Annotated in this window: 34 protein-coding genes and 1 pseudogene; 16 read left to right on the forward strand and 19 right to left on the reverse strand. The window is 71.0% G+C overall.

Annotated features, from left to right (window positions below):
* Positions 1-3,128: SDR family NAD(P)-dependent oxidoreductase (locus AB0395_RS25750; RefSeq protein ID WP_366284736.1), on the forward strand; the 3,128-nt coding region annotated here is incomplete at its 5' end.
* Between the two features lie 134 nt (positions 3,129-3,262).
* Here the strand turns inward: AB0395_RS25750 and AB0395_RS25755 are convergent.
* Genes AB0395_RS25755 through AB0395_RS25765 form a run of 3 tightly spaced genes read right to left on the reverse strand, consistent with a single transcriptional unit; the run spans position 3,263 to position 5,632 of the window.
* Positions 3,263-3,694, reverse strand: a complete 432-nt coding sequence (locus AB0395_RS25755) for an ester cyclase (protein ID WP_366284739.1) — start codon at positions 3,692-3,694, stop codon at positions 3,263-3,265.
* Positions 3,695-3,748: 54 nt separating this feature from the next.
* Complete coding sequence (locus tag AB0395_RS25760) at positions 3,749-4,567, reverse strand: SDR family oxidoreductase (protein WP_366284741.1); 819 nt, start codon at positions 4,565-4,567, stop codon at positions 3,749-3,751.
* 42 nt (positions 4,568-4,609) lie between these two features.
* Positions 4,610-5,632: a LysR family transcriptional regulator gene (locus tag AB0395_RS25765; protein ID WP_366284743.1), complete on the reverse strand. Its 1,023-nt coding sequence runs from the start codon at positions 5,630-5,632 to the stop codon at positions 4,610-4,612.
* A gap of 299 nt (positions 5,633-5,931) precedes the next feature.
* Between AB0395_RS25765 and AB0395_RS25770 the strand changes: the two genes are divergently transcribed.
* Entirely contained in the window at positions 5,932-6,354 is a 423-nt protein-coding gene (locus tag AB0395_RS25770) for a hypothetical protein (protein WP_366284746.1), read from the forward strand.
* A gap of 68 nt (positions 6,355-6,422) precedes the next feature.
* Here AB0395_RS25770 and AB0395_RS25775 read toward each other — a convergent pair whose 3' ends face one another.
* Entirely contained in the window at positions 6,423-7,625 is a 1,203-nt protein-coding gene (locus tag AB0395_RS25775; protein ID WP_366284749.1) for a cysteine desulfurase-like protein, read from the reverse strand.
* 334 nt (positions 7,626-7,959) lie between these two features.
* Here AB0395_RS25775 and AB0395_RS25780 point away from each other — a divergent pair, with 334 nt between their 5' ends.
* The 3 genes and pseudogenes from AB0395_RS25780 to AB0395_RS25790 all read left to right on the forward strand — a co-directional run bounded on the left by AB0395_RS25780 (position 7,960) and on the right by AB0395_RS25790 (position 10,370).
* On the forward strand, positions 7,960-8,775 hold the full coding sequence (locus AB0395_RS25780) for an SAM-dependent methyltransferase (RefSeq protein WP_366284751.1): 816 nt from the start codon (positions 7,960-7,962) through the stop codon (positions 8,773-8,775).
* A gap of 348 nt (positions 8,776-9,123) precedes the next feature.
* A pseudogene (locus tag AB0395_RS25785) lies at positions 9,124-9,240 on the forward strand (IS5/IS1182 family transposase); the annotation flags it as partial.
* Positions 9,241-9,629: 389 nt separating this feature from the next.
* Positions 9,630-10,370, forward strand: a complete 741-nt coding sequence (locus AB0395_RS25790) for an SDR family oxidoreductase (protein ID WP_366284753.1) — start codon at positions 9,630-9,632, stop codon at positions 10,368-10,370.
* A gap of 187 nt (positions 10,371-10,557) precedes the next feature.
* Here the strand turns inward: AB0395_RS25790 and AB0395_RS25795 are convergent, their stop codons facing one another.
* The 3 genes from AB0395_RS25795 to AB0395_RS25805 form a co-directional block, all read right to left on the reverse strand.
* On the reverse strand, positions 10,558-10,803 hold the full coding sequence (locus AB0395_RS25795) for a hypothetical protein (RefSeq protein ID WP_366284756.1): 246 nt from the start codon (positions 10,801-10,803) through the stop codon (positions 10,558-10,560).
* Positions 10,803-11,183, reverse strand: a complete 381-nt coding sequence (locus tag AB0395_RS25800; RefSeq protein WP_366284758.1) for a hypothetical protein — start codon at positions 11,181-11,183, stop codon at positions 10,803-10,805. Before AB0395_RS25800 ends, AB0395_RS25795 begins: the two co-directional genes overlap by 1 nt.
* A 259-nt stretch (positions 11,184-11,442) precedes the next feature.
* Entirely contained in the window at positions 11,443-13,146 is a 1,704-nt protein-coding gene (locus AB0395_RS25805) for an AMP-binding protein (RefSeq protein ID WP_366284760.1), read from the reverse strand.
* Positions 13,147-13,415: 269 nt separating this feature from the next.
* Here AB0395_RS25805 and AB0395_RS25810 point away from each other — a divergent pair, with 269 nt between their 5' ends.
* Positions 13,416-14,093 carry a hypothetical protein gene (locus AB0395_RS25810; RefSeq protein WP_366284763.1) on the forward strand — a complete coding sequence of 226 codons (678 nt, stop codon included), beginning with the start codon at positions 13,416-13,418 and terminating at the stop codon, positions 14,091-14,093.
* Between the two features lie 83 nt (positions 14,094-14,176).
* Here the strand turns inward: AB0395_RS25810 and AB0395_RS25815 are convergent, their stop codons facing one another.
* The 9 genes from AB0395_RS25815 to AB0395_RS25855 form a co-directional block, all read right to left on the reverse strand.
* Positions 14,177-17,419: an efflux RND transporter permease subunit gene (locus AB0395_RS25815; protein WP_366284764.1), complete on the reverse strand. Its 3,243-nt coding sequence runs from the start codon at positions 17,417-17,419 to the stop codon at positions 14,177-14,179.
* A 242-nt stretch (positions 17,420-17,661) separates the two neighbouring features.
* Positions 17,662-18,879, reverse strand: a complete 1,218-nt coding sequence (locus AB0395_RS25820) for a beta-ketoacyl-[acyl-carrier-protein] synthase family protein (protein ID WP_366284855.1) — start codon at positions 18,877-18,879, stop codon at positions 17,662-17,664.
* 20 nt (positions 18,880-18,899) lie between these two features.
* Positions 18,900-19,157, reverse strand: coding sequence for an acyl carrier protein (locus AB0395_RS25825; RefSeq protein ID WP_366284767.1), 258 nt, complete (start codon positions 19,155-19,157; stop codon positions 18,900-18,902).
* A gap of 356 nt (positions 19,158-19,513) precedes the next feature.
* The gene (locus AB0395_RS25830) at positions 19,514-20,740 is read right to left on the reverse strand and encodes an MFS transporter (RefSeq protein ID WP_366284770.1); all 1,227 of its coding nucleotides are present in this window, start codon (positions 20,738-20,740) and stop codon (positions 19,514-19,516) included.
* Complete coding sequence (locus AB0395_RS25835) at positions 20,733-22,163, reverse strand: cysteate synthase (protein ID WP_366284773.1); 1,431 nt, start codon at positions 22,161-22,163, stop codon at positions 20,733-20,735. Before AB0395_RS25835 ends, AB0395_RS25830 begins: the two co-directional genes overlap by 8 nt.
* Positions 22,153-23,196 (reverse strand): 4-hydroxyphenylpyruvate dioxygenase, encoded by a 1,044-nt coding sequence (hppD, locus tag AB0395_RS25840; RefSeq protein ID WP_366284775.1) that lies wholly within the window; start codon positions 23,194-23,196, stop codon positions 22,153-22,155. Before hppD ends, AB0395_RS25835 begins: the two co-directional genes overlap by 11 nt.
* A gap of 51 nt (positions 23,197-23,247) precedes the next feature.
* Complete coding sequence (locus AB0395_RS25845; protein ID WP_366284778.1) at positions 23,248-23,454, reverse strand: MbtH family protein; 207 nt, start codon at positions 23,452-23,454, stop codon at positions 23,248-23,250.
* Positions 23,455-23,477: 23 nt separating this feature from the next.
* A complete protein-coding gene (locus AB0395_RS25850; protein WP_366284779.1) occupies positions 23,478-38,261 on the reverse strand; it encodes an amino acid adenylation domain-containing protein in 14,784 nt (4,927 codons plus the stop codon).
* Positions 38,258-41,425, reverse strand: a complete 3,168-nt coding sequence (locus AB0395_RS25855; RefSeq protein ID WP_366284781.1) for an amino acid adenylation domain-containing protein — start codon at positions 41,423-41,425, stop codon at positions 38,258-38,260. Before AB0395_RS25855 ends, AB0395_RS25850 begins: the two co-directional genes overlap by 4 nt.
* 1,160 nt (positions 41,426-42,585) lie before the next feature.
* Between AB0395_RS25855 and panD the strand changes: the two genes are divergently transcribed.
* From panD to AB0395_RS25895, 8 genes are all read left to right on the forward strand, one after another.
* Positions 42,586-43,002: an aspartate 1-decarboxylase gene (gene panD, locus AB0395_RS25860; protein WP_366284784.1), complete on the forward strand. Its 417-nt coding sequence runs from the start codon at positions 42,586-42,588 to the stop codon at positions 43,000-43,002.
* Positions 43,003-43,035: 33 nt separating this feature from the next.
* Complete coding sequence (locus AB0395_RS25865; protein WP_366284786.1) at positions 43,036-44,271, forward strand: cytochrome P450; 1,236 nt, start codon at positions 43,036-43,038, stop codon at positions 44,269-44,271.
* A 16-nt stretch (positions 44,272-44,287) separates the two neighbouring features.
* The gene (locus tag AB0395_RS25870) at positions 44,288-45,427 is read left to right on the forward strand and encodes a nucleotide disphospho-sugar-binding domain-containing protein (RefSeq protein WP_366284789.1); all 1,140 of its coding nucleotides are present in this window, start codon (positions 44,288-44,290) and stop codon (positions 45,425-45,427) included.
* Positions 45,424-46,389 carry an ABC transporter ATP-binding protein gene (locus tag AB0395_RS25875; RefSeq protein WP_366284792.1) on the forward strand — a complete coding sequence of 322 codons (966 nt, stop codon included), beginning with the start codon at positions 45,424-45,426 and terminating at the stop codon, positions 46,387-46,389. The genes AB0395_RS25870 and AB0395_RS25875 overlap by 4 nt, the downstream gene beginning before the upstream one ends.
* Positions 46,386-47,042, forward strand: coding sequence for a hypothetical protein (locus AB0395_RS25880; RefSeq protein WP_366284793.1), 657 nt, complete (start codon positions 46,386-46,388; stop codon positions 47,040-47,042). Before AB0395_RS25875 ends, AB0395_RS25880 begins: the two co-directional genes overlap by 4 nt.
* A 37-nt stretch (positions 47,043-47,079) precedes the next feature.
* Positions 47,080-47,907, forward strand: coding sequence for a sulfotransferase (locus AB0395_RS25885; protein WP_366284796.1), 828 nt, complete (start codon positions 47,080-47,082; stop codon positions 47,905-47,907).
* A gap of 156 nt (positions 47,908-48,063) precedes the next feature.
* On the forward strand, positions 48,064-48,822 hold the full coding sequence (locus tag AB0395_RS25890) for a sulfotransferase (RefSeq protein WP_366284799.1): 759 nt from the start codon (positions 48,064-48,066) through the stop codon (positions 48,820-48,822).
* 473 nt (positions 48,823-49,295) lie between these two features.
* Positions 49,296-49,529, forward strand: a complete 234-nt coding sequence (locus AB0395_RS25895) for a DUF6289 family protein (protein WP_366284801.1) — start codon at positions 49,296-49,298, stop codon at positions 49,527-49,529.
* Between the two features lie 67 nt (positions 49,530-49,596).
* On the opposite strand, the gene AB0395_RS25900 is transcribed toward AB0395_RS25895, so the two are convergent.
* The 3 genes from AB0395_RS25900 to AB0395_RS25910 form a co-directional block, all read right to left on the reverse strand.
* Positions 49,597-53,682 (reverse strand): WD40 repeat domain-containing protein, encoded by a 4,086-nt coding sequence (locus AB0395_RS25900; RefSeq protein ID WP_366284858.1) that lies wholly within the window; start codon positions 53,680-53,682, stop codon positions 49,597-49,599.
* A gap of 5 nt (positions 53,683-53,687) precedes the next feature.
* The gene (locus AB0395_RS25905; RefSeq protein WP_366284802.1) at positions 53,688-54,197 is read right to left on the reverse strand and encodes a hypothetical protein; all 510 of its coding nucleotides are present in this window, start codon (positions 54,195-54,197) and stop codon (positions 53,688-53,690) included.
* A 97-nt stretch (positions 54,198-54,294) separates the two neighbouring features.
* On the reverse strand, positions 54,295-54,588 hold the full coding sequence (locus AB0395_RS25910; RefSeq protein WP_366284803.1) for a hypothetical protein: 294 nt from the start codon (positions 54,586-54,588) through the stop codon (positions 54,295-54,297).
* A 194-nt stretch (positions 54,589-54,782) separates the two neighbouring features.
* On the opposite strand from AB0395_RS25910, the gene AB0395_RS25915 reads away from it, so the two are divergent.
* Together AB0395_RS25915 and AB0395_RS25920 are read left to right on the forward strand one after the other, a co-directional pair.
* On the forward strand, positions 54,783-54,890 hold the full coding sequence (locus tag AB0395_RS25915; protein ID WP_366284804.1) for a putative leader peptide: 108 nt from the start codon (positions 54,783-54,785) through the stop codon (positions 54,888-54,890).
* Between the two features lie 149 nt (positions 54,891-55,039).
* Positions 55,040-56,611: a sulfatase gene (locus tag AB0395_RS25920; RefSeq protein WP_366284806.1), complete on the forward strand. Its 1,572-nt coding sequence runs from the start codon at positions 55,040-55,042 to the stop codon at positions 56,609-56,611.
* Positions 56,612-56,696: the final 85 nt, after the last annotated feature.

The following is a 56,696-nucleotide window of genomic DNA, read 5'->3' on the forward strand; positions in this document are numbered from 1 at the left end:
TCTCCGACCACACCGGCACCCACGCCACCCCCGAACAACTCACCTCCCCCACCTACTGGACCAACCACCTCCGCCACCCCGTCCGCTTCCACGACCTCCTCCAAACAGCCACCCAAACCGGCACCACCACCTTCCTCGAACTCGGCCCCGACCCCATCCTCACCGCCTTCGCCACCGAAACCCTCCACACCACCAACACCGACACCGGCCACACCATCCACGCCATCCCAACCCTCCGCCGCAACAAACCCGAAACCACCACCGCCCTCACCGCCGCCGCCCACCTCCACACCCACGGCACCCCCATCAACTGGCCCGCCACCCTCCCCCACAACCCGCAGGTCATCGACCTACCCACCTACGCCTTCCAGAGGGAACGGCTGTGGGCGCAACCGCCGGCGGGCGGAGCGGGTGATGTGTCGGGGCTGGGACTCGGCTCGGCCGACCAGTTACGCGAGGCGGAACCGGTCGGGGAGAACGGGCTGTTCCACGTGAAGTGGTCCCCGCTCGCCCCCGGGAGCGCCGGGCGCGAGGCATGGGCGGTGCTGGGAGAGCGGTCGCTGTACGACGGGCTTCGTGAGGCCGGAGTGACCACCTCGCTGTTCGCCGACCTCGGCACCCTCGCAGACGCCGTCGACGCCGGAGAACCCGTCCCCGCCCTCGTGGTGCTCCCCGTCACCGGCCGGAGCACCCCCGTGACCGGCGCCCACCGCAACGTCGAGCATGTGCTGGCCGCCCTCCAGCACTGGCTCGGTGACGACCGCTGGCACGACACCCGCCTGCTGGTGCTGACCCGCGACGCCGTCACCACGGGCGACGAGCCCTCCGACCTGACCACCGCCCCCGTCTGGGGCCTCACCCGCTCGGCCCAGACGGAGAGCCCCGGCCGCGTCCTGCTTGCCGACCTGGACGACGCCCCGCGCTCGCTGGAGAACCTGCCCTCCGCCGTCGCCGCGGCCCTGGCCGCCGACGAACCGCAGTTCGCCCTGCGCGGGGGATCCGCGCTCGTCCCCCGCCTTGCTCCCCTCCCCGTCCCCGGCATCCTGGCAGACGGGGGTGTCCGAGCGGATGAGGAGACGAACGCCCAGGCAGAAACGGAAGCGGGCACGGTGTCGGGCGGTGGGACCGGCTCCCAGGGCGAGGCACGTCGGTGGGATCCCGACGGCACCGTTCTGATCACCGGTGAACTCGGCCCCCTGGACGCGTTCCTGGCCCGTCATCTCGTCACCGCCCACGGCGTCCGCAACCTCCTCCTCACCGGCAGACGCGGCGCGGAAACCCCGGGCGCAGACGACCTGCGCGCCGAACTCACCGCACTCGGCGCCACCGTCACCGTCACCGCGGCCGACGTCACCGACCCCGCCGCGCTGACCGCGCTGCTGGAGGCCGTTCCCGCCGACCATCCGCTCACCGCCATCGTCCACACGGCGGGTGTCACCGACGACGCTCCCCTGGCGTCCCTCACTCCCGAACGCCTCCACCCCGTCCTGGCTCAGAAAATCAACAGCGCGTGGCTCCTGCAGCACCTCACCCGCGACCACTCCCCCGCTCCCGCCATTGTCCTGTTCTCCTCCGTCTCCGGCCTCCTCGGCGGAGCCGCCCAGGCCACATACGCCGCGGCGAACACCTACCTCGACGCCCTCGCCACCCAGCACCCCAGGACCGTCTCCCTCGCCTGGGGACTCTGGGAGCAGGCGAGCGGCATCACCGCCCGGCCAACCTCGGCCGACCAGGCGCGCATCGCGCGCACCGGCCTGCGCCCGCTGCCGACGGAGCAGGCGCTGGCCCTGTTCGACGCCGCCGTCTTCGGGCGGACACCGATTTCGGTCGTGGTTCCCACCCTCCTGGCGGCCAGTGTGGACACGGCGCCCGCGCCGCTGCTGCGTGGTCTCGTCAAGGCCTCCCGGTCCGACGCCCGCACCGGTGCGGGCGTCGGACCGGCCTCGCTGGCCGGTCGGCTGGCCGGGCTCGACCGCGAGGGACGCGCGGCTGTTCTGCTGGAGCTGGTGCGCGGCGAGGTCGGAGCGGTGCTCGACCATCCGGCCCCCGACACCATTGCCGGTGACCGCGCGCTCCTCGAGCTGGGCCTGGACTCGCTGACCTCCGTCGAGCTGCGCAACCGCCTCAGCACCGCCAGCGGCCTGCGCCTGCCCGCGACCCTCACCTTCGACCACCCGACCCCCCAGGCCATAGCCGACCTCCTGGACCGGGAGATCGGGGACACGGCGCGGGAGGCGGGCGGGCGGGCTGGCCGTACCGGCGCACAGCAGACGACGGGCGGGCTGGTCACGATCTACCGGCAGATGCACGACGCGGGCAAGAACGCTGAGGCGGCGGAACTGCTGCTGGCGGCGTCGCACGTGCGCGGCCGGTTCGACGCGGCCGCGCGCGACCGGCACGCGCCGGCTCCGATCAAGCTGGCCACCGGGCCGGGCCGGGTGTCCCTGGTGTGCTTTCCCGCGCTCAGCGCGATCTCGGGGCCGCACGAGTACTCGCGGTTAGGGCAGACCTTCCGGGACGAGCGGAACGTGTACGTGGTGCCCCCTCCCGGGTTCACCGACGGGGAGGACGAGGCGCTGCCCGACTCGCTGGAGACGTTCATCCAGATGAACGTGGAAGGCCTGCGCGCCTGCGTCGGCGAGGACGAGCCATTCGTGATCGTCGGCCGCTCGATGGGCGGCTGTGTCGCGCACGCGGTCACCGTCGCGCTCGAGGACCAGGGCCTGGTGCCCGCCGGGCTCGCGCTGATCGACAGCTACCCGATCGACGCCCCGGATCAGGAGGGCCTGGAGTGGTGGCTGGGCAGCATGATCGACGGGATGCTGGAGCGAATCGACCGCTTCGACATGACGCTGCACGACAGCAAGCTGACCAGGATGGGCGCCTACAACCGGCTCTTCGTCGGGTGGCAGCCGAAGCCGGTCGAGACGCCGACCCTGCTGCTGCGCGCGGCCGAGCCGCTGCGCGGCACCGTCATCAACCCGGAGGGCCGTCTGGACTGGCGGGCGTACTGGCCGGTCACGCACGAGTCCGTCGACATCCCCGGTGACCACTTCACCATCTTGGAGGAGCATTCGGACACCACTGCCCAGGCGATCAGATCGTGGATCAGCAGGCCGGCGGTTTGACCAGACGGTCAATGGTCGTGACCGGTGCCGGGATCGGGCGCGTGAGCACGATGCTGTTCACCGAGCGCGGGTACGACGTGGCGCCCCCTCCCATCGGCGAATTCCAGGGGGCGCCGTACGCGGCCGCCCGCCGTTCAGCCGACGAGTTGCTGCACGATGCCCAGCCGGTCGGGAAGGACCTCGTACTCGATGATCTGGCCGTCGCGGAACCTGATCGTGCTGATGCTCTGGCCGACGAACCGGCGCCCGCTCGGCGGGGCACCGAACACCTCTCCGCGCTGCACCCCCTCGATCGTCCAGTAGACGACGACCCGGTCGTCCTCGGCGACCGTGTCCGTCACCGTGGCCGTCACACCCTCGACCGCGGAGCGCAGCCAGGTGATGTGCTGGACGAAGCCTGCGCGCCCGCCGCCTCCGCGCGCGGATCCCGCCGCGTCCGTGCCGTCCTCGGCGACGATCTCGTCGAGGACCTCGAGGCGTCCCTGGGAGACGACCTCCTCGTAGAAGCGCCTGGCCACGGCCCGGTTGATCTCAGCCGTGCCGCGGCTGGTCTGCGTCGTGCTCATCGACAGCTCCTTGCCCGATGGTGTGCTGGGAAGATGGTGTGCTGGGAACAGGCGTCACCGGAACGCACCCGGCAGGGGGAGCACCCCCAGACTGGCGTCGAGGCCACCGTCTGCGACCAGCGTCGTCCCGGTGATGTAGGAGGCGGCGGGCGAGGCCAGGAACCAGATGGCCTCCGCCTGCTCGCGGGGCTCCGCGAACCGCTGCAGCGGGATGCGCCGCTCGATCTCCGCCGTGAAGATCGGGGCCTGCCGCACCCCGGCGTTGATCCCGGTCCAGGTGAGCCCGGGGGCCAGAGCGTTCACCCGGATTCCCTGCGTGGCGTAGTCGATGGCGGCGGCCCGCACCAGGTTGATCAGGGCTCCCTTCGAGGCGTTGTACGCCCAATTGCCAGGGTCGGCGCGCAGCCCGGCGACCGAGGCGGTCACCACGATGGATCCGCCGCCTCCGGCGCGCAGCAGGGGGGCCGCCGCCTGGATTCCCAAGATCGGGCCGCGCAGGTTGACCGCGAGGATCCGATCGGCGGCCTCGATCGCGCCAGGTGTCTCGAAGGGACGGGTGCCGCCGATCCCGGCGTTGAGCACGACGGCGTCGAGCCTGCCGAACTCCTCGACGGCCAGCGCGACCGCGGTGTAGTTGGTCGCCTCCTCCGACACGTCACCGGCCAGAGGCACGACCCGGTCGAGCCGGGCGACCTCCTTGAGGGCGCGCTCGTCGTGGTCGACGGCGACGACGCCGACTCCCCGCTCGGCGAACAGTTCGACGGTGGCCCGGCCGATTCCCGAGGCCGCGCCCGTCACGACGACGGCCCGCGACACTCCGGTCTCGCCGGAGTGCGGGCTGTGCCGGCTGGGTTCAGGAGTGGTTGAGGTCATGTCGGGCCTTTCAGGTCCGTGGCGGAGGTGAGTCTCAGGACGTCACGCTGCTCCTTGTTCCCCTCTGTGTTCCCCTCTGCCCAGAAGGGCCAGGTCAGGGTGGGCTGCTTGCCGTCCTTCACGCGCTAGCCGTCCCTGCCGGTCTGGGTCCAGCCCGCCTCGTCCGGCGGTTTCCTCGTCGGCCGGGAGGTCGGCGAGATACGCGCGGGAGTGCGGCACCGCGGAGAAGAAGCTGCGCAGGGTGTCACCCGCGAACGCCTCGATGGCGGGGTTCAGGCCCTGTCGACTGAGCAGGCGCAGCCCCAGCGTGCCCTGCGGGGGCAGCTGGTGAAGCTCGTCCAGCCCCTGTGGGACGCCACACGCGGTCGGCAGCAAGGCGATCCCGAGCCTCGCCCTGGTCGCGGTGAGGACGCCGTCCAGGTTGGCCGACTCCGTGGTGATCCGTACGATCCAGCCGAGCCTCTCCAGGGTGCGCACGGCCTGCTGGCGCAGCCCGCACGGCTCCTGGAAGGCGACCAGCGCCAGCGGCTCGCCCGGGGCGGGCGGCCTCCAACCCGGCGCGGCCAGCCAGCGCAGCGGCAGGGAGCCGACCTCTGTCCCTCCCACGTTGGCGACCGCGCCGAGGATCAGCGCCATGTCCAGCGTCCCGCGCAGTGTCGCCTCCGCCAGGACCGTGCTGCGATCCAGCCGGAAGACCACGTCGTGCCCCGGCAGGGCGGCCATCAGCACGGTGAGCAGATCGGGCAGCACCGGGGAAGCTGTGTGCTCGATGGCTCCGACGGTCAGTGTGGGAGGCCGTTCGGCCCCGAGCCTGCACATCGCCTCGTCGTGCGCGGCGAGGAGCCGTCGCGCCTCGGCGAGCAGTGCCTCACCCGCCGCGGTGAACCTGGTCAGCCGGCCCGCTCTCTCGACCAGCGGCTGCCCGACGACGCGTTCCAGGGATCGCACGTGCTGGCTCACCGTGGGCTGGCTCGTCCGCAGCGCGGACGCCGCCCGGCCGAAGCCGCCACACTCCGCGATGGCGACGAAAGTACGTAGCTGCACAAGATCGAGCAATGCTCCCATGTGCTCATGATAACCGAAAACCCACTTTATCTACCTAGAATGTTGGTTGTAGGAAATCGAGGCTCCCGAAGGCGGGCCGGGCACTCTCTCCACCCTCACGGGCAGCGTGAACACCTCACGAGACAGACGCGCAGGACGGCACACCCCCGCGGGACCGCGGCGTGGACGGCCCGCACCAGCGCAGCAACTTGTGTACGGCGCGCAACATCAGGCGCGACCGCCCGGTGGCGACCTTGAAAGGCGAGAAACCCGTCAGCTAGGCTGACGATCACTCACACTGATGGATTGGAGCCCACCTCATGCCCTCGACCTCCCGTGGCGAGACCGCGGTCCGCGCCGCCTTCACGGTGACGGGCCTGATCACCACGCTCCCCATACTCGCCCTGGTCAACACCGCCATGCTGGAGATGAACTACGGGGTTTCCGACCCCGGCCCCATGGTCTTGGCGCTGCTGCAGCACCGCGGCGTGCTCCAGTTGCTGCTGGGCGCCGCCCTCATCTGGGCCGCCTTCTTCCCGCCCGTCCGGCTGGCCGCCGCCCCCGCCGCCATCCTCGCCAAGTCAGCCTTCCTCGGGCTCATCCTGCCCAACGCGGCGGCCCGCCCCGACCTGTCGACGCTGAGCATCGTGTTCGACCTGAGCTGCATCGTCGTGCTGGCGCTCGTCACCGTTCGCGAGGTGGTCGCGCGACGCGCCGGCGCCGTCGCCCACACGCCCGCCTGACGACGCGGAGCCATCCGCCGCGACACCTCACGGCCGTGCGACCCGCACGGGCGTGACGGGCCGTGCGTTCAGCCCGCCAGCTCGCGCACGCCTTTCAGCAGCCGGTCAACGTCCGACTCGTCGGTGTAGGGGGCGATCCCGGCGCGGACCGCGCCCGTGTCGCCGAGGCCCAGCCTGCGGGAACACTCCAGCGCGTAGAAGGTGCTCGCCGGCGCGTTGACCCCGCGCTCGGCCAGGAGGCGGTAGGTGTCGGCGGGCGCGACATCGTCGAGGGTGAACAACGTGGTCGGGGTACGGCTGCGCCCCTCCGCGCCATACGTGGTCACCCCGGCGATCTCGGCCAGGCCGGTCTCGAGCCGTTCGAGCATGGCCCGCTCGTGCCCCTCGAGCGCGGCCATCGAACGGGCGAGCCGCTCGCGCCTGCTCCCCTCACCCGGCACGAGACCGGCGAGAAAGTCGACCGCCGCCGTGGTACCCGAGAGGAGCTCGTAGGGCAGCGTGCCCAGCTCGAACCGCTCGGGCACCGCGTCGCTCGAGGGCAGCAGCTTGTCGGGATGGATGGTCTCCAGGAGGGCGGGGTCCGCGGCGAGCACACCCAGGTGTGGGCCGAGAAACTTGTACGGCGAGCAGGCATAGAAGTCGGCGCCGAGCAGCCCGACGTCGATCAGGCTGTGCGGCGTCAGGTGCACCCCGTCGATGTAGAGGAGCGCCCCGGCCGCGTGCGCCCGCTCGGCGATCGCCGGGATGTCGGGACGGGTGCCCAGCAGGTTCGAGGCGGCCGTGACGGCGACGACCCTGGTGCGTTCGGTGAGCAGGTCCGCGACCGCGGCGACATCCAGTTCGCCGCTCCGCGGGTCGAAGTCGGCGCGGCGCACCGTGACGCCGCGCGCCTGCGCGGCCTGCACCCACGGCCGGATGTTCGCATCGTGGTCCAGCGTGGTGACCACGACCTCGTCGCCGGGCTGCCATTCCTTGGCCAGCGCGCGGGCCATGTCGTAGGTCAGCTGCGTCATGCTCCGGCCGAACACCATGCCGCCCGGCGTGCCCGCGAGCAGGTCGGCCATCGCCTGGCGCGCTTCGGTCACGATCTCGTCGGCACGACGCTCGGCCGCGGTCATGACCCCCCGGTTGGCGATGGCGGAGCGCAGCGTCCCGGCCACGGCGTCGGCGACCACGTCCGGGGTCTGCGAGCCGCCCGGCCCGTCGAAGTGCGCCGCCCCCTCTTCCAGCGCGGGAAAGTGCGCCCGTACGGCCGCCACGTCGTATGCCACAAAGCCTCCCGGATCACTCCTCGGACGGCCGGTCCCTCGTGTGACCGGCCCCTCGGACAACCACTTCCCCGGGGGACCGGCTCCGACTCCTCGACCGGCGGCCCGCGGGGCAACCGCTCTCTCGGGGACCCGGCTCCGCCCGACCCGCGCCGTACGGCCGCCTGCCCGGAGACCGCCTCCCTTGAGCCCGTCCAGCGGACGGCCCCGCTCCCCCACCACCCGGATGTAACACTTTCCGCATCATCAGGAAAGAAGGTTTGCTGAGATCATGACGGGCGTGATCAACTACGGTTGTCACATCCGGCGCGCATACCGTACGAACGGAACACGCCCCATGAACTCCTCACGCGAGCCAGACCGGCTCCCCGTGGACATCGGCGCCGACCGACCACACTCGGCCCGCATCTGGAACTACTGGCTGGGCGGGAAGGACAACTATCCCGCCGACCGGGACGCCGGGGACATGGTCGAGCAGCTCATTCCCGGCATCGTCGACTCCGCCCGCGCCGACCGGGCCTTCCTCGGCCGCTGCGTCCGTCACATGGTCGCCGAGGCCGGGATTCGCCAGTTCCTCGACATCGGAACGGGCCTGCCGACCTTCGACAACACCCATGAGGTCGCGCAACGGATCGCCCCGGAGAGCCGGATCGTCTACGTCGACAACGACCCGCTGGTGCTGGCGCACGCCCGTGCCCTGCTCGTCGGCACTCCGGAGGGCGCGACCAACTACATCGACGCCGACCTGCGCGAACCCGGCGGCATCCTGGAAATCGCCGCCGAGACACTCGACTTCACCGAACCCGTGGCGCTGATGCTGCTGGGCATCCTGCACCACATCGTCGACGACGACGAGGCCGAGCAGATCATGCGCGAGTTGGTCGACGCCGTGCCCTCCGGCAGCTACCTGGCGATCGCGCACGCCACCTCCGAGGTCCACGGCGACGCCATGGACGAGGCGATGCGGCGGTTCATGGAACGAGGCGGCACCCCGATCGTGTCCCGGGGCCGCACACACATCGCCAGGTTCTTCGAGGGCCTGGATCTACTGGAACCCGGCGTGGTCTCCTGCTCGAGATGGCGTCACGAGGGCGGCCCGTGGGGCGAGCCCGCCGAGGTGTCCCAGTTCTGCGGAGTCGCCAGAAAGCCGTAAACACACGGCCGTGACAGCCAGAGCACGTTGAGTCGTTTTTAACCCGGGGTCGCAGGTTCATGGCCGCGGTACGGCGTGCGCCACCTGATCGACAAAGAAAGAAGCCCTGGTAGAAGGCTTGTCGATCAAGACCAACCCATGCGCCAGAGGCGTCGGGTGTCGTCCTGCCGTACCGCGCCGCCGTTGTCACCCCAGACCTCGTTCTACCTGTCCGGTCTCATCCGCCGCCGCCGGACGATCGCGGACATCCCGCGCCCTCTGAAGACCGCCGGTCCGGTCACGCCTGCCGACAGGGCTACGCCGGTGACGGCGAGCGCGTCCGCGTGCCGCACAAGGGACGTCCGCGTGCCGCAAAAGGGCAGAAAGAAGCCCCCCTCGGAGAAGGGCGTCGACTCCGCCCACGCCAGGCTCCGCGGCCCCGGCGAGCGAGCGAATGCACGACCGAAGGCCCGGCACATTCGGAGAGCCGTCGTGTGACCGTCTGAAACGAGGCCCGCGACCTCGTCGACGGCAGGGCACCCACAAGTCTCAGACCCGGATCAATGGCTTCTCTCAAGCCGAGAGAAATGCGTTTACATTCGGTTAACAAAGGGCTGGCAATACCACAGATCACTTCCATCTTCCCAGGTCACGAAGCCCCGACCGTTCCACGATCCCGGTAATTTCATTCGATTCGAAAACGACCCGAATCGCCGCGATGTGACATGGGTCACACGACCTTTTTTCTCCGCCGGAATCTCGATTAAGATCTGAATTAAGTGCCGACCCGGCCGATTAATCATGCGAGCTCGGTGCGCCACAATGGCGTTAAGCCGCGAAAACCACTCCCCGGCATCACGCCGAAAGGACCTGACATGCCTGAACTGACCGGAAAAGTAGCCTTGATAACCGGTGGGGGCCGGGGAATCGGCGCCGAAATCGCTCGCCGTCTGGCCTCCCACGGGGCGGACGTCGCGGTGACCTACGTCCAGGACGAGAAGCGCGCGAACGGCGTCGTCGAGGAGATCGGTTCTCTGGGGAGGCGCGGCCTGGCCATCCAGGCGGACGCCGCCGACCATGAGGCCGCGGTCGCGGCCGTGGAACGGACGGCCGCCGAATTCGGCAGGCTCGACATCCTCGTCAACAACGCCGGCATCTGGGCCGGGGGGCCCTTCCAGGACGTGTCCCTGGAAGACTTCGACCGTGTCATCGCGGTGAACGTGCGGGCGGTGTTCGTCACCACCCAGGCCGCGACCCGGCACCTGGGCGAAGGCGGACGGATCATCAATGTGGGCAGCTGTCAGGGCGAACGGGTTTCCATGGTGGGCCAGAGCGTGTACTCGCTGACCAAGGCCGCGCTGACGGGATTCACCAAGGCGGTGGCCTTCGAGCTCGGTCCCCGAGGCATCACGGTCAATCTGATCGCACCGGGCCCCATCGCAACCGAGATGATCCCCGAGGACCCCGAGCTCGTCGAGCATCTTCGGGGGATCACCGCCGTCGGCCGCTTCGGAACCACCGCGGAGATCGCCGCGGTGGTCGCCTACCTGGCAGGTCCCGAGTCCGGATTCACCACGGGCACCACGTTCACCGTCGACGGTGGCGCCAACATCTGACGGCGGGCGGCGCACGGCCGGTCTCCGCATCGGACCCTTTTCCACGCCAGGATCGTCACCGAAACGCGAAACTTCACATCAGGCCACCGACGATCCCAGCGAAACCTAAGCGTTCCGGTGGTTCCCCGGGCATCTCACCGGATTCGGCGAAGAAGTCCCGAGGTCATGACTCTCCGGAGAGGTCCATTCAAAGGCGCTCATAAACCCGGCGAACCAGCCGGGCCGCTCCGGCCGGGTCGCCGGTCGTGTGATAGCGCCATCTGTTCCGCTCCCCGATCCACCGGAACCACTCCGACCCGGCCCACACGATCAGTCCCGGCGCGAGGCTGAGCATCGGATCGCCGGACCGCGTCAGGAACACGTCGCGTTCCTCGGTCGTCATCCCGAGCGCGTGGAGTTCCCTGCGCAGATCCGCCAGCGCCCGCCCAGCCATCACTGTGACGCCTCCGCCGCATGCCTCGGTGCCGGACTCCCCGTTCCCGGCGGCCTGTCCCGCACGTTCCCGTCGAAAGGGCCGGGCTCCGTCGCGGGATGGCCGCCGTACGGCGGCACCTGTCTCGACACCTCCTCCGCGCCTCCCGGCGAGGCCTTCTTCGAGGACGCGGCACGTGCGACGAGATACTCCATGTGCCTGACCGTGCTCTCCAGTTCCTGCGGGGTCGGCGCCTCGACGTGCGGCGCGGTGGCCAGGTGAACGGCCACCGGCATCGCCCAGAAGTTCCCGGTGTGCCGGCCGTACCAGACCGTCCAGTACGGCAGCCGCCGGGCCAGCTCCCGCGCCGCCGCCACGTTGCCCGCCGTTCGTTCGTCCACTGTGCGCGCCCACCTTCGCCACCGAAACCACCGACACCGCTAGAGAGGTCGCGCGACCGGCCGCGCCGGGTGGCAGCCGGTGGCGAGGGTGAACAGGCCGAGCGTCTTCATCTGCCCCGGACCAGGCAGTATCCGCTACCGAGGTGACATACCTGTCCACTTCCGGTCACCCAACCCGCCGATTCAGAAAGAACGCGTCATCGAGTGTTCACGGAGGGCGACAGTGGCCGCGGCGCCGGAACCCGCCGGAGACGGATCCTCAGGAGCGGAGTTCGGGGAACTGGTCGTCGCGCCATTCGGAGAGGGCCTCGCCCTCTGCGGCGGCCTGCTCCTCGCGGCCTCGCAACTCGACGCGGCGGATCTTGCCGGACACCGTTTTGGGCAGTCCGGAGAACTCCAGGCGGCGCACCCGCTGGTACGGCGCGAGCCTCTCGCGGGCGTGGCGCAGGATCGCCAGCGCGGTCTCCCTGTTCGCCTCCCACCCCGCCGCCAATGTGACGTACGCCTTCGGCACGGCGAGGCGGAGCTCGTCGGGCGCGGGCACAACGGCGGCCTCGGCCACGGCGGGATGCTCGATGAGCACGCTCTCCAGCTCGAAGGGGGAGATCTTGTAGTCGGAGGCCTTGAACACGTCGTCGGTGCGGCCGACGTAGAAGATGTAGCCGTCGGCGTCTCGGACGGCCACGTCACCGGTGTGATAGTAGCCACCGGCCATGGCCTCGGCGTTGCGCCGCTCATCGCCCTGGTAGCCGGTCATCAGCGAGACCGGCCGGGCGCTCAGGTCGACGCAGATCTCCCCCTCCTCGGCTTGTTCACCGGTGACGGGGTCGACCAGCACGACCGGCACCCCGGGCATGGGCAGGCCCATCGACCCCGGCTTGACCGGCATCCCCGGCACGTTGCCGACCGACAGCGTGATCTCGGTCTGGCCGAAGCCATCGCGGATCGTCAGCCCCCACTGGTCGCGGACCTGTTCGATCACCTCCGGGTTGAGCGGCTCCCCCGCGGAGACCACCTCTCTCAACCCTCCCGGTCCACCCGACAAATCCGCCTTTATCATCATCCGCCAGACCGTGGGCGGCGCACAGAACGTCGTCACCCCCGCCCTGCGGACCTGCTCAAGCAGGGCACCGGCGTCGAACCTGCCGTAGTTGTAGACGAAGATCGTCGCCTCAGCGATCCAGGGCGCGAAGAAACAACTCCAGGCGTGCTTGGCCCACCCCGGGGAGCTGATGTTCAGGTGCACGTCCCCTGGCCGCACCCCGATCCAGTAGGCCGTCGACAGGTGACCGACCGGGTAGGACACCTGGGTGTGCTCGACCAGCTTGGGCCTGCTCGTGGTCCCCGAGGTGAAGTACAGCAGCAGCGGGTCGTCGGGCGCGGTGCCCGGATGTGCCGCGGGAGGCGCGTCGAGGGCGTAGGCCTCGCGGTAGGGGACCCAGCCCGCGGGGGCGCCGTCCACGCAGATCCGGGTGTAGTCCCCCGGCACGTCCTCGAACTTGGCGGTGTCGGCGGCGTTGGCGATCACGAATCGGGCGCCGCCCCTGTCGATGCGGTCCGGCAGGTCGGCGGCCCCCAAAGCGGTGGTCGCGGGCAGGATCACCGCGCCCAGCTTCATCACGCCCAGCATCGCCTCCCACAGCTCGACCTGGTTGTCGAGCATGAGCATCACCCGGTCGCCCCGCGAGACCCCCAACGCCGCGAGAAAGGCCGCGACCTGGTCCGATCGCCGGGCCATCTCGTCGAAGGTGTGACGGACCTCGGAGCCGTCCTCCTCGACGACCCACAGCGCCGTACGGTCGTTGCCACGCGCGATGGCGTCGAACCAGTCGACCGCCCAGTTGAAGGGACCGTCGAACCGCGGCCAGGCGAACCGCCGAACCGCCTCCGCGTAGTCCCCGCCCAGCCCCAGCAGCAGATCACGTGCCTTGAGGTAGATCTCCGTGTTATCGCTGATCCCCATCGCACGACTCCTCTCAACGGCGCCGCAGACCACGGCGGCGCCACAGGCTCAGGCATCCCGTAACAGGGATGTCTCCGACCTCGGCCGTCCCGAACCGGTCTCCGGCCGGTTACCCGGATCACGTGCCCCGCACCGGCCGCGAGGGCCGGGACGAGGCCCTGACGCGCAAGCCCTCCTTACGGGCTTTCACGTCCGGGTGAACCGGCCGGGCCGCTTCGACGTCCTTGTGCGGGAGGCTACAACGGGCTCCCGCGTGAGAAGGAGTGGCGATGCGTGGATCGAAGGCCGCCGCCGTACTGGCTGCCGCGGGTGCGCTGGTGTTTTCCGCACCGGCGCAGGCACAGGCGCGGGTGGAGGCCGGCACGGCGGTGAAGCCGGCCGGCACGGTGCGCGAGGGAGCGCGGGGCGCCGTGGCGCAGCCGTCCAGCGTGGCGAACACGCTGTTCAAGGCCTGGCTGAGGGCCGATCGTGACGCGGCGTCCGCCGTCGCCACGCCCGCCGCGGTGAACACGCTGTTCGGATACCCCTACCGGGCGCCGGACCGGTTCGACGGCTGTACCGGCAACGCGTGCCGGTTCGTCCACACCAGTGTCCGCGTGCCGGGCGGCCTCAACGGGATCCTGATGATCGTTTCGGGACCGAAGGTGACCAAGGTCTACGAGTCACGGCATGTCACGGTCGCCGACAAGGCCGCGAAGTACCTCTTCGGCGCCTGGAAGGCGGGCGACAGGAACCGCGGCCTGGAGATCGCGTCCGCCAAGGCGGTGGGAACGCTGTTCCGGACCAGGTACGGCGGCGTCGGCTACACCTTCCAGGGATGCGAGCCCGAGCGCGGCGGCAAGCGGTGCGCCTACTCCTACGAGGGCGGCGCCATGTTCATGCACACGCGCAGGGTGTCGGCGGGGGCGGGCTACTGGGTCGAGTCGATCGACTACATCGCGGACTGACAGCGGACTGACAGCGGACTGACAAGGGTGCGGGAACGGCCGTACGCGCCGTCCCCGCACCAGGCCGGTGCTCGCCGCCCCTTTCAGGTCGCGATTCCCTGCTTTCCGTTGGGCTTTCCGTTGGGCTTTCCGTTGGCCTTCGCCGCGGGCTCGGGACCGGGCTCGGGATCAGACCGGGGAGCGGGCTTGGGCCTGGGCCCGCGGCGGAAGCGCTCCTTCGTGCGCTCGAAGACGGTGTACAGCGTCGGCACGAGCACCAGGGTGAGCAGCGTGGACGAGACGAGTCCGCCGATCACCACGATGGCCAGCGCCTGGGAGATGAACCCGCCGGAGCCCGTCAGGCCGACGGCCATCGGGACGAGCGCGCAGACCGTGGCCAGGGCCGTCATCAGGATGGGCCGCAGCCGCCTGCGGCCGCCCTCGAGTACGGCCTCGACGACACCGAGCCCCTGAGCCCGGTACTGGTTGATCAGGTCGATCAGGACGATCGCGTTGGTGACCACGATGCCGATCAGCATCAGCATGCCGATCAGCGCCGAGACGCCCAGCGGGGTGTCGGTCACCCGCAGCGCCACGATGGCCCCGGTCGCGGCGAACGGGATGGAGACCAGCAGGATGATCGGCTGCACGACACTCCTGAACGTCGCGACCATGACCATGAAGACGATCGCGATCGCGGCGATCATGGCCACCCCGAGCTGGTTGAACGCATCCTGCTGGTCGGCGCTGGCGCCGCCGATGCTGTAGGTCACCCCGGAGGGAAGGGACAGGCTCTTCAGCTTCCTGGTCAGCCCCGCGGTGATGTTGCCCAGGTTGCCGCTGTCCGCGGTGCCCGTGACGACCGCGGTGCGGTCGCCGTCGGTCCGGGTGATCTCCTGGGGGCCGTCCACCTTCTTCACTGAGGCGACCTCTGACAGCTTCACCTCGGAGCCGGTCGATGTCGGCAGCTCCAGGTCCTTGATGGCGCCGATGTCGTCGGGAGAGGCGTCCCCCCTGAGCAGGATGTCGCTGGCCCTGCCGTCGACGTTCATCTCACCGATCGGCCTGCCCTGCAACTGCTGGGCGACCACCTGGCCGATCTGCGCCTCGCTGAGTCCGTGCTTGGCCGCGTCCTCCCGGTTGACCGACACCTGGACGCGGGGCGCGCTGTCGGCCAGGTTGGAGCTGACGTCCCGCACACCGGTGACCGAGCCCATCGCGGTCGCGACGGCCTCGCCGCCGGTCTTCAGATCGTCGGCGTCCGTGCCGTACACGATGACCTTGAGCTGGTCGGAGGGGGTGACGCCGCCGCCCTGCGGGCCGCCGACCGTGATATCCCCGATGCCGGGCAGGGATGCCAGTCTGTCGCGCAGGGTCTGCTCCAGCGTGGGGGTCGCGCGGTAGTCCTTGACGGTCAGCGAGTACGACGCGGTGCTCGTGCCGTTGCCCCCCAGGCTGCGCAGACCGCCCGAGCCGACGTTGACCTGGTAGGACCTGACCCCCTCCACCGAGCCGAGCACCTGCTCGACCTTCTTCGCCGCGGCGTCCGTCGTGGTCAGGTCGGTGCCGGGCGCCATCCGCTGCGTGATCGTGATGGTGTCCCTGCCGGTCGAGTTGAGGAGGTTGGTCCTCAGGCCGGGCAGCAGGGTCCCCGAGCCCGCGAGGATGGCGATCCCGAGCACCAGGGTGACGAAGCGGAACCGGGTGGCGAAGCGCAGCACCGGCAGATACATCCGCTGCAGCGGGCTGCGCAGCTCACGGTCCCGTACGGCCTGCGCCTCCTGGAGCGAGAGCGGACGCGACTTGAGGAACCAATAGGCCAGCACGGGGATCACGGTGAGCGAGACCAGCAGTGAGGCGACGAGCGCCACCGAGACGGTGACCGCGAACGAGGCGAACAACTCTCCCACCAGGCCGCTGACGAACGCGATCGGCAGGAACACCACGACCGTGGTCACCGTCGACGCGGTGACCGCGCTGGCCACCTCGCGCACCGCGGCCAGGATGGCGTCGCGTTTCGGCTCGCCGTACCCGAGGTGGCGTTTGATGTTCTCCAGCACCACGATCGAGTCGTCGACGACCCGGCCGACCGCGATGGTGAGCGCGCCGAGAGTCAGCAGGTTGAGCGAGTAGTTGAAGCCGGAGAGCGCGATGAGTGCGATGACCAGTGACAGCGGGATCGACAGCGCGGTCACGAGGGTCGAGCGCAGCGACAACAGGAAGACCAGGATGACGAGGACCGCGAACGCGAGGCCGAGCAGTCCCTCCGTCGTGAGGTCCTCGATCGAGCGCTCGACGTACGGCGCCTGGTCGTAGACCACGTTGATCTCCGAGCCCTTGCCGAGCCGCGCGGCCCAGTCGGAGATCTTGCCTCGGACCTCGTGGGAGATGGCGACGACGTTGCCGTCGTCACCCATCTTGATCGAGACACCCAGGCTGGGCCTGCCGTTCGTCCTGGTCAGCGTGGTGGCTTCGGCGTCCTTCACCGTGACGTCGGCGACGTCGTCGAGCTTGACGGCCTCGAGCTTGGGCTGCGGCGGCTTCGGCGCGGGGCGCGCTCCCTGACGGCCCGCGCCGGCCGCCGGGGCGACCGGAGCCGGCGGGACCGTCCGGGTGAGGTAGAGGTTTCGCAGGTCCTTGGCCGTCCCGATCCGGTTGCCGATCTGCACGGTCATGGCCGTGCCCTTCTCGGTGAGCGTCCCCGCGGGGAGCGACAGGCCGTTGGCCTCGAGCAGCGCCGGGATCGCGGTGACCGGGATCCCCTTCTTCTTGAGCTCGTCGTCGTCCGGCGTGATCTCCACGACCTTCCCCCGGGAGCCGGTGACGGTCGCCTCTCGCACCCCGTCGAACCCCTGGATCTCGGGGACCACGATCTTTTCCAGCTTGTCGAACATCTCACGCTGGTCGCCGCCGTCCCCCACGGCGAGGACAAGCGCCGGGAAGTCGTCGGTGCTGCCCGCCCGCACCTGCGGATTGACGCCGTCGGGCAGCGTGGCGTCCAGACGGCCGACCGCCTCCTCGATCTCACGGACCGAGGCGTCGATGTCGGTGCCGTAGTCGAAGGCGACCTGGACCCGGGCGAACCCGTCGGTCGAGGTCGAGGTCGTCTCGGTGATGCCCTGGATGCCCCTGAGGCTGTCCTCGATCGGCTCGGTCACCTCCTCCTCGACGATCTCCGGGGAGGCACCCGCGTAGGCCGCGCCGATCGTGGCGTTGGGAAACTCCAGCGACGGCAGCAACTGCTGCTTCAACGAGGGGATCGTGTACGCCCCGAAAGCGCTGATCACCAGCGCGATCATAATCACGAGGCTGCGGTTGGCGAGGCTCAACCTGGCCAGTGCGGTCATTATGGATTGCGCTCCTCACATCAATGATGTCCGTTACGGCGACACGTCACCTGTCCTAAATTAACAGCTTTCGTGATAGACAGTCAGGAATTCAGAAAAGGAAGACGACATAAGCCGTCATTCCCCTCTTTGGCACCTACCTTCACCATTCATCCATCGAACCCACGAAGGCCGTACCATAAATCCTGATCATCGATGGCCCGGGAGCGGGGCTCCCGGGCCGACGCGCCTTCCGTGCTCCATCAGACACCTGTGAAGATAAGAGAAGCGTTATGTCCCCCGAATCCGAATGAATTGCTGAGCACCCCGACAGGCCCGGCCCCGGGCAGCGGACGCGGCTCACCGCGGGCGACGTCTGCCACGATGGCGCTGTCGAGTTCGTCGAGGTTCGCCGTGGGGTGGATCATCCTGTCGTACAGGGTGCGGACGGCCACGACCGACGCGACGCCCCCGGCTCCCCCGAGAAGATGCCCCGTCATCGACTTGGTCGCGGTCAGCACGGGGTGGTCGCCGAGGACCTTGCGGATCGCGGTGACCTCCATGACGTCCCCCGCGGGGGTCGAGGTGGCGTGCGCGTTCACGTGCACCACGTCGGAGGGCGACAGGTCCGCGTCGGCGATCGCCCTGCGCATCGACAGCACCGCCCCCTCGCCGGAGGGGTTCGGCTTGGCGATGTGGTAGGCGTCGCCCGAGCATCCAGCTCCCGCGGCCTCGGCGTAGACACGGATACCACGCGCCCGCGCGTGCTCCTCCGCCTCCAGCACGACGATCCCGGCTCCCTCACCGAGCACGAACCCGTCCCTCTCCTTGTCGAAGGGTCGGGACGCGCGCGCCGGATCGTCGTTGCGGGTCGACAGCGCGTGCATCGCCGCGAACGCCACCAGGGTCAGCGGATGGATCACCGCCTCCGTCCCGCCCGCCAGGATGACGTCGGCCCTGCCCAGCCGGATCATGTCGATCCCGTAGGCGACGGCGTCCGCGCCGGACGCGCAGGCGCTCACCATCCCGTGGACTCCCGCCATCGCCCGAAACTCAAGCCCGATCCATCCGGCGGGGCCGTTCGGCATGAGCTTGGGCACCGTGAGCGGCGAGACGCTCTGCCAGCCGTTCTCACGGTAGGAGTCATAGGCGGAGATCGTCGTCATGACACCGCCGATGCCGCTGGCGACGACCACGCCGAGGCGTTCCGGATCGACCCCGCCCTCCCCGAGCCCGGCGTCCGCCCACGCTTCGCGAGCGGCGACGAGCCCGAACTGCTCGCACCGGTCCAGCCTGCGGACCTCGATGCGGGAGAGCGTCTCGGCCGGGTCGACGGCGGCCTTGGCGGCGATGGTCACCGGCGAGTCGGTCACCCACCCGCCGCCGAGGCCGCTCACGCCGGAACGGCCTTCGAGGAGTGCCGACCAGGTGGTGGCGACGTCTCCGCCGACCGGAGTGGTCGCCCCGAGCCCGGTGACCATCACACGCCGGCGACCGCCCCTCACCGCGCGACCTCTTGCTCCTGCTGGATGTAGGCGACGATGTCCTTGACCGTCGACAGCTCCCTGAGCCGCTCGTCGGGGATCTCGATGCCGAACTTGGAATGCGCCTCGACAAGGATCTCCGCCATGGCCAGCGAGTCGATGTCGAGGTCCTGGACGAAGCGCTTGTCCAGCGTGACCTCCGCGGCGGGGATGTCGGTCACCTCATAGACGATCATTCCGAGGGCGCCGACGATCTCCTGCTCGGTGAGAGACATGTGTTTTTCCTTTCGGGAAGGCCGGGGGATTTCCCCGGCTCCGGGGGTGTGAAGGCAGGCCGCGACCGGTCGCGCGGCCTTCCCGACAGGGAGTGGGCGGATTCAGCCCGCACGGCGCGCCGTGAGGGCGGGTTTCCTGAAAACATTCCTTCGCCGCGGGCACGGCGCGTTCTTCTGGGCACGGAGGCCGTCTTCTCCGAAGAATGCGTACGGCGGCTCCAGCGGCCGGTTTCCCGCACGCCGCGACGACTCCCGCGGATGTACCGTCATTCAGGAGAAGCGGAGAAAACGCCTCGGGCGATTCCACGGCCGAGGAAAAGCGGCGCGTCCGCGCACCGGCCTCACCGGTCCCCCCTTCACGTGACATCGGGGGCTCGCGTCATGCGCCGGACCGACGGGATCAGCAACAGGCACAGGCAGCTCGCCGCGGCCAGGGCGGAGGCCAGGTACAGGACCTCGCGCAGGCCGGTGAGCATCGTCAGCGGGCCGACCAGCATCCTGCCGAGCGGAATGCTGATCATCGAACCGGCGACGTCGTACGCGGCGACCCGGCTCAGCGCGTCCGCGGGCACCCGCGTCTGCACGGTCGTCGCCCACATGACGCTCCAGAAGGCGAAGCCGGTGCCGCCGCCGACGGCGGCCAGAACCAGCACGGGCAGTGACATCCCCGCCGCCACGGTGAAGGGCACCGGGACGAACAACAGCAGGCCCGCCGCGCCGACGGCCAGGGGCCGCGCCGGTTTGAGCCACAGGCCGAGCAGCCCGCCGATGATCATTCCGCCGCCGAAGGCGGAGGTGGTCACGCCGTACCCCACGGGACCGTGCAGGGACGTCACGAGGTCCGTGCTGATCGTCATGAAGGGCCCGAAGACCAGCAGGCCGAACAGCGTCCACACCAGCAGGACGCTCCAGAGCCAGGTGCGGGACCGGAACTCCTGCCAGCCCTCGCGCAGTTCGCGCAGCAGTGTGGCGTGGGCGGCCGGGGCGTCGGCGCGGCCTCCGCGCACCGCGTACAGGCAGGCGGCGCTGACCGCGAAGGTCACCGCGTTGACGGTGAAGACCGCGCTCACCCCGATGGCGACGGTCAGCGCGCCGGCCAGGCTGGGACCCGCGAGCGTGGTGACGGCCTGCGACAGGCGCAGGGCCGCGTTCGACCGCTGGACGTCCCCGGCCAGCTGCGGCACGATGGCGGTCGCCCCCGGCTGGAACAGGCCGCCCGCGCAGCCGCTCATGGTCGACAGCGCCACGATCAGCATCAGGTCGGGCGTCCTGACGGCGAACAGGCTCGCCATCACGATCTGGAGGACCACTCTGACCGTGTCGGAGCCGATCATCACCCGGCGCGGGGTGTGCCGGTGAGCGAGCACCCCTCCGAAGGGCAGCGTCAGCGCCATCGCGCCGAGCTGGGCGCCCAGCACATAGCCGATGCCGCCCACCCCGTGACCGGCCTTCAGCACGGCGAGCGACAGCGTGATCGGAACCATCGCCCCGCCGGACAGGGACACGGTGCGCCCGACGAAGTAGAGCGTGAAGTCCCGTGTCCAGAGTCCGGAGGGCCGGACCTCCTGTACGACCTCAGACACGGGCCGCTCGCACGACGCCGTCGGCCGAGGGGAAGAGCGCGCCGATCCGGCCGGGGGTCTCCGGCGAGCCGAGTTCCTCGCGCCCGAGGCGCAGAGTCGGCTCGACCCGCCGCAGCAGACGCGCGCGGGCGGGGTGCGCCCGCCCGCCACCGGTGATGTTGAGCAGCACGGAGGCGCCCGAGGACACCTCACCGCCCGCGACGGCTTCACGCAGGCAGGCGAGCGCGACCGAGGCCGCAGGCTCGATGTCGATCCCCTCCGTCTCCAGGAAGAGCTCCGCCGCCGCGCGCGCCGAGGCGTGGTCCGCGACCAGGACGCGCCCTCCGCTCTCCGCCAGCGCGTCCCTGATCCCGCCGCGCACGAAGTAGGGCGGGTTCCTGTTGGTGAGCTCGTCGGCGTAGACGTCACGGGCCGCGTGCCCCCGGCCGACGGAACCGAACCTCCACAGATCCCTGACCGGGGCGTAGGAGGCGTTCTGGCACATGAGCAGGCGGGGCCGCGCCTGGCCGTACTCTCCCGAGGCGATCAGCCTGCCCGCCGCCTCGTGGACCGCTATCGCCCCGACCGCGCTGCCGACGGCCTGAACGTAGAACTCCGGCAGCCTGCCCATCGTCTCCGCCGCGGACAACAGGACCGTGGCGAGGCCGTCCCTCCTGGCGACGTTCCACGCGCCGCCGACGGCCTGGAACCCGGGCAGGCGGGAGACCCTCTCCCCCAGCCCGATCGCGTCGTCGTAGTCGCCGCCGGTCAGGGCGACGAGCCGTACGGCGGACGGAAGCTCCGTCTCCGAGGCGAGCCGGTGCAGGCCGCGTTCCGGCACGATGATCACGCACTCCCCGCCGGTCTGCGCGAAGACCGAGGCGAAGGCGGCGCCCGTATTGCCGACCGAGGGGATGACCAGGATCGGCGGCCTGTCCGGCAGCCTGCCCAGGACGGTGTACGCCTCGAGTTCCTTGAACGTGGCGCTGCGCAGGTGGGCGCCGCGTTCGGGCCAGTATCCGTTGAAGGCGATCCAGAGGTCGCGCAGTCCCAGCGCGCGCCCCAGGCGTTCGCCGCGGGACACGATGGTGCCGCCCGCCCCCGCGAGGGTCCGGGTGATGGGCAGCCACCTCCGATACCGGTAGAGGCCGTCGGAGTCGGGGCAGACCGTCAGCCTGCTCTCCTGGTATCCCGTGCGCAGGAAGGCGGCCGGGTGGTCCTCCCCACAGGTCAGGACCAGCCCGTCGTCAGCCGTCCGCCGATGGCAGACGGGACAGATCAGGGTGTAGTGCCGCTGCGGATGTCCCGGGGTCATGATGTCTTCCCCTCCGGTCGGGGCGAGCCCGCCCCGCCGGGCGGGCGGGCGGGCCCCCTCGGCCGGTCGCGCGGCGTCCTGCGGGCGGGGGCGCTCCTCGGTGGACACCCCGCGAGCCTCATCTCGCATCGTGGTCCTGTGCCCGTTCCCGCTCGACCGCGGTGTAGAGCGCCTTGATGTTGCCGCTGCCGAAGGTGAGCGCCCCCGCCCGTTCGATGACCTCGAAGAAGAGCGTCCCCCGCTCGTGGACGGACCGGGTGAAGATCTGGAAGAGCTGGCCCGAGTGGTCGGCGTCCACGAGGATGCCCAGTTCGCGCAGCTCCACGAGCGGGTGCCGGTCGAGCGTCAGCCGCTCGCCGACCAGGTCGTAGTAGGTCTCGGGGGTCTTGAGGAACCCGACCCCCCGCGAACCCAGCGCGCGGACGCTGCCGACGATGTCGTCGGAGGTGAAGGCGATGTGCTGCACGCCGCCTCCGCCGTGTCTGGCGAGGAAGTCGTCGATCTGGCCCGGCTCGTGGCCGAGGTCGGGCTCCATCATCGTCAGGGTCACCGTGCCGGAGCGGCTCTGCACCACCTGGGAGTTCATCGCCTGGTCGCCGACGACGACGTGCTCCTCGAAGATCATCTCGAAATCCAGGACCCGTTCGTAGAACTCGACCGCGGGCTTGAGGGAGTCGGGGGGCACGCAGACCGCGAAGTGGTCGATCTCCCGCAGCCCGGTGTCCGCCCGGCCGCCCCGCGTATCGGCCGCGGTGAGGCCGGGAAGGGCCCAGGGGTCCATGGTGTCCGGGCGCCGCACGAAGGTGTGGGTGACGCCGCCGAACCCGCCGATCGTCGCGGTGACGATCCCGTCCCGCTCGACCGGCGGGGCGACCGCCTCCGCTCCCCTGCCGACGGCTTCGGCGAACGCGGCGGCCGCGTCGTCGACCCGCACGGCGATGTCGGCGACCCCGTCGCCGTGTTCGCGCACGTAGCCCGGGTCCTCGGCCAGGAGCAGCCTGATCCGGCCGCCGCCGAGCGCCGCGCACGCCGTCCCCTCCGCGTGAACGGCGAACCCGTAGCCGTCGGTGAAACCGGAGACCGCTGTGCCCAGGTCTCCGACGGCGAACCTGACATGGTCTAGCTGAAGCTCAGTGAACGCGTCCGACCGATCTCGTCGCATGACGGTGCTCCCCAGTTAGGACTTGCCGCGCGGGCACGCGCCCAGCCCGGCTCATGGCTGAACGTCGATCAGGCTCTTGGGCCGCATGTCGGTCCACAGCTCGGTGACACGGTCCAGGCAGGCCTGCCGCCCGTCGGGGCCGTGCGCGACCGTCCAGCCCGCGGGGACCTCGGCGAACTCCGGCCACAGCGAGTACTGGCCCTCGTCGTTGACGAGCACGAGGTAGGAACCGTTTTCTTCCTCGAACGGATTGGACAAGGAACGTCACTTCCTCTCTGATGTCACTGATCTGATGTCACCGATGCGACAGGTGCCGTGGGTGTCGCCGCCGGATCCGTCTCCGGCGTGTCCGCCTCCGCCTCCGCCAGCTCGGCGGCGACGATGGCGGAGACGACCTCGAGCGGCCCGGGAAGCGTCATCTCGTGGTGCGCGCACGCGACCTCGTGGGTCAGGACCGGCCGGGTGGTGTGCGGCGTCCACGCCTTGGCGGCCTCCGCCTGCCCGCGCCCGGCCGCGGCGGCCACATGCACGAGCCGCCCGTCGAAGAGTCCCGGCCGGAACGCGTGCGCGGCCTGCACGCTCGCCCGGTAGACGGCGGCCACCGCCTCCAGCAGGTCCTCGTGCCCGCTCTGCCAGGTCAGGCCGCCCTCCCGCCACAGCGCGTCCGCGCCGAGGTCGGCCCCGAGGTCCGCGGCGGGGGGAGGCGGCTCGCCGTCGAGTGGGTAGGCGTCCAGCAGCGCCAGCAGTCCCACCGGCTCGCCCTCCTGCCGGAGCCGTACCGCGACCTCGTGCGCGACGATCCCTCCGACCGACCAGCCGAGCAGGTGGTACGGCCCGTGCGGCCGCACGGCGCGAATCCTCGCCACGTAGGCGTCGGCCATCTCCTCGACCGAGGAGGCGGGCCTGCCGCCGTCGATCCCCGGTGCCTGCAGCCCGTAGATCGGGCGCCCCTGCGGCAGGCTCCCGGCGAGCCCGGCGAAGCACCAGGACAGCCCTGCCGCGGGAGGCAGGCAGAACAGCGGTGGCGCCGTCCCCTCCGCCCTGATCGGGAAGACGGCGTCGATCTCTCCTTCCCGGATCTCGCCGCGCGGCGCCCGGGTTTCCTCGCCCAGCGCCGCCGCCAGCTCGGCCGGGCTCTGCGCCAGGAAGAGCGTCCTGAGCGCGAGCTCGGCGCCGAAGACCTCGCGGACGCGCGTCACCAGCCGCATCGCGAGCAGCGAGTGACCGCCCAGCTCGAAGAACCGGTCGTGCGGGCCGACCGGGGAGATCCCGAGGACCTCGGCGAACATCGCGCACAGCAGGGCCTCGCGCGGGCTCCCTGCCTCCCCTGGGGCGTGTCCGCGCGTGGCCTCCGGGGCGGGGAGTGCCCTGCGGTCCAGCTTTCCGCTGGGCGTCAGCGGCAGCGCGTCCAGCCGTACCAGCGTGCCGGGGACCATGTGGTGCGGTAGTTCCGCGGCCAGCCGCTCGCGTGTCCGCGCCACGTCGACGTCGGCTCCGGCGACCGGCACCACGTAGCCGACCAGGCGGCGGTCGCCGGGACGGTCCTCGCGGACCATGACCGCCGCGCTCGCCACGGCGGGCTCGCGCAGGAGCGCGGCCTCGACCTCGCCGGGCTCGACTCTGAAGCCGCGGAGCTTGATCTGCCGGTCCGCCCTGCCCGCGAAGTGCAGGTCGCCGGAAGCGTCCCAGCGTGCCAGGTCCCCGGTCCGGTACATCCGCTCGCCGGGCGCGCCGTACGGGTCGGCGACGAAACGCTGGGCGGTCAGCTCCGGGCGGCGCAGGTAGCCGCGGGCGAGTCCGGGCCCGGTGACGTACAGCTCTCCCACGGTGCCCGGCGGAACGGGCCGCAGGGCCGCGTCCAGCACGTAGACCCTGGCGCCTGAGACGGGTCTTCCGATCGGGTGGCCCGGTCCGGTCAGGGGGGCGCTCATCGCGGCGCACACCGTGGTCTCCGTCGGGCCGTACGCGTTGATCATCCTGCGGCCCCGTGACCACCGCTCCGCCGTCGTCGCAGGCACCGTCTCGCCCGCGACGGCCAGCGTGGTCACCGAGGCGAGAGCGGCGGGCTCGAGCAGGGCGAGCGCGCTGGGCGGCAACGTGACGTGCGTCACCTCGAACCGCTCGATCAGGGCGGTCAGCGGGAAGCCGGGCATCAGGTCCTCCGCGGGGGCGACCACCAGGGCCGCGCCCGCGAGCAGAGTCACGGCCAGCTCGGCGAAGGCGGCGTCGAAGCTCGGGGAGGCGAACTGCAGGACCCGGCTGTCCCGGGTGACGGCGAACCGCTCGATCTGCGACGCGACCAGGTCCGGCACGCCCGTGTGCGTCACGACCACGCCCCTCGGCCTGCCGGTCGACCCCGACGTGTAGATGACGTAGGCCGGATGCGAGGGCAGCAGCGGGCAGCGGCGGTCGGCGTCGGTCGGCGGGTACGCAGGACGGGCGCCGATGAGGTCCTCGGTCACAGGCTCGTCCAGCAGGACCGTGGCCGGCGGGAGCCTCAGGGCGGCCGCGGTCTCCCGGTCGGAGAGCACCAGGTCGGGGGCGGCGCCGTTCAGCATGCCCTGGATCCGCCGCGCCGGGTACTCGGGGTCGATCGGGAGGTAGGCGCCACCGGCCTTGAGCACGGCGAGGACCGCGACCGGCCAGTGGGCGGAACGGGGCAGTGCGATCGCGACGATCCGCTCCGGCCCGGCTCCCAGGCCGATCAGGTGGTGGGCGAGCCGGTTGGCGCGCGCGTCGAGCTCGGCGTAACTGAGCGTCAGGCCGTCGGAGATCAGAGCCGTGCCCTCGGGGCGGGCCGCGACCCCGGCCTCGAACAGCTCGGGCAGCGTCTCCTCTCCCGCCCGCGCCGACGGAGCCGGGTGGCGTGGGAGCAACCGCTCCAGCTCGTGGTCGCCGAGGAGCCGGATCTCCCCGATCCTGACCGCCGGGTCGGCCGCGACGGCCTCGACGAGGACGCGGAGCCGTTCCACGACGGCCTGGGCCGTACCTGCGTCGAACAGCTCGGTCGCGTAGACGAGGGCGGCCCGCAGGCCGTCGGGCCGCCCGTCGGGCGTGAACAGCTCGGTGAACCCGAACTCCAGGTCGAACTTGGCCGCCGAAGCGCTCGCCTGGAGGGGTTCGGCGCGCAGCGCGCCCATCTCGGCCCGCGCGGGCGCGGCGCGCTGCACCGCCAGCAGGACCTGGAACAGCGGGTGGCTGGACAGCGTGCGCTCCGGCTTGAGCGCCTCGACCAGATGCTCGAACGGCACGTCCTGGTTGGCGTACGCGGCCAGGGCCGTCTCACGGACCCGGACCAGCAGGTCGGCGAAGCCCGGGTCGCCCGAGGTGTCGACGGGCAGCGCCAGCGTGTTGGCGAAGAATCCGACGAGGTCCTCGGTCGCCTCGTCGGTACGGCCCGCGACGGGGCTTCCCACGACGATGTCCGTGCCGCCACCCAGCCTGGTGAGCAGGGCGGCCAGGGCGGCGTGCAGCACCATGAACACACTGGCGTCGTGCTCACGGGCCAGCGCGACGAGCCGCCGGTGTAGCTCGGCGCCGTAATCCAGGACGATCTCCGCACCGCGGTGGCTCGCCACGGCGGGCCTCGGCCGGTCCGCGGGCAGCGGCAGCTCGGGGGGCGCCGCGGCGAGCGCCGCCTTCCAGAACGCGAGCCCACGGGTGAGGAGGCTCTCCGGGTCGGCCGGATCGCCGAGCAGCTCGCGCTGCCACAGCGCGTAGTCGGCGTACTGCACCGGCAGCGGCCGCCAGCCGGGGGCCGAGCCCGCGGCCCTGGCCAGGTAGGCGGTGGTCAGGTCCCGGTTGAGCGGCCCGAGCGACCACCCGTCCGCGGCGATGTGGTGGAACACGAGCACCAGCACGTGTTCCGACGGTGAGAGGGCCAGCAGCGTAGCGCGCACCGGCGGTTCTGAGGTGAGGTCGAAGCCCTTGGTGACGATCGCGGAGACCGCGTCGCGCAGGCCGTCCGCCTCGCACCCGACCATCTGCAGGTCAGGCCGGGCTCCTTCGAGGACCTCCTGGTACGGCTCGCCGTCCGCCTCGGGGAAGATCGTGCGCAGCGACTCGTGGCGGCCGGCCACGTCGCCGAGCGCGGCGGCGAGGGCTCCGTGGTCCAGCTCTCCCGTCAGGCGCGTGACCAACGGCAGGTTGTAGGCGGCGCCGTCCGGGTCGAGCCGGTTCAGGAACCACAGCCGGCGCTGGCCGAAGGACAGCGGCACCCGCGCGGGCCGCTCGCGACGGCGCAGCACGGCCTGTGCCGTTCCGGCCATGTCCAGTGTCGCCAGCAGCCCGTTGGCGGTGGGCGACTCGAACACGGCGCGGACGCTCAGCTCCGCGCCGAAGGCGGTCCTGACCCTGCTCACGAGCCGCATGGCCAGCAGCGAGTGGCCGCCCAGCTCGAAGAAGTCATCGTCGGGGTCCGCGTCGGGAACGTCGAGGACCGCGGCGAACAGGCCGCACATGAGGTCCTGCTGCGGGGTCCGCGTCCTGCGCGGCCCCGCCTCACCGCCGGGCAGGCCCCACGTCTCCTCTCCGGCAAGCGGTCCCGTCTCATCGCCGGGCAGCGGCCGTGTCCTCCCGCCGAAGGAGGGCGCGGGCAGGGCGTCGCGGTCCAGTTTCCCGTTCGGGGTCAGCGGGAGCGCGCCGAGCGGCACGACCGCGCTCGGCACCAGGTGTTCCGGCAGCGTGCGGGAGAGCCTGCGGCGCAGGGCCGCCGGGTCCGTCTCCGTCCCGGGGTCGGGCACCACGTATCCGACCAGCCGCGGCTCACCCGCCCCGTCGTCCCCGCGGACCGTGACCACGGCCTGCGCCACGCCGGGGCAGGCGGCGAGGGCGGCCTCGACCTCTCCCGGCTCGATGCGGAACCCGCGGATCTTCACCTGCTGGTCGGCCCTGCCCAGGTAGTCCAGGTTCCCGTCGCGGCGCCACCTCGCCAGGTCGCCGGTCCGGTACATGCGTGCCCCCGGTGGACCGAACGGGTCCGCGACGAACCGCTCCGCGGTCCGCGCGGGGCGGTTCAGGTATCCGCGCGCGAGCCCTTCACCCGCCAGGTACAACTCGCCGCGGACCCCGGCGGGCACCGGGCGCAGGTTCGCGTCCAGGACGTAGGTCCTGGTGTTCGGCAGCGGCCTGCCGATCGGCGGCGCCGCCACCACCGTCTCCCCCGAGGAGAACCAGGCGGTCGCGTACACCGTGGCCTCGGTCGGGCCGTAGATGTTGGCGAGACGTCCGCCGGGAAGCCAGGCGCCCACCTTGGCGGCCACCTGCCCGGACAGGGCCTCTCCCGCCAGCACCACGGTGCCGTCGAGGACGGTGTCCGGACGTGCCCCGGAGGCGAGCGTCGCGAGGACGGAGGGAACCCCGCTGAGGAGCGTGCCGGACCACGGCCTGTCGGCCAGTGCGAGGGCGTCCTCGACCAGGTCGATCCGGCCGCCCGCGAGCAGCGGGGCGAAGATCTCGAAGACCGAGACGTCGAAGCTGAAGGAGGTCGAGGCGAGCACCCGGGCGAGGCCGTCCCCGCCGAAGGTGTCCAGTGCCCACCTGACCAGGTTCAGCATGCCGCGCCGAGAGACCACGACCCCCTTCGGGGTGCCCGTCGACCCGGACGTGTAGATCGTGTAGGCGGCGTTGAGCGGGTTGAGGCCGTCGGCGACGACGTCGTGGGACGGCTGGGCGGTCACGGCCGCGGCGACCTCGGGATCGTCCAGGTCCACCTCCGGCACGGCGACGACCGCGGAACCGTCCAGGCCCCTCGGCACGGCGATGGCCACGGAACCGTCCAGGTCCCTCGGCGCGACGACGGCCGCGGAACCGTCCGGGGCCGCCTTTTCCACCGTCCTCTCCCCCGTCGTGCCGCCGCCGTGGGTGAGCAGCAGGACAGGGCGTGCGTCCGCCAGCACCCAGGCGATCCGGTCCGCGGGGTTGCGCGGGTCGATCGGCAGGTACCCGGCGCCGGTCTTCAGCACCGCCAGCAGGGCGACCACCGTCTCCGCGGTGCGCGGCAGCGCGAGAGCGACGCACGTCTCAGGTCCGGCGCCGAGCCCGGCGAGGTGGCGGGCCAGCCGGTTGGCGCGCGCGTTCAGCTCCGCGTAGGTCAGCTCCCGCCCGTCGCAGCCGACGGCGACCGAGCCGGGGGTCTCGGCGGCCCGCGCGGCGAAGAGGTCGGCGTAGTCCCACTCGGGGATCTCCGCGGCGGCGCCGTACCCCAGCGCCAGCAGGTTAAGCCGCTCAGGCCCGTCCAGGATCTCGGCGTCGGCGACGGGCCGTTCCGGGTCGGCGGTGACCTGCTCGAGCAGACGGCGCAGCCTGGCCGCCAGCTCGGCGGCGGTCGCGTGCTCGAACAGGTCGCGGCTGTACTCCAGGCGTCCGCGCAGCCCGGCGGGACGGCCGCTCGCGTCGAACCGCTCCCTGAGGTGGAAGGCGAGGTCGAACTTGGCGGTTCCCGTCCCGATTCCCGGGAAGCTCGCCCGCAGTCCGGGCAGCTCGACGACGGCGTCGAGCCCGGAATTGGGATCGGCGGCCATCTCCTGGCTGGCCTGCAGGGCGAGCATGACCTGGAACAGCGGGTGCCGCGCCAGGGATCGCGGCGGGTTCAACTCCTCGACGATCCGTTCGAACGGCACGTCCTGGTGGGAGTAGGCCGCCAGGTCGGCCTCACGTGTCCGCTCGAGCAGTTCCGCGAAGCTCGGGGCGCCCGAAGTGTCGGTCCGCAGCACGATGGTGTTGACGAAGAAGCCGACCAGGCCGTCGAGCGCCTGGTCGGTACGGCCCGCGACCGGGCTGCCGATGGGGATGTCCGTACCGGCGCCCAGGCGGGTGAGGAGGGCGGCGAGTCCCGCCTGCAGGACCATAAAGACGCTCGCGCGGTGACGGGCCGCCAGCCCGGCCATGCGGGCGTGCAGGTCGGTGCCGAGGTCGAGGACGACCTCTCCGCCCAGGTATCCGGCCGACGCCGGGCGTGGCCTGTCGGCGGGCAGGGCCAGCTCGTCGGGGGCGCCGGACAGCGTCTCGCGCCAGAACTCCAGCTGTCGGGAGATCCGGCTGAGCGGGTCGCCCTCGTCGCCGAGCACCTCGCGCTGCCACAGCGCGTAGTCGGCGTACTGCACGGGCAGCGGGGCGAAGCCCGGCTCCCGTCCGGCGAGCCTGGCCTCGTAGGCGGTGCACAGGTCCCTGGCCAGGGGGGTCATCGACCAGCCGTCCCCGGCGATGTGATGCAGGACGAGCATCAGGACGTGCCGGTCCGCGGAAAGGGCGAACAGGCGGGCCCGAAGCGGGGGCTCCTCCTCCAGATCGAACCCGAGGGTCGCTTCCCCGGCCAGTGCGGCGGGCAGGTCCGCGGCGGTGACCGGCGTCACGGGAAGCGGCGTCGCCTGGCTCCCCGGTTCGAGCACGATCTGGCACGGCTCGCCGTCGGCATCGCGGAAGACGGTGCGCAGGCTTTCGTGCCGCTCGGCGACGTCGCCGAGCGCCGCCTCGAGCGCCGCCCGGTCCAGGTCGCCCTCCAGGTCGATGACGACCGGGATGTTGTAGGTGCCCGTCCGCCCCTCGAATCGGTGCAGGAACCAGAGCCTGCGCTGCGCGTAGGACAGCGGGACGGGGCCGGACCTCGGTCTCGGGGTCAGCGGGAGGTGCGCGTCGGCGGCGGCCGACTCCAGCCGCGCGTCCAGGTCGGCGACGGTCGGCGCCCTGAAGACCACGTCGACCGCGACGTCGAGTCTGAGCGTCTCGCGGAGCCGGTTCACCAGGCGCGTCGCGAGCAGCGAGTGACCGCCGAGGTCGAAGAAGTTGTCGTCGAGGCCGACCCTGGGCAGTCCGAGCACCTCGGCGAACAGTCCGCACAGGAGTTCCTCCCTGGGCGTCCTCGGTGGTCTGCTCGCCGCCGCCGGGCCGAACTCGGGGGCGGGCAGCGCGTCGCGGTCCAGTTTTCCGTTCGGGGTCACCGGGAGGGAGCCCAGGATCACGAACGCCGCCGGAACCATGTAGTCGGGTATCCGCTGGACGAGATGGCCGCGCAGCCGGGCGACGAGCCGGGCGTCCGCGCGGAAGGCACCGGGGTTGTTCGCGTGGTCGCGGGCGGGCCGGTCACCCGGCAGATAGACGCCGCTGTCGGGTTCCGGCCCCGTGAAGAGGAGCAGGTCGAGCTCGCCGTCCTCGCCCGTGTCCGACCAGGTCACCGCCGTCCGGTAGCCCAGGGCACGGCCGAGCTCGGCCGCGGCCTCCGGCGTGACCCCCTCGCCGAGCCTCCCGTTCGGCACGTGGCCGACCCTGACCAGTTCGGGACGGAGCGCGGCCAGGCGCTCCGCCAGGGCGGCCTCGTCGGCGACGTCGGCCCCCCAGCGCCACAGCGGTGCCCGCTCCGCGCCGACCAGCGCGCCGGCCTGCGCGGTGCGCAGGATGACGTCGTAGCGGTAGCGGCTCAGCTCGTTGTCGTACGAGCCGGGCTTGACCCGCAGGTCAACCCCCGTGAACCCGGGGAGGGCCGTGAAGAAGTCGGGGTCGAGGAGGAGTTCCTTCTCGCGCCGCACGCGCTGGCTGACCGTCTGGGCCAGCCTGGCGGGGTCGGTCTCGCCGTCCGCGGCGAGGACGATCTCGGTGTGCAGGCGGCGCAGCAGCCGCAGGTTGCGCACGTCGCCCACGTACACGCTGCCGCCCGGCGCGAGCAGCCCTGTCGCCGCGGCCAGCACCCGGGTGAGGTAGCCGGCGTCGGGGAAGTACTGCGTGACGGAGTTGACGACGATCGTGTCGAAGTGGCCTGTGGGGAGCCCGGCGACGACGTCCGCCGGCTGGGTCAGCAGGGTGACCTTCCCCACCAGGCCGGACCGGGCGTTCACCTCAGCGGCCAGCGCGCCGACCGCCGCCGCGGAGAAGTCCGTGGCCCAGTAGGCCTCGCATTCGGGCGCCAGGTGCGCCAGGATCAGCCCGCTGCCCGCGCCGATCTCCAGGACCCTGCGCGGCCGCAGGGAGCGGATGCCCTCGAGCGTCGCGTCCCGCCATCGGCGCATCTCGTCCAGGGGGATGGGCCGACCGTCGATGCTGGAGTTCCAGCCGGAGAAGTCCTCGCCGAACTCGGCGGCGGGCGCCTGGCCGTACATCGTGTCGTAGATCTGCTCCCATTCCGCGACGTGTTCGCCGGTCTCCGCCGAGGCTTCCCCGGAGCCCTCATCCGCCGGGACCAGGTAGCCGATCAGCTGCCGTTCGCCCAGGTGGTCCTCGCGGGCGACCACGACCGCGTGGCCGACCCCGGGATGCGCGGCCATCGCGGCGGCCACCTCTCCCGGTTCGATCCGGAATCCGCGGATCTTGATCTGGTCGTCCGCCCTGCCCGCGAACTCCAGCAGCCCGGCCCGGTTCCACCGGCCGAGGTCGCCGGTCCGGTACATCCGCTCGCCGGGCACGCCGTACGGGTCGGCGACGAAGCGCTCCGCGGTCAGGGCCGTCAGGCCGCGGTAGCCCCTGGCGATCCCGGCGCCGCCGACGTACACCTCGCCGATCACGCCGGGCGGGCACGGCCGCAGCCGCCCGTCCAGGACGTAGACCCTTCTGCCCGCCATCGGGCGCCCGAGCGGGACCGTCGCCATGCCCTGCGGGTGCGGGGCGCGCAGTTCGTGCCTGACCGCGCACAGCGTGATCTCGGTCGGCCCGTACAGGTGGCTGACCAGCGTTCCCGGCGCGTGCTCGAGCACCCTGGCGACCGCCTCGGGCGCCACGACGTCGCCGCCGGTCAGCACCTCGGCGAGCCCGGCCAGGCACTGCGGGATCTCCTCCGCGACCAGCCTGAACAGGCCTGCGGTGAAGTGCGCCGAGGTGATCCGCTCGTGCCGCAGGATCTCGGCGAGCGCGGCGGTGTCCACCCGGCCCGGCGGGGCCATCACGATCTCGCCGCCGGTCAGCAGAGGCGCCCAGATCTCGTAGTCGGAGATGTCGAAGGCGTACGGCGCGTGCAGGAGCACCCGCCCGTGGTTGCCGTGGTGCCAGCCGGGGTCGGCGAGCAGGGTGAGTACGGCCTCGTGCGTGACGCCCACCCCCTTGGGGGTGCCGGTCGAGCCGGAGGTGTACATCGTGTAGGCGAGCCGCCCCGGCGCGACCTCGGGCAGGGCGGGCTCGGGACCGGCTCCCGGCGGACCCGCGGGAGCGACCTCGACGACCTCGACGCCGCCCGCGATCTCGTCGGCCCGGTGGCGCGTGGAGGGGTCGGCGAGCAGTACGGCGGCGCCCACGTCCGCCAGCAGGCCGCGCAGCCGTTCCGCCGGGTGCGCCTCGTGCAGAGGAACATAGCAGCCGCCCGCCTTGAGCACGGCCAGGATGGAGACGACCAGTTCGGCGGAGCGCTCCTGCAGGATCGCGACCGGGTCCTCCGCGCGCACCCCTCGCCGAATCAGGTCGCGGGCCAGCAGGTCGGAGCGCCGGTCGACCTCCCGGTACGTCAGCCGCCGCCCTCCCGCGCTCACCGCGTACGCGCCGGGGGCCGTCTCGGCCCGCCGCCTGAACGCCTCGTGCAGCGTCCCGTTTCGCGGCCCGTGCGGATGGTACGCTCCCCCGCCTCCTGAGGTCAGCCGCTCGCGCTCGTCGTCCGCGAGCGGTTCGAGCGTGCCGATGGGCTGGGCCGGGTCGGCCACGACCGCCTCGAACACCCGGACGAGCCCGCGTGCGACGTCCTGCGCGGTCTCGGCGTCGAAGAGGTCGGTGCTGTACTCGAGCACACCGGTCAGGCCCGCGGGGCCGCGCTCCTTCGTGAGGTGCTCGCGGAGGTTGAAGGCGAGGTCGAACTTGCTGGTGTCCGCCGACTCTGGCTCGACGACGACCTCCATTCCCTCACCGCCGACGACGGCCTCCGCGTTGTTCTGCAGGGCGGTGAAGACCTGGAACAGGGGGTGTCTCGCCAGTGACCGGGTCGGGCGCAGCTCCTCGACGAGCCGCTCGAACGGGACGTCCTGGTTGGCGTACGCGCCGAGCGCCGTCTCCCTGACCCTGGCCAGCAGGTCGACGAACCGGGGGTCGCCCGAGGTGTCGACGCGCGAGACCAGGGTGTTGACGAAGAAGCCGACGAGGTCGTTGAGCGCCTCGTCCCTGCGTCCCGCGACCGGGCTGCCCAGCGGCAGGTCGGTGCCCGCGCCCAGCCGCGTCAGCAGCGCGGCGACCGCGCTCTGCATGACCATGAAAAGCGTGACGCCGTTCTCACGGGCCAGCCGCAGCAGCAGCCGGTGCGTCTGCGCGTCGAGGGTGATCTCCGCGGTCGATCCGCGGAAGCTCGCCTGCGGGGGGCGCGGCCTGTCCGCCGGGAGCGCGAGCTCCTCCGGCGCCCCGGCCAGCGTGCGGCGCCAGTAGGCGAGCTGTTCGGCCAGCGGCGCGCCGGGATCGTCCTCGCCGCCGAGCATCTCACGCTGCCAGAGGGTGTAGTCGGCGTACTGGACGGCCAGCGGCGTCCAGGCGGGCGGCTCGCCCTGTTCCCGTGCCAGGTAGGCGGTGGCCAGGTCGCGGGCCAGCGGCGCGAGTGACCAGCCGTCGCCCGCGATGTGGTGCCAGATCAGCGCCAGCACGTGCTCCGAGGGCGAGATCTCCAGCAGCACCCCGCGGATCGGCAGGTCCACGGCGAGGTCGAAGGGCTGGGACGCGGCGTCCGCCACCGCCTCGGCGACGGCCCCCGCGTCCGGCCTCGCGACGGTGAGGACGTCGCCGACGGACTCCGGCGGGATGATCCGCTGGTACGGCTCTCCGTCCTGCTCGGGGAAGCAGGTCCGCAGCGACTCGTGCCTGACGACCACGTCGCGCAGCGCGGCGGCCAGCGCGTCCCTGTCGAGGTCGCCCCTGATCCGCAGGGCGCGCACCACGTTGTAGCTCGCGCCCGTCCGTGTCATCCGGCTGAGGAACCACAGGCGGCGCTGGGCGAAGGACAGCGGGACGAAGGCGGGGCGGGGCATGCGGCGCAGCTGCGCGCGCGTCCGCGTCGCCGACTCCAGCCTGGCGGCGATCCCGGCGGGGGACGCGTCGTCGAAGACGGCGCGCAGGGGAAGTTCGACCCCGAAGACCGACCTGATGCGGTTGGTCAGCCTGGTGGCGAGCAGCGAGTGCCCGCCGAGGGTGAAGAAGTCGTCGGTGACGCCGACGGACGGGAGGTCGAGAAGCTCGGCGAAGACGGAGCAGAGGATCTCCTCCTGCGGGGTGCGGGCCTCTCCCTCCGAGACTCGGGCCGCGTAGTCGGGCCTGGGCAGCGCCTTGCGGTCCAGCTTTCCGTTCGGGGTCAGCGGAAGCGCGGGCAGCACGACGACCACGGCGGGCACCATGACGGCCGGGAGCGCCTCCGCGAGCCGCTCGCGCAGCTCGGCGGGATCGGGGGCCGTGCCGGCTGTCGCCTCGACATAGCCGACGAGGCGCTGGTCACCGGCCTGGTCCTCACGCACGACCACGACCGCCCTGGCCACCTCGGGCCGGCGGGCCAGTGCCGCCTCGATCTCGCCGGGCTCGATGCGGTGGCCTCTGATCTTCACCTGGTCGTCGGCCCTGCCGAGGTATTCGAGCTGGTCGTCGTCGCGCCACCTGACCAGGTCCCCGGTCCGGTACATGCGGGCGCCCGGCCGCCCGAACGGGTCGGCGACGAATCGCTCCGCGCTCAGGCCCGGCCTTCCGAGGTAGCCCCTGGCCAGCAGGCCACCGCCGACATACAGCTCTCCGGCGACGCCGGGCGGTACGGGGCGCAGCCACCGGTCCAGGACGTAGACCGAGGTGTTCCAGTACGGCCTGCCGATCGGCACCGGTCCGGGCTCGAGCGCCGCTCCCGGCTCAATGCGGTGTTCGAGGCAGTTGACGGTCGTCTCGGTCGGCCCGTACGCGTTGATCACGGCCGTGCCGGGATGGCGTTCCCGCCAGGGCGCGATCGCCTCGGCGACGAGGGCCTCCCCGCCGACCATGAGCGTCCGCTCGGGGGAGACCCGCTCCGGCAGCGTGGCGAGCAGCGGCAGGTGGCTGGGCGTCACCTTCATGAAGGTCGGCCTGGGGCCCGTGATCGCGGCGGTCAGCTCGGCCGCCTGCACCCGGCCGCCGCTGAGGAGCGGCGGGTAGATGCTGGAGACGGAGGCGTCGAAGGCGACCGTGGCGTGCCAGGTCGTGGTGCCCCGCATGGCGGGGTAGGAGGCGCCGGCGTAGCGCGCGTACAGGCAGAGGGACCGGTGTTCGACCACCACGCCCTTCGGCGTCCCGGTCGAGCCCGAGGTGTAGATCACGTATGCCGGGTTCGCCGGATGCGGCACGGTCTCGTAGTCGGAGGCGTCCAGGTCGGCTGCGGACTCGCGGGCGACGTCGCGCTGGTCGACGGCGACGGCGCGGGCTCGCACGCTCTCCGGCAGGCGGCCGATCAGGTCGGCTGTGGTGAGCACGACCGCCGGGTCGGCGTCCGCCAGGATGAGGGAGATCCGCTCTGCCGGGTAGCCGGGGTCGACGGGCACGTAGGCGGCTCCCGCCTTCAGCACGGCCAGCAGCGTGACGACCAGGTCGGCGGAGCGGGGCATCGCGACGGCGACCAGGCGTTCACGCCGGGCGCCGAGCCGCAGGAGGTGGCGGGCCAGCCGGTTGGCGCGGGCGTTCAGCTCGGCGTAGGTCAGCTCGACCCCGCCGCCGGTCACCGCGATGCTGTCCGGGGCGCGCCGGACCTGCTCCTCGAAGAGGGCGGGGTAGGTCGTGTCCGGCAGCGGGACGGCCGCTCCCGTTCCCGCCTTGAGCAGGCGGGCGTGCTCGGTGGGGTCGAGGAGGTCGATGCGGCCGAGCGGCGACTCCGGGTGAACGGCGACCGTTTCGAGGAGGCGCGCGTAACTCCTGGCGATGCTGGACGCCGTGGCGGCGTCGAAACGGTCGCGGTTGTAGACGAGGGTCGCCTCGACACCGCGGGGCGCCCCGTCCTGCGCGAACCGCTCCCGCAGGTGCAGTTGCAGGTCGAACCTGGAGGTGACGGGGGCGACCTCACCGAACTCGATCCGCAGGCCGGGCAGTTCGGCGACGGGCTCGGCGTTGTTCTGTACGGCGAGCATCATCTGGAACAGCGGGTGGCGGTCGGCGGAGCGCGCCGGGTTCAGCTCCTCGACCAGGCGCTCGAACGGGAGGTCCTGGTTGGCGTAGGCGTCGAGCGCGCTGTGCCGTACCCGGCGCAGCAGTTCGAGAAAGGTCGGGTCCCCCTCGGTGCCGACCCGTACGACCAGGGTGTTGACGAAAAAGCCGACGAGGTCGTCGAGCGCCTCCTCGGTGCGGCCCGCGATCGGGGTGCCGATCGGAATGTCGGTGCCCGCGCCGAGCCGGGTGAGGAGCGCGGCCAGGCCCGCGTGCGCCACCATGAACAGGGTCGCCCCGTTCGCGGCGGCCAGGTCGGCGAGCGCCCGGTGCGGAGCCGTGCCGAGCGTGAAACGCACCTCCCCCGCGCGGCGTTCCCGCTCGTCCGCGTGGGCAGGCCGGTCGACCGTCAGGGAGAGCTCGTCGGGGACTCCCTCGAGTGCGTCCCGCCAGTGGGCGAGCTGCGCGGCGGCGAGACTGGCCGGGTCCTCCTTTTCTCCCAGGAGCTCGCGCTGCCAGAGCGTGTAGTCCGCGTACTGGACGGGGAGGGGTTCCCACCCGGGAGCCACGCCCTGGCTCCGCGCGTGGTAGGCCAGCGTCATGTCCCTGGCGAGCGGCGCCATCGACCAGCCGTCCGCGGCGATGTGGTGGAGCACGACGAGCAGTGCGTGGTCGGTGGCGCCGATCGCGAACAGGGTCGCTCGCAGCGGCGGCTCCGCGGTGACGTCGAACTCCTTCGCCGCCTCGGCCGCGACGGCCGCGTCCAACCCGGCCTCCCCGACCTCGACGACGGGGATGCCCGCGTGGGTGCCGGAGGCAGGCAGGACGCGCTGGCACGGGCCCTCCCCGGTGTCGGGGAAGATCGTGCGGAGCGACTCGTGCCGGTTCACCACGTCGGTGAGGGCGGCGGCGAGCGCGTCCCTGTCCAGTTCGCCGGAGAGCCGGATCAGGATGGGGATGTTGTAGGCGGCGCGCGTGCCCTCGATCTGGTTCATGAACCACAGGCGCCGCTGGGCGTAGGAGAGCGGGATCACGCGACCTCCTCGGCTGTGCGCGGACGCGGGCGCAACGCCGGTCGTGGCCGCGCGGTCTTCCCGCCCGCGGCCCGTATCGCCGTGTCGACCCCCGTCACCGTCGGGGCGTTGAAGAAGTCACGGATGTCCAGCTCGCTGCCCAGGGTTGCGCGCACCCGGCTCAGCAGCTTCGTGGCGAGGAGGGAGTCTCCGCCCATCGCGAAGAAGTCGTCGGTGACGCCGACCTCGTGACGGCCCAGCGTCTCCGCGAACAGCGCGCAGAGCCTCTCCTCCTCCGGGGTGCGCGGAAGGTCGCGCGCGGTGCCGGGGCGTGTCTCGGGCACGGGCAGCGCCCTGCGGTCCAGCTTGCCGTTCGGGTTCAGCGGGAGCTCGTCGAGCACCATGAACTCGGCGGGCACCATGTAGTCCGGCAGGATCCGCGCCACGTCGTCGCGGAGGGTGTCGATGTGCAGTTCCGCGCCGGGCAGCGGCAGGACATAGCCCACGAGCTGGACGCCGCCCGCGGCGTGGTCGTGGGCGAGCACCGCCGCCTTGGCCACGCCCGGCTGTGCGCCGAGCACGCTCTCGATCTCGCCGAGCTCGACCCGGAACCCGCGCACCTTGACCTGGTGGTCGGTGCGGCCCGCGTACTCGAGGTTGCCGTCGCCGCGCCTGCGCACCAGGTCACCGGTCCGGTACATCCTCGTTCCCGGTGGCCCGAAGGGATCGGCCACGAAGCGCTCCGCGGTGAGGTCGGGTCGGCCGAGGTAACCGCGCGCCAGGCCGTTTCCCGCGATGTACAGCTCTCCGAGTACGCCGTCGGGCACCGGGCGCAGCGCCTTGTCCAGGACGCGGAGCCGCGTGTTCGGCAGCGGCCGCCCGATCGGCGGAGCGACCACCTCCTCCTCCCCCGAGTACCAGGCAGCGCCGTAGACGGTCACCTCGGTCGGGCCGTACAGGTTGGCGATCCGGCAGCCCTTGACCCGCTCGCGCACCTGCGCGACGACGCCCAGGTCCAGCGCTTCACCGGTGAAGCCGAGGGTGTGCGTGTCGAGGCCGAAGGAGTCGTCCGCGGCCAGCGAGGAGAAGATCGAGGCGACGCTGGTGGCGAACGTTCCCTCCCATACGTGTTCCCGCAGGGTGAGCGGGCTGTCGAGCACCTCGACGCACCCTCCGGTGAGCAGCGGCGGGAAGATCTCCACGACGGAGGGGTCGAAGCTGAGCGAGATCGAGGCCAGCACGTGGCGGAGCGCCTCGGCGCCGAGGTCGCGGATCGCCCATGCCATCAGGTCCGCCATGCCCGCCCGGGTGATCACCACCCCTTTCGGCCTCCCGGTCGAGCCGGAGGTGTAGATCGCGTACGCGGGGTTGAGCGGGTTCCTGTCCGGGGTCGCGAGGTCGTCGGCGGAGCGTCCGGACGGCTCGGCCGCCGGCCGTCCGTCGTCGAGCGGCACCCGGGGGGCGCCGCCGGCCCCCGGTGGCAGGCCCTTCGCGTCCGCGGTGGTCAGGACCAGCACGGGTGCGGCCTCCTCGAGCATGAGCGCGATCCGCTCCGCGGGATAGTTGAGGTCGATGGGCAGGTAGGCGGCACCGGTCTTCAGTACGGCCAGCAGCGCGACCACCGTCTCCGACGACCTGGGCATCGCCAGTGCCACGAACCGCTCGGGGCCCGCGCCCATCGAGACGAGCCGCCGTGCCAGCCGGTCGGCCCGCTCGTTCAACTCCCGGTAGGAGAGCTCGACGTCGCCGTGGACGACGGCGACGGCGTGCGGGGTGCGTGCGGCCTGGGCCTCGAACAGATCCGCGACGTCGTCACACGGCACCTCCCGTGTCTCTCCCTCGCCCACGCGCAACACGTGGTCCCGTTCGGCGCCGCCGAGGACGGCGACCCGGCCCGCGGGCAGCGCGGGGTCGGCTCCGGCCAGCGAGGCGAGCACGTTCGCGAACCGGTCGCGGTGGGCGCGGAGCTCGTCCTGGCGGTAGAGCGCCGGGTTCGCGTCCAGGCAGATCCGCAACCCGGGGATGTCCGCGCCGCTGTAGCTGACGATGTTCAGGTCGTCGACCGGCCCGTTCGAGAGGATCTCAAGGGTGCCCCGATGCTCACCGAACCACAGTTCCGGCTGATAGGGCAGGACGTTCACCATCGGCCCGAACAGCCGCCCACCGGTCCCGAGGCGCAGATCACGGGCGAGGTCCTCGAAGCGGTAGCGCTGGTGCTTGAGCGCGGCCCGCATGCGAACCGAGGTCTGCCGCACGAGGTCCAGACAGCTCGCCGCCGGGTCGATCTCGATCCGGAGCGGGAGGATGTTCATCACCATGCCGGGGGTGCGCTTCATGTCGGGGCCGAACCTGCAGGAGGCGGGCAGGGCGAGCACGACCTCTCGGGTGTCCCGCATGTGCGCGAGGTAGAGCGCGGCGGCGGCGCACAGCACGGCGGACGTCGTCGTCCCCGCCCTGCGGGCGAGTTCGCGCAGGCCGTCGGCGATCGCGGGAGGGACGTCCGCGGTCTCCCGCAGGAAGGTCGGCGACGGCCTGGCCGTGCCGTCGGCGAAACTCACCACCTGGGGCCGGTCGGCGAACTGCGCCAGCCAGAAGGCGCGGTCCCGCTCGTGTTCCGCCGAGTCCCGATAGTCCCTGGCCGCGGCCGTCAGGCAGTCGGCGGGGCCGAACGGCTCGGTTTCGCCGCCTCCCGTCACGAGCTGCGTGTACCTCGCCGCTCCGCGCATGGCGACGAGCCCGGAGGAGTATCCGTCCATCACGATGTGGTGGCCGCGCGTGACCACGATGAAGTGGTCCTCGGCGAGCCTGAAGGCGGCCGTCGTGGCCAGGGGCTCGCCGGTGGTGAGCCGGATCGGGCGGCGCATCTCCTCACCGATCCAGGACATGACGGCGGCGCGCGGGTCCGGTTCCGAGCTGACGTCGGCGTGGTGGACCCCGCCGAAGCCGCGTTTCCGAATCTGCCGGGGGCCGTGCGAGCCGTCGGCGAACGCCACCTGAACGCTCTCGACCTCGAGCCAGACATCATGCATGACGTCCATGAGCAACGGCAGGTCGATGGCCCCGCGAATCTCGACGTACTGGGCGCCGCTGAACGCCGGATTCTCCGGGTCGAGCTGCTGAGAGAACCACATGCCCAATTGAGCTGCGGAAATATCGAGGAGATGCTCCGTATCCAAGTTTCTCATGATGGCTGGCTTTCATTCGTCAACAAACCGGAAGGGTGTCGAAAGCAACCTGGAAAACAGGGAGATCACTGAGTGCGGACTCTATGCATGACTTTACGATCCTGTCAAATCTTCAAACAAGATGTGAGTCAACAGTCATATTTCGTTTATTGAACGACCAGGCTCGCCACGCCGAGCATTAACCGATGTGATCCGTCACCCCGTTTGCCGGCCACCCGGGTCATCCGGGTTCATTCCGTCCCGGCGGCACGAGCCACCGACCCGCCGCGATCACTTCCAAAGCACAGAAGCAAGGCAATCACCGGCAGACGGGTAACCTGCCGGGAGGCGCCATTCGCCGACAGCCTACGCGCCCTTCCATGGCTGCGCGCAATGGGGGCGACATTCGCCGCAAGCCGATCCGCAGACACACCTCCCCCTCGCCGCAGGGCGGCCTCCCCCGCCTTCCACGCTCTCAGAAAATCTGAGCTTTCACCGATTTTTGCAGTTCAGAGCACACGATGGCCCTTGCAGACCAGCCCTGCCGAACAGCGGCCCACGCCACGGGAACTGCGTCGAGTAAGGGGGCGATCGCTCCATGCCCACAAAATCGGACGACGGAAATTGACCGGGACGATAAAATATCACTGCCGCCCGTAATTGAGTGTGGCTCGCATTTTACGGCCGCCGAAAACGGCTTTCGACGCTTCGAGGACCGACTCCGGCCCTGGTGAATCGCCAAAGCCCCCCACCATTTCCCCCTATCCCTACTATGAAAATGCTAATTTTCTCAGGCGGAGCGGAGGAATCAGCCGTCCCAATTCCCGGTATCCCGAAAACGGGCCGCCAGCGGCGGCCGGAGACGTGTGTTAGCTTTGCCGCGGAAGATCTATGGTTCGGCCGGGCCTTGCCGTAATCTCCGCACGCAGACCAGGGGACCGAACATCCCGTTAATTCGTTCTGACCACCCGGTTGCCGCTTCCCTGCGGCAGGGTGGCTCCGAATGCACGAGAGGGCTTTGATCACGGACAATAACCTGCGCGGCCGGTAGTGCGGAAGTATTTCGTCACGTCACACCCGGCACCGCGCCGTGCAACATTCAATGGCCCGTCGAAACGATCTCGCATCGTGCCCGGGTCCCACGGGGAAGCGTTCTCGCCGAAACACCAGGTGGAGTAGCGATGTTTCGAGAAATGCTCAAGTCGAAGATTCACCGTGCCCGGATCACCCAGGCCGACCTGCACTACGTCGGCTCCTTGACGGTCGATCGGAACCTGCTGGACGCCGCGAACCTGCTTCCCGGCGAGAAGGTCGACGTCGTGAACATCAGCAACGGTGCGCGGTTCACCACCTACACCATCAAAGGTCCCGCGGGCAGCGGGGTGATCGGGGTGAACGGGGCGGCCGCCCGCCTGGCCGCCCCCGGCGACCTGGTCATCGTGATCGCGTACGCGACCGTCCCCGAGGAGGGGGCCGCGACGTTCCAGCCGAGCATCGTCTTCGTCGACGAGCACAACAGGCCGGTCGAGATCGGGAGCGACCCCGCTTACGCCCCGGCGTCCGCGGGCCTCGCCCGCGGCGACGACCTCGCGAGCTGAACCTCCGTCCGCATCCGAGAGTGTGAGGAAAGCATGGACGTCGATCTGCAAGCGCTCGCCCGCCTGCCGTGGAGGCAGCGCATCACGGAGTCGTTCGCCTATTTCTCCGCGGGCAGGCAGGCGGGCGCGGCCGCGGCCGGCAACCAGCCCGGGGTCTGGGAGGTGTTCCGCTACGACGAGGCGGTGCGCGTGCTGAGCGCCCCCGAGACCTTCTCCAATGATTTCAGCGCGTTCATCCCGAAGGACGAGCTGCTGCTGGCGGCCGTCGCACAAGGCAACCTCGCGGGCATGGACCCGCCACGGCACCGCAGGCTGCGCAGCCTCGTCAACAAGGCGTTCACCCCGCGCGAGGTCGCGGCCCTGACCTCGAAGATCGAGAAGAAGGCGCGGCTGCTGCTGGAGGACGCGCTCGCCGCGACGAGTACCGAGGGTGAGATCGACGTGGTGCGGGAGTTCGCCAGCCCGCTCAGCGCGACGACCATCGCCGAGCTCTTCGGCGTGCCCGCGTCCGACCAGCCCGACTTCTGGCGCTGGTCGGACGCCATGCTGGGCGCCCGCCCCCAGGGCAGCCTGGGGGTCCCCGACGAGGAGGCCATGCGCAGGAAGGCCGCGATCGTGCTGGAGGCGGGACAGTACCTGCTGGCGCACATCGACCATCTGCGCGCCCACCCCGGCGAGGACCTGACGAGCAGGCTGACCACGGCGGAGGTCGACGGCGAACGGCTCTCCGACGAGGAGATCCTCGGCCTGATCGGGATGTTCCTGATCGCGGGTCACCTGCCGACCTCCGCCTGGATAGGCAACACGGTGATGTGCCTGGACGAGCATCCCCGCGTCGCGGACGGGCTCGCCGGGGACCTCTCGACCTTGCCCGCCGTACTGGAGGAGGTGCTGCGCTGGCGTCCCCCGCTGACCAGGGACCAGCGGATCACCAAGCGGGACACGGAGCTGGCCGGCGGCCTCGAGGTCCCCGCCGGAGCCATGGTGGTCGTCTGGATCGCGTCGGCCAACCGCGACCCGGAGCAGTTCGCGACGCCCGACGTGTTCGACCCGCACCGTTCCCAGCCGGTCCAGCACCTGACCCTGGGGAAAGGCGTCCACTTCTGCATCGGCTCGCCGCTGGCCAGGCTCGAGGCCCGCATCGCCATGGAGACGCTCCTGGAGCACTGCCCCAGGCCCGCCGTGGTGCGCCACGACGACATCGAGTTCCACTCGTCCATCGGCGTGCTCGGCCCCGTCCGGCTGCCGATCTCCCTTCGCGGCGCGTGAGCCCGATGGAGGAATCATGAAGGTCCTCTCCGTCGCGGCCCCCGGCTCGGGGCTCTTCCTGCCCACGGTCCCCCTGGCATGGGCGCTGCGGGCGGCCGGGCACGACGTCGTCGTCGCCAACACCGGAGCGGCGGCCGCGTCCCTGGTCTCCGCGGGCTTCTCGGCCGTCGACCTGTGCCCGGGGCGGGACGTCTTCGCGGAGTTCATGCACATCAGCGGCCTGATTAACGCGATCCCCCCGGGACAGCCGAGACCACGCGGAGGCCTCGGCATGTTCGGCGAGGCGATGGCCGACGGCCTGCTCGCGCTCGCCCGCGCCGTACGGCCCGACCTGATCCTCTCCACCCTGGAGCAGGGCGCCGCCCCGCTGGTCGCGGCCGAGCTGGGCGTCCCGCTCGTCGAGCAGAGCGTGCGTCTGGCCTGGGCCGGGACCGACCCGAGGGCCGAGCACTACCGCGACGCCATCGCCGAGTTCATGGAGCCGACCCGCGAGCGGCTCGGTCTGCCCGCCCCCGTCCGGGCGGCCGCGGTCGTCGATGTGCGCCCGCCCAGCATGGGCGGGCGGGACACCCCGGGCCACTGGTCGATGCGCTATGTCCCCTACAACGAGGCCAGATCCCTGCCCGAGTGGGCCCTGACCTGCGGTGAGCGGCCTCGGATCTGTGTCACGCTGGGCAGCGTGCTGCCCGCCTCGATGAACCTCGGCAGCCTCGGCGGCCTCCTCGCCTCCTTCGAGGACCTCGACGCCGAGTTCGTCCTGGCCATAGGCGACATCGGGCCGTCCTTCACCGGCCCCCTGCCGCGTAACGTCAGGCAGGTCGGCTGGATGCCGCTGAACGCGCTGCTGCCGACCTGCGCGGCGATCGTGCACCACGGCGGGGCCGGCACGGCGCTGACCGCGCTGGCCTGCGGCGTGCCCCAGCTCGTCGTCCCCCACGGAGCCGACCGTCCCGAGAACGCCGCCGTCCTCGTCAGGCGTGGAGTCGGGCTGTCCTGCGCGCCCTCCGAGATCACCGCCGAGCGACTACGTTCCGTTATGGTGGAGTTACTACGGGAGCAGGCGTTCGGGAAGGCCGCCACCGAGGTGCGAGACGAGATCGCGGCCCAGCCGAGTCCCGCACGGATCGTCGGCAGATTGGAGGATCTGGTCAGATGACCGACCAGGGGCGACCGGCCACGATACGGCTCGACTCGGTCTCGAAACGCTACGGGCGCGGAGAGCCGGTGCTGACCGACGTGGACCTCGAGGTGCGGGCGGCCGACATTCTGGCCGTCATGGGCGGCAACGGCTCGGGGAAGTCGACACTCCTGAGAATCGTCGCCGGGTTGTCGTCGCCGTCCTCGGGGCGGCTCGCCCGCAACGCCCGCGTCATCGGATACGTGCCTGACCGCATCTCCTCCCACGAACGGATGTCCGCGACCACGTACCTGCGGCACATGGGCCGGATGCGCGGCCTGAGCACCTCGGCGGCGAACCGACGGGCCCGCGACCTGCTCGACCGCCTCGCGCTGGTCGGCGGCGCCGAAACGCCGTTGCGGAAACTGTCCAAAGGCAACGCGCAGAAGGTCACCCTGGCCCAGGCGCTGCTCGTCCCTCCCGACCTGCTCGTCCTCGACGAACCGTGGGCGGGCCTGGACGTCTCCGTGCACGGCACCCTGCACGAGCTGATGGCCGAGACCGCCGCGCACGGCGGCGCGGTGATCTTCACCGACCATCGCGAGTCGGTCGTCCACTCCAGCGCCTCCAAGGTCTGCCGGATCGACCGCGGACGGCTCACCCTCAACGAGAACACCGGCGACACCGGGAACGCCGGGAACGCCGGGAACGCCGGGAACGCCACCCGCTCTCCCGGCGCGTCCTCGTGGGAACCGGGCCCCCTCTCCGAGCTCATGCGGATCACCCTCACGGCGGGCCCGGACGCCCCGTCCGGCACACCCGGCTGGGCGTCCATGCCCGGCGTGGTGAGCGCCGACCCGCGTGACGACGGCGTCGAGGTCCTCGTCCACCGAGGGGCACACGACCGGCTGCTGGCCACCGCGATCACCGGCGGCTGGTCGGTCGCCCACGTCGCCGCCGAGCCCCAGCCCGCACCACGCACACCGGAGAGATCCCGTTGATCGCGCTCTACCGCTACCAACTGGCCAGCCTGGTCTTCTCACAGCGTTATCTGCCTCCCGTCCTGGTCTTCCTGGTCGCACTGTCCGTGGGCACGAGCTCGGGCGCCGGCCCCCTGCTCGGGGCGTACGCCTTCTGCGTGATCGCGGTGCTGGGCTGCGCCACCTGGCTGACGATCGCCGTGGTCAACCACGAGGATCCGACCCAGCGCCAGGTCGTCACCGTGACGGTCGGCACGGCCGAACGCGTGCTGGCCGCCAACGTCGCCACCGCGCTCACCGGATGCTCGTTCATGATCGTGATCGGGCTCGGATACCCCATCCTGATGGGGCACTACATCGTCACGGCGACGGCGGTCGCGACCGGGGCGCTGGCCCAGCTCGCCATGGCCCTGCTGGGGATGGCCCTGGGGTTGCTCACCTCCCGGCTGGTCATCCCGCGCCTCGGCGTCGCCGTGATCGTGGCGGTGGTCGTGCTGCTGGCGATGCTGCTTCTCCCGTGGCTGTCACCGGTGAGACCGCTCATCCAGTTGCTGTCCGACGCGCCCTATCCGGACGACGTCGCCGTGCGCGCCGCCGTACTCACCTGCGTCTCAGCCGTGATCCTCGCGGCCTGCTCGATCGCCACCCACCTCGTCGCCAGGCGCGGGGACTGACTCCGGCGCCGGCCAACCACGTATCGGACGGGGAGACATGACCTCAACCGAGTCCCTGCCCCAGCCCGCCCATCCGGCGTTGACCCCGCCGAAACCGTTCCCCCCGCCTCCCCTGACACCGGGGTGGGAGCCGGGCCCTCCCGACTTCGTGGGAATCGGGGCCATGCGTTCCGGGACCACCTGGTGGTGGTCGGTGCTGAGAAGCCACCCGGGGGTCGCGCCGGCGGACGCGGCGGACGGCCCGCACGCGGGGGCGTACACCGGCAAGGAACTGCACTTCTTCGACCACTACGGCCAGGTCGAGGACGTCGACCCCGCGGCCTACCACCGCTACTTTCCCCGGCCTCCCGGATCCCTGGTGGGAGAGTGGACGCCCCGCTACATGTACGACTTCTGGACGCCGCCCATGCTGCGGCAGGCGGCACCGGACGCCCGGATCCTCGTGATGCTGCGGGACCCGGTCGAGCGCTTCGTCTCCGGTGTGGCCCGCTACTCGACCCGGGGGTTCGCCGTGGATCCGGCGCTGTACCACGATCAGTTCAGCCGGGGGCTGTACTGGCGGCAGCTCATCGGAGTCCTCGGTTACTTCCCCCGTGACCGGGTTCTCGTGCTGCAGTACGAGCGGTGCGTGCGCGACTTCGCCGGGCAGGCGCGACGCACCTTCGCCTTCCTCGGGCTGGATCCCGAGCGGTGGACCCCTCCCACGCGGCCGGAGACGCCCGTCGGCATCGTGACCCGCGGCGCGGAGGTCGTCAACGCCGCGACCCTTGAGGCGATCCGGCAGGCCTATCGGGGGGACCTCGACCGGCTTTTCACCGACTTCCCCGACCTCGACCGCGCTCTGTGGCCATCCGCCTCCGGATGACCTGGCCGATCGGCTCCACCTCTGTACGGCCTGCTCGCGTACGGCCTGCTCGCTCCGCCTGACCGCGTCCCGCGGGCGCCCGCTTTTCGAACATCCTGCCCACTCCCCCGGGGCCCGGTGAAACCGATGACGCTCCGCCGAGAAACGGAGATCCCCATGAGCGTTTCCAGTCCGGAACAGACGGGGACCGGCGACCGCCTGGTCCCTTCACCGGTTTTCGTCCTCTCCCCCATGAGGTCCGGCTCGACCCTGCTCCGGGTCCTGCTGAACAGCCACTCCATGATCCGCGCTCCGCACGAGATGCACCTGCGAACCCTGGGGGTGACGTACGCGAAGCCGTACACGGAGGTGGCGGTCGACCGGCTCGGCCTGGACCGCGAACAGCTCGAGTACCTGCTGTGGGACCGGATCCTGCACCGGGAACTCGGCCGCAGCGGCAAACAGGTCATTGTCGACAAGACCCCGGGTAACGCGCTCAGCTGGCCCCGTCTCAAGGAGTGCTGGCCGCTGGCCAGGTTCGTCTTCCTGCTCAGACACCCCGCCTCGATCTTCGCGTCGATGAGCGAGATCTCCCCCAACGCGTCGCCCGAGACGACGGCGGCCCTGGTGCTCGAACACGTCGACGGTGTGGAGGAGGCGCGGAACACGCTGCCGGGCCACACCGTGCGATATGAGGAGCTCGTCTCGGAGCCGACGCGGGCGACGGAGGAGATCTGCTCGTTCCTGGGGGTGCCGTGGGAGCCCGGGATGCTCGAGTACGGAAAGTTCGACCACGGATCGTTCGAGACGTTCATCGGCGACTTCACCGGCAAGATCCGCACGGGGACGATCTGCGACCCGCGGCGGCTCCCCGCCCCGGACGCCGTTCCCGCCTCGCTGCGGGACGCCTGCCGGAGGTGGGGATATCCGGCCTGACAGGGACCGGCCCCGGAGAAACCCCGGAGAAACCCCAGAAAAACCACCGCCCATCCGACGGGAAACGCCGGCTCTCTGTCGTGTCTCCCTGATTTCCACGTGCCGCCTCCCGACGATTTCCACGTGCCGCCTCCCGACGGTACGACTGTTTCCGTGCGCCCCTCCTGAGGAGGCAACTACCGCGACGGCCTGATCCGCGAAACCCCGGGATGCCGGTTTGCCGCCTTTCCCGGTCACTGTTTTCCGTGCACGCTGGCAGTGATCCACCGCGCCTGGCGACGTTTCGCGACGGATCGCCGGAAGAGGTGGAGGAACGGCTCCGCGCACCACGGGAACAGCGGGTCCAGCGGGTCCCCGAGAACTCCCCGCGGCGGCGACCGATTCCGGCCACGAAGGGCGCACCTCACCCGGCGACCTGAGACCCCTCGCCGCTTCCACCAACAGGAAGTCACCCCGACCAGGAAGGACCGCTCATGATGCGCCGCGTACTCCTCGCCACCGCCCTCACCACCACCGCCCTCGCCATCCTCCCGGCCACCCCCGCCCAGGCCATGCCGTGCGGGCTGGGCCACAGCTGCAGCACCACGTACTACTCCGACGACTCGCACACCACGGCGGTCGGCGGCGAGTGGACGGACTGCGACGGCTACACCGTCAGCTGGGGCGTCCGGGGCGGCTACAGCACGCGCTACGACAGCGAGTGCTGACCTGGCCTCCCGGACAGCCGCACGCCGCCCCTGAGACGGTGGGCCGCGTGCGGTTCCGTCCGGCCGGTCAGGGACAGACCTTCTGGAAGGGCTCGCCCGGCGGGAGGTAACGCCTCCACTCCTGCTCGGTGAGGGAACGGCCCGCGACGGCGCAGACCGCGCTGAGCGGATCAGCGGGGATGCCGACCTTCCACAGCCGGACGGTTCCGTCGAAGCCACCGGCGGTGGCCAGGGTCGTGCCGTCCGGGCTGAACACCACGTCCTCGACGATGCCGGTGTGCCCCGTGAACGGGCCGCCGATCGCCCGGCGGGTCGCCGTGTCCCACAGCCGGACGGTGCTGTCGGAGCTGGCGGTGGCCAGTGTCCTGCCGTCCGGGCTGAACGCCACCGTGGTCACGTAGTGGACGTGGCTTTCGAGCGTGGCACCGATCGGCTGGCGGGTCACGACGTCCCACAACCGCACCTCCCCGTTGAAGCCGCCGATGGCCAGGGTCCTGCGGTCCGGGCTGAACGCCACCGCGTCGATGGCGCCGATGCCGCCCTCGATCGGGTCACCGATCAGCCGCCGGGCCGCGACGTCCCACAACCGCAGCAGCCCGTCGTTGCCACCGGTGGCCAAGCTCCTGCCGTCCGGACTGAACGCCACCGTGTGAAAAACGGGGTCCCCGTCCCTGATGGGGTCGTACGGGGCAAAGACGTTTTTGAGGGGCTCGCCGACCGGTCGCCGGGTCGCGACGTCCCACAGCCACACGTCCCCGTCATCGCCACCGACGGCCAGGGTTCTGCCGTCCGGGCTGAACGCCACCGGCTCGTTCCGATCGGCGCGGTCTTTGAGAGGCTCGCCGATCGGCTGCCGGGCCGCGACGTCCCACAACCGCACTTTCCCGTCGTAGTCAACGGTGGCGAGCGTCGTACCGTCCCGGCTGAGCACCATCGTCTTGACACCCTCGAGATAGCGCTCGGGGAGATCGCCGACGGGTTCACGCGTCGCGGCGTTCCACAACCTGACGCCGCCCTCCGCGTCGCCGGCGGTGGCCAGGGTCGCGCCGTCCGGGCTGAACACCACCGCGCGAACGGAGTGTGTGTAGCCGAGTGACTCACCGACCAGCCGCGCGGGCGGCATGCTCACCAGCCAGGCATCCCCGCCGCCCCCGGCGGTGGCCAGGGCCGTACCGTCCGGACTGAAGGCCATCGCGTAGATGGCGTCGCCATTGGCCTTGAGAGGAGCACCGATCGGCTCGCGCGTCGCCGTGTTCCACAGCCTCACGTACCCGTACCGATCGGAGGTGACCAGAAAAGCGCCGTTCTGACTGAACACCACCCGGCTGATGGGGTCCAGATCCTTTCCCTGAAGACCGCCGATCAGCCGCCGGGTCGCGACGTCCCACAGTTCCACGGTCCTGCCGTGGCCGCTGACCGCCAGGGTCGCGCCGTCCGGGCTGAACGCCGTCGCCTCAAGGGAGGTCGTCCCGCCCTCGAAGAGGACACCGGCCGATCGACGCGCCGCGACGTCCCACAACCGCAGCCTCCCGTTGCCGTCCTCCTCGGCCAGCAGCCCGCCGTCCGGGCTGAACAGCAGGCCCGCGGTGAAGGAGGCGGCGTTCTTGAACGGCTCGGCGATCAGCTCGCGCGTCGCGGCGTCCCGCACCGTGACGCCGCCCTTCGCGTCACCGATGGCCAGGGTTCTGCCGTCCGGGCTGAACGCCACCGCGGTGACCGAACCGGCAAAACCCCTGATCGGGTCACCGATCGGCTGACGGGTCCCCACCCTCCACAGCCGCACGGTCGCGTCCTCACCGGCGGTGACCAGGATCGTGCCGTCCGGGCTGAGTGCCATGTCCTCGATGCCTCCGGTGTGACCGGTGACCAGGGTGCCGATCGGCCTGCGCGTCGCCGTGTCCCACAGACGAGCGGTCCCGTCGTTCCCGACGGTGGCCAGCAGCCTGCTGTCCGGGCCGAACGCCACATCCCTGACGGGGCCGGTGTGGCCGGGCAGAACGGCCTGGACGCCGGTGGCCAGGGCCTCGACCATGGCGTAGCGTGCCTCGCCGGTGTCGTCGAGACGCCCGGCGGTGGCGGCCAGCAGCCCGGCCACGACGGGGTCGACGCCGATGGCCTGCTCGCTTTGCGCGATCACCAGCCGGGAGAGGGCCTCCCGGCGCCGGGCCTCGGCGACGTCCTGCGCCCTGAGGGCGGCCATGGCCGCGAGCGAGGCGATCAACGTCAGGGCGGTCAGGACGGCGACGGCGGCACGGACGAGGCGCCCGCGGCGGACGGCGGCCCGCTCGGTGTGGGCGGCGGCCTCGTCCGCGGCGGCGAGGAATTCGGTGACGGCGTCGGTCGGCGGCGGGTAGCGCAGCGGGTTGGCCCGCCAGTGGGCGCGGGCCTCGTGCAGCGCGGTGAGACGGCCGCCCCGGTAGAGGAACGAGGGATCGCGGTCGTTGCGCCGCCAGTCCTCGGCGTCCTCGCGGAGCTGGCCGTACAGGATCCGGTGGTCCTGGTCGGTCCGCAGCCAGTCGGCCAGGCGCGGCCAGGCCGTCAGCAGGATGTCGTGCGCCAGCTCGACGCTGTCCCCGTCGGCGACCATCAGCCGCTGGCCGGTGAAGGCCTCCACGATCCCGTCGAGGTCGTCGGCGACGCTCGGGGAACGGCCGGAGTGCAGTTCGACGCGGGTCACCCGGCGCCGCGCGACCTGACCGTCCGGGGTGATGACCGTCAGCTGCTGCACGAGCTGCTCGACCAGGGCACGCCGGGCCGGGGGGAGCCCGTCGTAGGCGGCCTCCGCGCCGGTCTGCACGGCGTGGGCGACACCACCTGCGGCACCGTAATCGCGCAGGGTCAGCCTGCCGTCCTCGCTGTGCCGCCAGGTCATCAGCATCGCCTGCGACAGCAGCGGCAGCGCCCCCGCCGCCGCCCCCACCGCGGCGCCCGGCCCGCCGCCTGAGTCCGTGCCCGTGCCGAGATGCCGGCCGGGCGCCGCGAGGGAGCGCAGGTCGCCCACGACCAGGTCCGCGAGACCGTCGTCCAGCGTCAGGCCTGCGCGTCCCGCGGGGCCGATGATCGCCCGGCGTAGCTCGGCGTCGTCCATCGCCGCCAGGGTGAACGGTCCGGCGCGCAGCGCGTCGACCAGTGGCGGGAGGGACGCGCAACGGTCCCAGAAGTCTCCTCGGACGGCCACGACGACCAGTCCCGCCGGTTCCCCCGCGGGACCGACGGGGGTTTCCGCGGCGGCCCGCAGCGCCGTCAGGAACGCCCGCGCCGCTTCGGACACCGTTTCCTCCGGGTATCCGGCATGCCCGTGCCGGGCCGGTGAACTTTCCTCCGGGTATCCGGCCTGCTCGTGCCCGGCCGGTGAACTCCCGGCACGTTCTTCCCCGCCCGGCGAGCCTCCGGGACCTTCCTTCCCTCCCGTCTGACTCTCTGTGCGGCCTTCCCGGTCCGGTGAGCCTCCCGAGTCGTCCGCGGTCGTGGCGGTCGTGGCGAGGGTGAAAATCTCCTCGAACTGGTCGACCACCACGACCAGCCTTCCCTGTCCCGCCTCCGGCCCCGCGGAGGCGCCGGGACCGGCATGCGCCAGTGCCGCCTGCCGGAACAGCAGGTGGGCCTGTTCCGGATGCGCGGCCAGACCGGTACGGACGGTCGCGGGGTCGGCCGCGCCGTTCAGCGCGGCCAGGTGAACGGCCAGCTCGGTCAGCGGGTCGCCGGTCGGGGTCATGACCAGGCGGGGCCAGCGAGCACTGCCCGGCGCGCCGGGCAGCAGCCCGTCGGCGAGGTACGGCAGCAGCCCGGCTCGCAGCAAGGAGGACTTGCCCGCTCCGGACGGGCCGGTGACCACCAGCATTCCCAGCCCGTCAAGGCGGTCGGCCAGCATCAGGGCGAGCTGCGCGGTGACCTGTTCCCGACCGTAGAACACCTCGGCGTCGGCCTCGCCGAAGGGCGCCAGGCCCCGGTACGGGCTGCCCGTCCAGAGCTTCTCAGGCGGGGCTGCGGCGAGGTGGATGTGCTCGTGGGTGGTGTGCACGACGGTCCCGGCGACCGGGCCGTGGAAGACGTTGCCGTGGAACTCCACGTGGTCACCGGTGTGGTGCCGCTTGCCTGCCTCGTCCTCCTGCTGGAACCGGGCCTCGGCGGGACGCTCCTCAGGCCGGGGCATCGCGCTCACGTCCCCCCGGGGTCGGCCGGGTCAGTGGGAGCGGTGTTCTTGCCGGTGACCGGTCCGTGGAAGACGTTGTTCTGGAACTCCACGTGGTCTCCACCGTAGCGGCGGGCGGGCGCGGGCCGAGAGGCGGGCGGCTCCGCGACGGGGGAACCCGCCGGGGTGCCCGGCGGGCTGCCGGACCGGATCGCCAGGCCGGGAGGCATCGCCGGATCGGGGAGCATCGTCGGGCCGGGAGGCATCGCCAGATCGGGAGGTGGAGGCGACGTGCCGCCCATGGTGACCGCCTTCCGGGGCTGGGCGGCGGGATCGGGGACGGCGGGCGTCTCGGAGGCGCGCAGGCCGTACACCGAGACGGCCAGCCCGGCCAGGCCGACGAACGCGCCCAGCACGCTGGCCAGCCGATCGGCCTGCTCCAGGCCGACCATCACGAAGGCCACGCCCAGCGCCCCGGCCACGACGCCCACTCCCGCAAGCAAGATCCCCTTTCGGGGCTTTCGCTGCGTCGCCACGATGTCCATCATGACGGCAGGAGTCCGCAGGAGACAGTGAATACGGGAAACGGCGGCCACGCTTTTCGCGGAATGAAATGAGAAGGGTCAGCCTCATTCAACTATCCCGACATTCTTCCTTTAAGGATTTTCGGACGCACTTTTCTGAATTTATGCCTTGATCCACCGCGCGTTTGAACGGTGCCCGCGGCGAGTCGCACAGGTTGATCTCCCACCACACGCCGGCCTTCACCCCGGGCCCCTCGGAGTTCATGGCGATGACGGGGACCCCGGCGGCCTCGGCCCGGCCGTAGACCCCGCCCGTCGCGCCCGCTCTTGGCTCAACCGGATCGAGGCCCAGTTCACCGCCCTGCGTTACTTCGCCCTCGACGGCGCCGACCACCCCGACCACCCCGACCACCCCGACCACAAGGCCCGGGGCGGCATGATCCGCCGCTACAGCATCTGGCGAAAAAGCACGCCGCCGACGAACGCCCGCACAAGGTCGCAAATAGGGCGAACGTTACATAATGTGGCAGTAATTCAGCGGCGACTGCGCGTAATTACCCACTTGACCGGTAGGATTAATTCGGATTTGATGTGGTTATGACATCGACCGCCTGGAGTGGACACAGCTTCCACGCCACTGTGCGGCGTCACATCGATTTGGCGCGCGTGAGCAGCGCCCTGTGCCGCCCGGTTCACCACCGCTGATTCCCCACCTCTCCCATTCGGGCGCGACCTTCTGTGTCCGCAGCCGCCGGCATGCCTGGATGGACTTCACCCTGTTCGAGGCTGGAATGTCTCGGCATGCATTCATCGACATCACGCGATGAACTAGGTATTCCAAGAAAGGGTGCAGCATGAATGCCCACAAGCCACATCGTCACCGATTGAAAATCTTGGGGGCCCTGCTTATCGCATTCGCGAGCATCGCCTACGCGGGTGTGAAACTCGACAGTTCGCCGGTGTCGGCGGCGACGACCCAGCCCAACATCGTCTTCATCCTCACCGATGACCTCAACGAGGACGTCTTCGGCAAGGACGCCGGGCTACAAACACTCCTGACCAGTCAGGGAACGACATTCAACAAGCAGTTCGTCGAACTGTCGCTGTGCTGCCCATCGCGAACGTCCACGCTGCGCGGACAGTTCGCACACAACACGGGCATCTACACCAACGACGCCGCCTCCGGCGGCGGATTCCAGTCCGTCTACAGCAAAGGACTGGAGAACTCGACCGTCGCCACCTGGCTGCAAAGCGCCGGGTACCGCACCGGATTCTTCGGTAAATACCTCAACGGGTACCCCAACGGAGCGCCCAGTAGTACCTACATTCCGCCTGGGTGGACGCGCTGGTTCAGCCCCAACGGCGGAAGCCCGTATTCGGAGTACAACTACGACGTCAACGACAATGGCACGACCGTCCACTTCGGCGCCGCACCGTCGGACTACGGCGTTGACGTGATCTCTCGCAAACTGACCACGTTCATCAAGAACACCACCACCAACTACCCGGACAAGCCATTCTTCACCTACGTCGCCCCCTACATCCCACACGGACCAGCGACGCCGCCGCCGCGCTACGACGGCATCTACCCCAACGCCAAGGCTCCACGCACTCCGTCTTTCAACGAGGACGACGTCAGCGACAAGCCAGCCTGGATCCGCAACAAGCCCAAGCTCACCACCGCCCAGATCAACAACATCGACGCCTTCTACGAAAAGCGCAGAGAATCCTTGCGCTCGGTCACCGACCTCGTCCAGGACACGATTGACACTCTGCAGGCGCAAGGCGTACTCGACAACACCTACATCGTCTTCACGTCAGACAACGGCTTCCACCAGGGCCAGCACCGCCTGAACTCCGGCAAGAACACCGCCTTCGAGGAAGATCTCAACGTCCCGCTGGTCATCCGCGGACCCGGCGTCCCCGCCGGGGCGGTCGTCAACGCCTTCACCCTCAACGTCGACCTCGCACCGACTTTCGCCGAACTGGCCGGAGCAACCGCGCCCGCCTTCGTCGACGGCCGCTCACTCGTGCCGTTCCTGCGCGGCACCACACCATCGCGGTGGCGCCTGGCGTTCCTCAACGAGCATGCCGGACCCAGCACCCTGAACACCAACACCCTGAACAACCTGCTGGAACCCCAAGATCCCGGCGACGCACAAGCGCTCGCCTCCGGAGGCGCCCCCCTCTACGTCGGCCTGCGGGCCAAACCCAACACGCTCGGCGTAAACGCAGCGTTGAACTACGTCGCCTACGACACCGGCGAACATGAGCTGTACGACCTGTCCGCCGATCCCTACCAGCTCGACAACTCCTACAGTAGCGCCGGCTCCACGCTCAAACAGAGGCTCGATACCTGGGTCACCAGACTCAAGAACGCCTCTGGGCAGGCATTGCGAGACGCGGAAGAGAACCCGCCGCAGTAGAGGGCCCATAGCGGTGCGGGCGGGGATGCGGTGCGGCCCTCGAGCGCATCCCTGGCCCCGGCGGTCCAGTACAGGTAGATCATCA

It is taken from the genome of Streptosporangium sp. NPDC051023, from assembly GCF_040689595.1.
GTDB lineage: Bacteria > Actinomycetota > Actinomycetes > Streptosporangiales > Streptosporangiaceae > Streptosporangium.

Coding starts and splice junctions, on each gene's coding strand:
- AB0395_RS25770 (WP_366284746.1), top strand. CDS start 5,932: ATGCCCTCGACCTCCCGTGGCGAGACCGCGGTCCGCGCCGCCTTCACG.
- AB0395_RS25900 (WP_366284858.1), bottom strand. CDS start 53,682: ATGCCCCGGCCTGAGGAGCGTCCCGCCGAGGCCCGGTTCCAGCAGGAG.
- AB0395_RS25875 (WP_366284792.1), top strand. CDS start 45,424: ATGACCGACCAGGGGCGACCGGCCACGATACGGCTCGACTCGGTCTCG.
- AB0395_RS25915 (WP_366284804.1), top strand. CDS start 54,783: ATGACATCGACCGCCTGGAGTGGACACAGCTTCCACGCCACTGTGCGG.
- AB0395_RS25855 (WP_366284781.1), bottom strand. CDS start 41,425: ATGAGAAACTTGGATACGGAGCATCTCCTCGATATTTCCGCAGCTCAA.
- AB0395_RS25805 (WP_366284760.1), bottom strand. CDS start 13,146: ATGGGGATCAGCGATAACACGGAGATCTACCTCAAGGCACGTGATCTG.
- AB0395_RS25755 (WP_366284739.1), bottom strand. CDS start 3,694: ATGAGCACGACGCAGACCAGCCGCGGCACGGCTGAGATCAACCGGGCC.
- AB0395_RS25835 (WP_366284773.1), bottom strand. CDS start 22,163: ATGCGAGATGAGGCTCGCGGGGTGTCCACCGAGGAGCGCCCCCGCCCG.
- AB0395_RS25870 (WP_366284789.1), top strand. CDS start 44,288: ATGAAGGTCCTCTCCGTCGCGGCCCCCGGCTCGGGGCTCTTCCTGCCC.
- AB0395_RS25820 (WP_366284855.1), bottom strand. CDS start 18,879: ATGGTCACCGGGCTCGGGGCGACCACTCCGGTCGGCGGAGACGTCGCC.
- AB0395_RS25760 (WP_366284741.1), bottom strand. CDS start 4,567: ATGACCTCAACCACTCCTGAACCCAGCCGGCACAGCCCGCACTCCGGC.
- AB0395_RS25885 (WP_366284796.1), top strand. CDS start 47,080: ATGACCTCAACCGAGTCCCTGCCCCAGCCCGCCCATCCGGCGTTGACC.
- AB0395_RS25815 (WP_366284764.1), bottom strand. CDS start 17,419: ATGACCGCACTGGCCAGGTTGAGCCTCGCCAACCGCAGCCTCGTGATT.
- AB0395_RS25810 (WP_366284763.1), top strand. CDS start 13,416: ATGCGTGGATCGAAGGCCGCCGCCGTACTGGCTGCCGCGGGTGCGCTG.
- panD (WP_366284784.1), top strand. CDS start 42,586: ATGTTTCGAGAAATGCTCAAGTCGAAGATTCACCGTGCCCGGATCACC.
- AB0395_RS25780 (WP_366284751.1), top strand. CDS start 7,960: ATGAACTCCTCACGCGAGCCAGACCGGCTCCCCGTGGACATCGGCGCC.
- AB0395_RS25825 (WP_366284767.1), bottom strand. CDS start 19,157: ATGTCTCTCACCGAGCAGGAGATCGTCGGCGCCCTCGGAATGATCGTC.
- AB0395_RS25895 (WP_366284801.1), top strand. CDS start 49,296: ATGATGCGCCGCGTACTCCTCGCCACCGCCCTCACCACCACCGCCCTC.
- AB0395_RS25790 (WP_366284753.1), top strand. CDS start 9,630: ATGCCTGAACTGACCGGAAAAGTAGCCTTGATAACCGGTGGGGGCCGG.
- hppD (WP_366284775.1), bottom strand. CDS start 23,196: ATGCGACGAGATCGGTCGGACGCGTTCACTGAGCTTCAGCTAGACCAT.
- AB0395_RS25865 (WP_366284786.1), top strand. CDS start 43,036: ATGGACGTCGATCTGCAAGCGCTCGCCCGCCTGCCGTGGAGGCAGCGC.
- AB0395_RS25795 (WP_366284756.1), bottom strand. CDS start 10,803: ATGGCTGGGCGGGCGCTGGCGGATCTGCGCAGGGAACTCCACGCGCTC.
- AB0395_RS25920 (WP_366284806.1), top strand. CDS start 55,040: ATGAATGCCCACAAGCCACATCGTCACCGATTGAAAATCTTGGGGGCC.
- AB0395_RS25765 (WP_366284743.1), bottom strand. CDS start 5,632: ATGGGAGCATTGCTCGATCTTGTGCAGCTACGTACTTTCGTCGCCATC.
- AB0395_RS25890 (WP_366284799.1), top strand. CDS start 48,064: ATGAGCGTTTCCAGTCCGGAACAGACGGGGACCGGCGACCGCCTGGTC.